The sequence below is a fragment of the Myroides oncorhynchi genome, assembly GCF_020905415.1.
Lineage (GTDB): Bacteria > Bacteroidota > Bacteroidia > Flavobacteriales > Flavobacteriaceae > Flavobacterium > Flavobacterium oncorhynchi_A.
Genome location: NZ_JAJJMP010000001.1, coordinates 3,838,061 through 3,895,731, shown reverse-complemented (window position 1 = coordinate 3,895,731; position 57,671 = coordinate 3,838,061). Strand labels below are relative to the sequence as shown.

Sequence of the window (57,671 nt, the reverse complement as noted above, 5' to 3'; positions counted from 1 at the left end):
CTATCACTTATTCTGGGTTAAATAGATTGTATGTAATTGATTATTGGGTATGATTTAGATAAAGAAGAAAGCCTATTTGAAACTCAAATAGGCTTTCTTCTTTATCGCGATTGACTCTCTATAAGTAAATCTGTCAGTATTGACATTTTCTTTTTATAAATATCAGATAGATCGTTGTTTTCATATAAATCCGAATTACTGATTGGGATAGCATAAGGAAGAGACCAAGCTCTTAATGCTTTTGCTATATTGTCTAAAGCCTGGATGCCTTGCATAGCTTGATTACCACCAGACCAACATGTAAAACCTACTACTTTATTTGTTAAGTAGGCTGGGTGGTCTTTCGCTGTAATCTCTAGCCAATCTATTGCATTCTTCATTACCCCTGTTAAACTACCATGATATAAAGGAGTTAGCCAAATCATAATATCTGCTTCACGAAAAGCATTGGCAAACTCAGTAACATCAGTAGGGATATTATCCATTAACTTAGCTTGAAAAATAGGAATATTAAAATCAGATAAATGAACCTGTCGAACCTCAATATTAGAATTTATGAATTGATCTGCATAATATTGTGCTATACGTCGCGATGTACGGAATGCTTCTTCGTCTAAAGAACCATTAAAAATTAAAGCCTTCATAAAACTATATTGTTATTTAGCGTACTAATTTAGAACATTTATTGATTATAAAGAGGTTCTTTACCTAACTTAATCTTTCTTTAACGGCTAAATAAAATAATTAACCCTAGAATAAAAGCGATATGACTTCTGACGCTTGAGGAAAGGTTTGTGTGATGATATAAAATAAAAAAGCCTGTCGATAGACAGGCTTCATATTATAAAGAATTCTTTTTTGCTAAGTCAAATTGCATAACAATTTTACCATTTTGATAGATATTAAGCGATTGATCATCTATCTTGAATTGATATGTTGAGTTATCAAAATATTTAAGAAAATGATCTTTTATTGAATTTTGATTACTGCTGCCACATGTTTTGGTTGCTTCGGGTTTAACATCAAATAGAGTGATCGTACTATTTTTAGTATCTATAGCGAATGGAACATCAAATGTGGTACACCCAGTATTTCCTTTTACTAGATAATTGTGAAAGTCAAAAGTAATCCACTGTCTGTATGGGCCTTCATTAGAACCATCTAATTGTACTAGCTTCCAGTCATAGCGACGAATGTCTTTGGCTAGTTTATCTAATTTTTCATCAGCAAATACATATTGTACTTTATCTTTAGTAAGCAAGTATAATACACCTTCTCCTTCATTGAAAGTAATTGTTCCATTAGCTATACGCTTTAAAAACTTATTCTCAGCATACTCTTCTTGTGTTGAACATTCTCTTCCTGTTTTGTCTGCAAAACGTGTAGTCATGTGTATTCCCTTAGAATCTATCGAAGTTCTAGTTACAGGAATTTCAAATATATTACATCCTGAATAACCTGTGATAGTAGAACCATATTCACGACTAAGCATGATGTGCTTATCAGTAGGCGTCAATACACCAGGAGTGCTATTATCTTGTAATACCCATCTTACATTCCATATTCCATCGGGTGCTAATGGATGTTTTTCTTGGGATTCAGAAGAGCCTTGTTGCGCAAAAGTTACTAAGCTTGTTAAACATAGAAATAAACTAGTAGCGTATTTTTTCATAATAAATATTAAAATAATTCTAAATTCAAATAATAATCATTTAGTATTACAACTGTAAACACCTAATATGTAGTTGTTTATGGATTGTTGGGGGTAGTTGTAGAACATTGTGAAAAGATAGTAATTCCTATTTAATATCACAATTTATAATAGATATATTATCAATTAGTTAATATACTAGGTGATAATATTAATATAACAAATGGTAGAGTATCCAGATCAACCTCTATTTTAGTACAAAACCGAACATCAAGACTAGCTTATCATCTTTATAAAAGTTTAGTGTTTGCTCAGCTATATCATATCGGTAGATTTTAGATGTAAAGTATTTTCCAAACTTTTCTTTGACTTTGCGACTTGCTTTATTCTTTTTAGCATGAACTAATTCAAAACTTTGGAACGAAAATATCTCTTGATTATAGTAAACATCAAACTTTACTTCAAAAGGAACAGTGTCAATAGTACCTTTCATTACATTGTTTTCAAAATCAAAAGAAGTAATCATTTTAGGAAGTTTGTCAGAATCTCTATTAAGAGCTATTAAATTCCAATCAAAACGAGTAACAAATTTACACATACGGTCAAAAGGCAGACTGTAAAATTTGTATTTAGTTTCTATTCCTTTCGTTATTTCTAATATATCTTCTTTTCCATTAAGTGTGATAGCACTATCTTCTAATAAGCGAAAGAATTCTAAATCATCTTCAGACCATTCGATTTTGATTAGGGTAGGGACGAACTCGACTTTACCTGTGAGTACTACATATTCGTCTGCCTCTTCATGCACCTTATTAATAGGTATTCTAGCATAGATTGTCTTTTGTTGATTTAGATTAATTGCTTTGTTTACTAAAGATATTTCTAATGCTGACGTAGTCCATTGCAGGGTTAAGTTCTTCTCTTTATTTTGTAATACCCATTGCTGTTTCTGAATCTCTATATTGTTTAATGAAAGAGGTTCATCTACATGTTGAGCATTGGCTGATAAAGAAAGTAATATTGTGATGATGAGTAATAGATTAGACCTGAACATGAGCTATTTAGTTTTAAACCTTTAGTCAAAGATAGCACTATGATTTCGAATGTAAGGAGTGAAGGCGTAAAATTTCAGAAGATATATGCTCAATAAATTGGATAAAAAAGATATTTAATTGTAAATTTACCCCCCAAACACAACTCTTTTATATATGAATCCAAAAGTATTACTTACTTCAAAAGAGATTGATATCATTCTACACCGTTTGGCTTGTCAATTAGTAGAGAAACATCTTGATTTTTCTAATACTCTTCTTATTGGTATACAACCACGTGGTAAATTTCTAGCAGAAAGAATTCAAAACATACTTAAGGCTGAATATGGAATATCAGAGATACCTCTAGGCTTCTTAGATATTACATTCTTTCGCGATGATTTTAGAAGAAATCAAAAAACTTTAGAAGCAAACAAAACACAGATAGACTTTCTAGTCGAAGATAAGAAAGTCGTATTTGTAGATGATGTGCTTTATACAGGACGAAGTATACGTGCCGCACTCACAGCTATACAGTCATTCGGTCGTCCAGCAGAAATAGAACTTTTAGTATTGATAGATCGTCGATTTAGTCGTCATCTACCGATCCAACCTGATTATAGAGGTAGACAAGTAGATGCTTTTGATGAAGAGACTATTCGTGTACACTGGTCTGAGCATGAACAAGAAGACGCTGTTTATCTAGAAGAAACAAAAAAAAACTAACTACCTAAATCTACTCATAGAAGTACAATGAAAGAATTAAGCGTAAATCACCTTTTGGGAATTAAGTATATCAACAAGAATGATATTGATTTAATATTCGAAACAGCTGATCACTTTAAAGAAGTAATTAATCGTCCGATTAAGAAAGTTCCTTCTCTTAGAGATATTACTATAGCTAATATCTTCTTTGAAAACAGTACACGTACTAAGTTGTCTTTTGAATTAGCACAAAAGCGTTTGTCTGCTGATGTAATAAGCTTTTCAGCAGCTCAGTCTTCAGTGAAGAAGGGAGAAACATTAATTGATACTGTTAATAATATCTTAGCGATGAAGGTAGATATGGTAGTAATGCGTCATAGTGATGCAGGAGCTGCTCACTTCTTATCTAAGAATGTAAGTGCTAGTATTATTAATGCAGGAGATGGAGCACATGAGCACCCAACACAGGCGTTATTAGATAGTTATTCTATCCGTGAGAAACTTGGAGATGTAGCAGGTAAGAAAGTAGTTATCGTAGGAGATATTCTACATTCACGTGTAGCATTATCTAATATCTTTGCTTTACAGATGCAAGGTGCTGAGGTTAGAGTATGCGGACCTAAGACGTTAATCCCTAAGTATATCGAGAGTTTAGGAGTGAAGGTAGAGTCTAATCTAAGAAAAGCTCTAGAATGGTGTGATGTAGCGAATATGCTTCGCGTTCAGAATGAGCGTTTAGACTTTAGTTATTTTCCTAATACGAGAGAGTATTCTCAACAGTTCGGGTTGACTAAAGAGATCTTAGATTCACTAGATAAAGAAATTGTAGTCATGCACCCAGGGCCTATTAATAGAGGAGTAGAGATTACTTCTGATGTAGCTGATTCACAACAGTCAGTGATCTTAGACCAGGTAGAAAATGGAGTAGCAGTGCGTATGGCTGTTACTTATCTATTAGCTTCAAAAATTAAATAGTATAGTCAACTAAGGGTTGACTTATTTTATAAGAAAAAACCAGTATACAGCGTTAGTATGACGCTGTATACTGGTTTTTTTGTTTCTTTTTTAAATGTAATCGCGGTCTATATCACTTTATGCCATAAAACACTGATTCTTAATTTATACCTCTTAATTATTTTCATATCTTTGTATTATATTTTGCTTTAAATCAGAAACCTATCTGAGTACTTTTTGATCTTAAAAAGTATGTAAAAAATAAGTAAATTTACTTTCCTTGAAGGCTTTGAAAAGTACCATTTTTAAAGGTTAAAATAATCTCATTTTGCGTTTCGAATTTAGTTTTTATTTGGATTGATACTGGCTTGTATCTCAGTATTTTCGGGCTATTATGCAGTTTAGTTTGGTGTTTGTTCGGGGCTTGTTCGGAAAAACCCCTTTTTTCCGAACCTCTTCCGAAGGAGTCCCGAACAAATCTCGAATAAAACTTGTTTATTCCTTTGTGTCATTGGGTTTATGGCGTGGTTGGGTAATTGAGAACCATTTTTTTATAAGTTTTTATGGTTCATTTTGAGAAGAGTAAAAAACACTATTTTTAAAAAAATTAGAGTGACTTTGATAGTAATATGCGGGTGTTTTGTGGGGATGTATATTATGTAATGTCGGTATGTAATCTATATCACGTCCATTCGACACGCAATCCATATTACGTCCTGTCGATACACAATGTCGGCACACAATCGTAGGGATGTATTACATGTTCGATAACGGATATCACGTTATGATGGTACACATCCTCTGGATTAACCACCCCGTCTTTCAGGTAATAAAAATCTAGTTGTTATGTCTTTCTGAGCTTGCGAAGAATCTCATTCTACATGTTTGTAGAGTTACGTGTGAGACTCTTCCTATCGTCAGGGTGACATAGATAATGGATAGGTAATTCCGTAATATTTTTGATCTAGTCTATGATTATATTCATATTCGTTTTATATTCGCTTAATCAAATTAAGGCGTATATAATGAAAGTAAAAGAAAAAGGACATTCACTTATTATAACGAGTGACGAGGGAGATATAGTAACGTTTCTTAAAAAACTAGAAGAGCAGTATGAGCTTAGCCTTGTACAATCTAATTTAATAATAGATTTAACTAAGGTTAAGTACGCAGTGTTAGAAGAGGATTTAGAGTACTTTGAATCTCTAGCAATACAGCATATAGAAGAAGCAAATAAATCTTTTATTATCGTTATAGAATCAATTGATTTTAATGAGTTTGATGGGGATTTAATTATTGCTCCTACCTTGCAGGAAGCACATGATTTAATAGAAATGGATGAGATCCAAAGAGATTTAGGATTTTAAGATAATATAAACAAAAGGCTTAAAGTAATTTAAGCCTTTTATTTTTGACTTGGTATGTCGTTTTTTGTAAATTACATGCTTAAAAAATAATACAATATTGAAACTTACTATATTAGGCTGTTATGCCGCAACACCACGAACGATAACAAACCCAACTTCTCAAGTTTTAGAAATAGGAGGTCATATGTTTCTTATTGATGCAGGTGAAGGAACACAAGTACAATTAAGACGTCATAAACTAAAGTTTCAACGTATTAATCATATATTTATCTCTCATTTACACGGAGATCACTTCTTTGGTTTAATTGGATTGATCTCAACATATATGCTACTTAATCGTCAATCTGATTTGCATATATATGGTCCAAAAGGGATTAAGGAAGTAACTTTATTACAGTTAAAATTAGGTAATGCATATTCAGGATATAAGTTGTTTTTCCACGAGCAGACGAGTAAAGAGAGTAGAGTAGTCTTTGAGGATGATAAAGTGATCGTGAGAACTATCCCATTAGATCACCGTGTATATACTAATGGATATAAATTTGAAACCAAACCAGGAGACCGCAAGTTGCGCATTGGAGCTATAGAGGACTTGGGTATAGATAGATGTTATTATCAGAAGATTAAAAGCGGTGGTAATATTACATTAGAGGATGGTACTGTAGTGGAAAATAAAGATATCACCTATAATCCAGAGCCAACAGAGAGTTACGCATTTTGCTCAGATACTTACTATTCAGAGGCAATAGTACCTATCATTAAAGATGTAGATGTGTTATATCATGAGAGTACTTTCCTAGACAGTGAAGAGCATTATACAGAGAGAACGAAGCACTGTACAGCTAAACAAGCTGCGGCAATCGCTAAACTTGCTAATGCGAAGACTTTAGTGTTAGGACATTATTCTACTAGATATAATGATATTACCTTGTTTAAGAAAGAAGCAGAGACTGTATTTAGTGGTAAAATACTGAATGGAGACGATGGTAAAGTGTTTGACTTATAATAGATATAGATATGAGTGATTTAAGTGATTACAGAAAATCGTACGAAAAGAGTGTATTATTGGAGAACAGTGTAGACGAAAACCCAATGATGCAATTCAAGAAATGGTTTTATGAGATAGAGGATTTTGGTGGAGTAGATGAAGTGAATGCGATGACGGTATCAACGATAGGTCTGGATGGTTTTCCGAAGGCTAGAGTAGTGTTGTTAAAGTCTTATGATGAAGAGGGATTTGTATTTTATACTAACTATGACTCAGAGAAGGGAAAAGCAATTATAGCCAATCCACATTTGTGTTTATCTTTCTTTTGGCCTTCAGCCGAGCGTCAGGTAATCATAAAGGGTATCGCTAGTAAGGCTAGTGCTGCTCAATCTGATAATTATTTTGATAGTCGTCCTTTAGGAAGTCGATTAGGAGCTATGGTATCTAATCAGAGTGAAGTAATTCCCAATCACAAAGTGTTAGAACAAGCGATTAATAAGTTAGAGAAAGAAGTGACAGAAGATACTGTAAAACGCCCTGATAACTGGGGAGGTTTTGTAGTTAAACCAATTTCTATAGAGTTTTGGCAAGGACGTGCTAACCGCCTTCATGATCGTATTAGATATACACTGACTGAGGATGGAATTGACTGGAAAATAGAGCGATTAGCACCTTAAGATGATATGAAAATAGCTAAAATAGTATTTATATTAGTGACCTTGTTTTTTATGGGATGGGCCTTAATGGAGAGTTCTAAGGATCAACCAAAAATATGGGTGCAAGTAGTAGGTGTAGCCTTGTTCTTTTTTGCAATGGCGAGGTTGATGCAAAAGACACCAAGCAACACACATAACCGTGGACCAGCAGAACGCGAGTTTGACGCAGGTATAAAAAGAGATTTAATTAATCAAGAAAAAGAAGATAAAGATGCTTAGCAAAGGAGATTACGTACAAGTATTAGATGAGGACGAAGAAGGAGTAGTCATCAATATCATAGGGGAAGAGGTTACTGTAGAAACGAAAGACGGTTTTCTGTTAACATACAAACCTAAAGAGCTATTAAAAATAATGAAAGAAGATGAAGTAGATATGCGATCAGCAAGTACACGTAGTTCTGTTAGTGAAGCACTACAAGATAAGGTTGATCCTATAAAACGTTCGTTTACAAAAGATAAACGCTCTCGCAAGGATGAGTTTATTTTAGAAGTAGACTTGCATATAGAGAAACTTACCAATGACTTTAAACGAATGGATAAGCACGATATGTTGACGTTACAGTTAGACACTGCTAGAGGACAAGTAGAGTTCGCGATACGCAACCGCATTCCCCGTATTGTATTTATACATGGAGTAGGAGAGGGTATCTTAAAAGCAGAGTTAGAGTATTTATTTAGTCGTTATCCTGAGATTGTAGCTGAGGATGCTAATTATCAGAAGTATGGTGTAGGGGCGACTCAGATCTACTTTAAACAGAATGTGAAGTAAATTAATTAGGGAACAGGATTCAACTTTGAGCAATTATTAAGAGGTAATGTGAACTGTAACGATTATAATATACAACGACAATATGGCTAGGCTGTATTGTCGTTTTTTTATAGTGCTATAGAAAAAAAAATCACTTAATACACCTACCTAGGCATAAAAAGTGATTCTTCATTAAATTCATACTAATACACAACATTATAAATGTACAATTAGTTTTATTAAAAACATAACGATATTTAAGATAAATTGTGTGCTAGCATATTAATAAGGTGGTTTTTATTAGGTTTTAAGTAGATTGGAGCGGGAAGATGTGTTGTTTTGCGAATGTTTTTAAAAATGAATTATCACTATTCTGTGTTTTTTGACATTATATGATTCGTTTTATAGTTTTATTTTTAATATTTAAGTGTTTTTACTTCTATTTGTAACTATGTTCTATTTGTATAATTTTGGTAAAATTTTGTTAATTGTGTTTTAAAAAATGTTATATTGACTTTTTAAAATCTACCGAATTATGAAGATTATGTATGTGTTATGTGCCCTTGTTTTAGGAACTCTAAGTACAATGGCACAAGACGATAAAAAAGAAGAAACGACCTTGCTAGGGATATTGGCACCTACACCAGCAGTAACACCAAAAGAAAAAATAAATAATATTGAGGTATTCCTTGATAGCAAGTATGAGAACTTGACTAAGACCAGCGGAACAGGTACTAGTGATAGCAAGTTTAGACTAGTGCAATCTAGGGTTTACTTAAAAGGAAATTATAATAATAAGTTGACTTACTCTTTGCGTTATCGCCTAAATGAATCAGTAGCTTCTAATGCTTTAGAGTTTGCTTTCTTAGAGTATAATATTGACGAACACTGGACTGTTGGAATGGGAAAACAGTTTACAGCATGGGGATCTACAGAGTTGTCTTATAACAGTGCAGATTTATACATGTTCACCAATATCATTGGTTCTATAGAATTGTTCAGTCCTGGAGCTAGTGTCGCTTATAAGGTAAAAGGACAATCATTTAAACTTCAAATGGTTTCTCAAGGGGAGCAGTTTAGTGCTGAAGCATATAAGAATAAGGCTTATGGTGGATTGTTCTTATGGGAAGGAGAGTTGTTTAAGAAGCATTTAAAAACGCGATATGGATATGCCTTGTTTCAACATGATGCTAAGAAATATTACAGTTGGGTAACCATAGGAAATAGGTTGACATTTAATAACTTTATGGCAGAGTTTGACTGGATGTATGGTTTTAGAAATGTATCTGATGCAGCATTTACAGACTTGAATAGTATGAATAAAGGAGTAGCTTATGTAAAAGATAATGTGACTACCGCCTCTATTAAATATAAGTTTAATAAGATAACTCCTTACGTAAAGGTGATGTATAACTATAGAAACGACTTAGATAATGGGGTATCTTATGCTTTAAAGGGAATTTCTACAGCAGTAGAGTATAATCCGTTTAATGAGGCTGCTTTTAAAAACTTGCGTTTGTTCGCAGCGTATAATTATCTAAACTATGATTATAAGAACTACACTGTAGTGAAGTCGGATAGGAATGAGCATCAGATAGCGCTAGGGGTGAGATGGATGGTACCACTGTTTAAATTATAAGTATGATAAAGTATAATGAGTTACTAATTGATGAGGATCAAAAAATAATGGAGTTGTTTACAGGTTTATCTGTAGAAGAAGATCAGACACTTTCTCGAAAAGTATCTTCTTTAATACAACAGGGTAAGAATATCCGATTACAAGTTATTGCTGTTGATAAGGATGAAAATACTTTATATATAGAAGGGTATACCTTGGTTAAAGGACTATTGGAAACCTTGTAAATCATAATAAACAGAATAAAAAAGACCTATTACTTATGTGAGTAATAGGTCTTTTTTATTTATTAAACCCAGAATAAGTGATAGACAGATAAACGAAAAGTAATTATACAAGATATATCTAAATTAGAGATAAAAACATACTATAGTAAGGTTGAGGAACTAATGAAAGAGCTATGAAATAGTAGTATTTGGCTAATGTAGAACCTGGGTTAAAATAAAATGTATAAAAAAAGATTAAAAAAGTTAGTGTTTTGTTAGATGGTATGTGTTTGTTATTTAGTGTTTTATCTTTGTTGAGGGATGTTTATTAGACTAAATAGATTGTTTTTTTTAGAATTGTATGCAAGGTTTTGCAAAAAGTGGATTTATATAAATGAGCGCTCACCAAAAGATATAATTTAATAAAAATTTTAAAAGTCTAATAAGATGAAAAAAATAGTTGGAATAAATGCATTTTTAATGATGTTCAGTTTGATAGGGTTAACTTCTTGTAGTAGTGATGACAATGAAGTTTACTTCGATATGCCAGTAAAATTAGAAGATGTTAATGGTGATTACTCAGGAAAAGTTGTAACCTCTCAAGGTGAGGCTAAGAATGAAGGGAATATAGCTTTTGTGGTAGGGGATAGCATTATTTCATTTGATGAGCTACCTGTTAATGAGATTATTGGTTCAGTAATTGAAGATAAAGAGGCTGCAAAAGCAGCAATTGAAGCATTGGGTAAGGTAGAGTATGATTTAAACTTTACTTCTAATCTAAATGAGTCAAGTACAGCTGTAGAGCTTGCGTTTGAGCCAGAAGTATTGGAAGTAGTGGTTCCTGTAGAAGGAGGAGAGAAAAAAATAGTGGCTACTTTTAAAACAGAACACAAAGGAGTTTATACGTCGAATAGAGTGAACTCATTAAAGTTTGAGATTATTGTAGATAAAATTACAGTAGATGGAGTTGATTTAAATCCTTATGAGGTGATAAAATACAGTTTCCCTTTATCGATTAAAAAATAAAAATAAAACTAAAACAAACTAAGAGAAGCAGATTGCTATCTAGGTATAGTGATCTGTTTTCTTTTTAAAAAGAGGAATTACTTCTTTTACTATGTTTATTAAGCATAAAAAAAATAGAGATATCGAAGAACAAAAACTCATAGAGAGACTTAGACTAAAAGAACAGTCTGCTTGGAAGGAATTTTACGAATTCTATTCAGGGCATCTAACCTATGTGTGTATGAGATATGTTAAAAATCAAGATGATGTCTATGATATTCTGCAGAATAGTTTTATTAAGATGTTTCATTCGATAGATTCTTTTAGTTATAGAGGTTCTGGTTCATTAAAAGCTTGGATAACACGCTTACTTATTAACGAGTCTTTAAAGTTTTTGAGAGATAATTCTAAAATAGATTACCCTGTTAGTTCAGATGACTTGCCTATTTTAGAAGAAGAAGAGCCTTGTTTAGATGAGATACCAGAATCAATCATTCTTGAGTTAATACGATCTTTACCTGATGGTTATCGCATGGTTTTTAACCTTTATGTATTTGAGGAAAAAAGTCATAAGGAGATAGCTCAACTTTTGGGGATTGCAGAGAGTTCTTCTGCTTCTCAATTACACAGAGCAAAAAAAATGCTAATGCAACAAATACAAACATATAATCAATTTAGAGCAAATGCCTTATGAAGGATAAATGGATAGATGATCTTAAGCAAAAGATGAAAGGTCATACAGAAGTCGAACCAGAAGGGCTATGGAGTGATTTAGAAAAAAAGCTTTTCAATGAAGAAAAGGGAAAAGTCATACCACTATGGTCAGATAATGTATTATTTTATGGTAAAGAAGAGAAGGTCTCTAAATATGTGTGGTTTAAGAAGACTGCGGGTATTGTTGCTTCATTTGTTTTGCTGATAACAGGAGGAGTGTGGCTTTATTTTAATACACAAGAGATAGTACCTTATATAGAGATAAAAGAAAGTAATATTGTTAATGTAATAGAACCTGAGGCAATAACAGATTCTTTACCCAAAAAGACTATAGTTTTTAAAACTAAAGAAATAGTAAAACTAAAGAGTGATCATATAAGTGACAGTGTTGTTTCAAATACTGATCTTATTACCCCCCCTCTTTTGGAGCTAGACATAGTTAATCCTAAAAGAGTAAGAAATGAAGAGGCTATAACATTGTTGATTGATAAAGAAAAAGTAGAGGAAATAGCATTAATTTCCATTGAGGAAGATATAGTAATAGATAAAAATATTAGTTATAGCACGCTCAAAGGAAAAAGCTTTGCAGGGAAAACGTATAATAAAAGAGGCTTTTCATTAGGACTTTTATCAGGTAATTTATCCTCTAATTCATCTCAGTTGCAGAATGGATATGCATCTATGAATGGTTCGATTAATATGAATTCGTATAATCCAACAGCAAATACTTCAAATAAAGCATTGTTAGAGATTTATAAAGGAAATTTAGAAAGAGAAGTAAATACTAAAATAGACCATAAACGACCAATTCGATTTGGTTTATCAGTATATTATCAATTAGGAGAGAAATGGGGAGTAAACACTGGGTTGATTTATACCAAGTTATCTTCAACTCTTAATTCGGGAAGTGTTGATTATAAGGTAATGGGAGAACAAACATTGCATTATATAGGAGTACCTATTCAGGTTAACTATAATGTATGGAAAAAAGGTGATTTTTATGCTTATGTAAATGGTGGTGCTAGTGTTGAAAAATCTGTATATGGTACCTTTAAGGCGAAGTATAAGGTGAATGATAAAATAGAAGATGGTACTAAAGAAAATATACATGCTAAGGGAATACAGTTATCAGTAAATGCAAGCGTAGGTGTAGAATATAAGCTAGGAAAAGGAATAGGTGTGTTCTTAGAGCCTGAAATGAGATATCATTTTGATGATGGGAGTTCAATTAGTAATATTTATAAGGAGAAGCCATTTAACTTTAATGTTCAAATGGGATTGCGTTATTCTATCCCTCATAAGAAGTCAAAAAGCAGTAGTAAGACAGTGGATGAGGATCTAAAACAAATAGAATTATCTAGCGATTAAAAGTAAAAAAAGAGGTTAAGTAGGTTTTAATGTTAGGCTATATGTGCTCAAGTAATAGCTGTTATTATTCTTGAGTATACCGAGATAGGTTAGAGATAACACATCTAGGGATCAATATAGTTAATGAGACATCTCCTTCCTTAGGGAGATGTTTCTTTTTTGTTACTGCTAAAAAAGGCACTTCTGATTTAAGAGAAGTGCCTTTTGTTTTTTATTTGTCTTTAGTATCGTCATCGTTTTTATCCGTAAAGTACTCTGTAAATATCTTTATACTATCTATAGGGTCTGGCATTCCCATAGGAGCATTTTCTCTTTCATAATGTTCTAGTAGAATATTTATAACTTCGTATTCATCTGCTTCAGGAGTATTAGGCTTAGCATCTTTTAGGAGTTGTAATCTCACTAAAGCCATGTGGTAGTCTTCTTCAGTTCTTATAGGTTTCATAGGCAATGTGGCGTTATAGATTAAATTGTACTAGTCTGTTGTTTATAAATATACTGATTATAAAGTGGATAGTATACATAAATATAGATTATTTAACTAGTAAGGCTTTCAGAGTAAGTTTTTCTTTTGGAACATCTATAAAAATGTATCTGTTTTATATTCAGTTTGTTTTGTAAACATGTGTTGACATAATTACTACGAATAATTTTTTAGTTTATTTATTATTAGGTGTAAGTACATTTGCTACAGCACAGAAAGTAGTGTTTAAAAAAAGGGAAGGTATAGTATGATATTTCTATATATGATAATACTAGTAAAAGTTACATCTTAGTAGGTAAATGGAATGAGAAGAGAGATAGAATGTTTGTTTTAAAATAATGGAGAAACATATACATTACCTGATATCTTTAGCACACCTACTTTAAGTTTAGATATGGATAAAGTAGCAAAAGCAATGGTTTATTTAACTAAAAAATAAGTAATAGAGTATCTATAGAAGAGTACAATTAGTCGGAAGATATAGCACAAAACTCGTAATTTAAGGTATTATTAAGGACTCCTATTGTTAATTAGTTTTATTTTGTAGTACGATAAAATAGAATGGAAGATGAAGCTAGTAGGATTAGAGGAAAGTAAAGAAATAGACTTTTATACGAGAAAGGATAATCTGATTGTTACCATACCGCAGAAACAGGATTATTATACACTTATTTTATGTACTAAGGGGCAGATAGACTTAAAGGTAGGATATCATAAGTTTACCATTACAGAGGGAGCGATGTCAATTATCTCACCAGAAGTATTGTATGTAGGAGGTGAGGCTTCAGAGGACTTTAGAGTATTACAGATATTCTTTAAAAAGTGTTTTTTATATCGCAATTATGTCAAAGAAATGATTGTGGATGAGTTGCTATTCTTAAATACAGATTACCCACCTATGTATAGGTTAGAAGACTCCTTTAAGCAAGTCTTACAGAATTTTAATAACCTAGCTTGGGAGTTAGATACAAAGAGACCTTATCATCTTAATATTATACGTTTAAAGTTGATAGAGATACTATATGACTATAACAGAGCTTGTGAGTACTGTCTACTAGGTTTTCACAAGGGAATGAATAGACAATATCAGTTGACTTATACGTTTAAACAACATCTAGAAGATAAGTTTAAAACTTTTAAAACTGTTGGGCAATATGCTGATTTGATGGGAATAACACCGAAACATTTGACTGAGGTGATTAAGGAAGAGACAGGTATGACAGCTTTGCAATTAATACATGAGAGATTGTTATTAGAAGCTCAGTATCTATTGAGACACAGTCAGATGACTGTTAAAGAATGTGCTTATGAACTAGGTTTTGATAACATATCTTATTTCAATAGATTCTTTAAGCTTCACTTGGAATTATCTCCATTGGCTTATAGAAACAAGTAATGGACTATATTTTATAAAAGAAAAAAGAGAGCTTAGTGCATCTGTACTAAGCTCTCTTTTCTTTATTAATACTTTATCTGAATAGGAATTGTGTAATAGCTTCTTACAGCTTTATTGTCTATAAGTGCAGGTTGCCATGCTTCCATATCTTTTATAACCCTAATAGATTCTGTGACTGTTGTTAAACTAGGATGCCTCAATACTTCGATATCACCTATTAGTCCATCTTTTTCTATTGTGATTTTAACGATTAATAGTATTTTATTAGTTGTTTCTTTTAGTTCAGTTGGTATTTGAAACTTTGAGATAAACTCTTTTTTAAAGGCAGGTATTCCTCCAAGATATTCAGCTCTTTTATTTGTTTCTCCCTGTAGAAAAATATAGTTAGTATTCTTAAGAGAATCATTTATTGATAGGGGTATAGAAATGTCAGCTCTAGGAATACTACAATAAGATTCTTTTATTTCAGGGGGTGGTGGAATAAATACTTTTGAGTTATCTGTTTAGTTTCCGCTAATCATATTTAAAGTAGTTGGTTTCGCTTTAACCATCTTTACAATTGTGTTATGAAAAATAGTTTCCTTAAATAAGGATCTATTTAATCTATATACGAACTCATTAAAGTAAGCTTGGATGTATTTCTTATTGATATGTGAAGGTACAGTCCTAATCCAGGATTTAAGTTGGTGAATTATCACGTGTAATTCTTTAAAATTAGCACCTTTATCACTTTCTTTTTGAGTGATGTTATACTTTTTTTTTCAAGGGATTGTATCCCCTCCATTTATCTGTAACTACATTAGCATCTTCTGAAATGTGTTGTTCGAATATAGTAGTTAATGACTTAGCAGAGTAATCGTCAATACACTTAACATAGGCTCTTTTTACTTTTCTTTCAGTATTTAACTCTACAGCTATCACTGCTTTAGCTTTTTTGGTGTCGTAACTTCTTCCTGGTTTTCCTTGTTCGTATCCCCCTACAACAAACTCATCAACATGGACTGTCTCAGTCATAGGAGATTGCTCGCTACTTTGCATAGCTAAACGAACTTTATGCATAAAGCCCCACGCTGTTGGCTGGCTTATACCATAGCGTTTACCCATTTGAATACTAGATATGCTTTTGGTAGAAGTTGTCATTTCAAACACAATCATAAATGCTTTATGTAAACCAAATTTGACTTTGTGAAATAAGGTATTAGCTGTTGAGCTTTCAACATGCTCACAGTTATAGCAATAGTATGAATGATTAGATTTTAAGCAACCTTTTTTGTGTCCACATTTTACACAAGTAAAACCGTTTGACCACTTTATTTTACTTAGATAAGCTTTACAAGATTCGTCATCTGGTAGTTCTTTTACTAAGTTAAGAATGTTTTGACCCTTAAAAATTTCCATACTGTTGATTTTAAGATACTAATGTACGGAAGTTAATTTAATAACTCAATAAATACTTTTCTCTTTTTAGTCTTTTGAGGATACATTATTACCATTGGAATAAGTAAAAAAAGACAAAGTATACGTGTTTTACTCATTCTAAGTATATGTGGTTTATTGTTAGAGTACTGTATGTTCACATTAAGATAATAGTAAAATTACTAAGCTCTTCTATTTCCTTGAACATCGATAATTAACTGTTCTCTTAATTCTTCAAAATTCTTATAAGTAAACTCAAATATCTTGGTTGTCTTATTGTCTTCTTGGATAACGATATACTGTGTCGCTCCGAAGAATGCTCTTTTAGTATAAGCTAGGGCACAAACTGTATTAGGTTTATAGAAGGTCTTCTTAGCACCTATTAGATTTCTGACGATAATTTCCTTATCAGAGATACTAACATCTTTAACCATAGTCATTGTCAAAGAGAAACTAAAAATAAATAGAACAATGCCTAGCGTAACTCCTCCTACAAAGCTATAGTTTGTTTTAAAAAGCGTGTGACTTGCTTGAGAATTGTCAGCTACAAAATAGAATACTGTAAATAGTATTAACGCTATCACAAGCATAAATAGCAATAAGCCAATTATTCTAGAGCTATACTGAGATTGTATCATAGTAAGTGTTGGTTTGTGTCATAGCAAGTTACAAATAAAGCTAAGTATACGCAAGACAATTATAAGCAAAGAAGATGTAGACTTATGGGATAATTATATCTTAGCAAAAAAGAATATAGCAATGAGCTGGAACGCAGAACAGGTTTATACATTAGTTAGTCCAAAGCTAATAGAATATTTAAAAGGAATAGACAACCTTCAACAAGGATTATTTCAAGTTGATGATTTTAGAGGAATTAGAAGTCAGTGGACTAAAGATGTTTTCTTTGAGAATGAGAATCACGAGCGAAAGCATATTAAACACAGCTTACCTGTAGATGGTCTATTCGTTATAAACCCTTCTATGAGTAGAACAGCTTATGATGATAAGGACAATGCGTTCTATACAGATTATGCCGAATACAAAACCAACAAATGGCATTTCTTAGAGAATATTGAGATTGCCCCAATGGTATTGTCTTTGAATCTTACGTTAGAACAATGTAAGTTACTCGCTTTTTTACAGCAGTTAAATGAAGAGATAAAACAGCCCTTCGTATACTATAAGTGTGAGATGTGGGGAGGGGATATAGAAGAAGAAATAGCTATAGTATTTGACGGAGAGATGAAGGTGTATTACTTTGATGAGCTGATAGGGGAATATAAGCAGATGATCGGTGCCGAAATAAAAGACTTAGAAGATAGTACCGCTTTACAAAAAGGGTTAGAAGCGATAGGGTTAGTCTTACCAACACATTTCTTTGCACTTCATGAGACTTCTTTTGACTGGTATCCTTATCGAATGATAGATTAATGACGGTCATATTAGATCTGTTGACCTGTTGGGAATTCAAGAGGTATTCGTGAGGTGTTGTTGCTGAATAACGCTGTTTGAGCAAGTATACCTCAGGAATACGGCTAGTATTATCAATATAGTGTAAGGACGGAGAAATGTCGTTAATATTAGATTGGCACATAATGAGGATGAGATACAGTGTTAGACAAAAGATATTTCATCTCTACATAACCTTTATTAAGGATGTTATGCAGGGTAGAGGCATAGTACTTATAAGATTTCCTGTGTTATATGCTGGCAGTATTTTACTGTTCATCTATGATAAGCGCATCAATCCTTAAAGTTTTACTAAATTATTTAAACAACGGGAATAAAAGAATGTTGTATAAACAGCAGGCTATCTATTCATTCGGTATATTAATTGATGTAATGCTATGATTTTGTTGTTAGAGCTGAGGTCTTTTTGTAATTTCTTTAGACCGAACTTGTCATAGGACAACTGAGGGAATAGATTGGATTATTTATATTTGTTTATCATCGCGATAGCAGCTTTATATAGTGTATAAGAGCATTGTATTTTATTCATTTTACCTCGTAGTCTATATAAAGTTAACTCTACTACAACAGCGATGATGAATTAACTAATCTTAGTATTACAATATTATGGAAATAGGGATCGTTGAAGACCCAAAGGTAAAAAAGTATTTGCCTTGGCTTGCTGCGTTAGCCATATTTATGCAGGCATTAGATGGAACTATCCTCAACACAGGATTACCCTCTATAGCGAAGAGTTTAGGTGAGTCACCTTTAGAGATGCAGAGTGTTATTGTGTCTTATACTCTAACCGTCGCATTGCTTATCCCACTTAGTGGATGGTTAGCAGACCGATTCGGTACACGTAATATGTTGATGGTAGCGATTACTACGTTTACTCTAGGCTCTTTATTTTGCTCAATGGCTAACACCTTAGATCAGCTAGTCTTAGCGCGTATATTTCAAGCTATAGGTGGATCTATGCTAGTACCTGTAGCTCGTCTTATCTTGATCTATGCTTATCCAAAAGATCAGTTGTTAGGTATTATTAACTTCATTACGATACCAGCTCTAATAGGTCCAATGTTAGGACCTACAGCAGGAGGATTCTTAGTAGAGAAGTTCTCGTGGCATTGGATATTCCTAATCAATTTACCTGTAGGAATTATCGCTATTCTATGGACAAGAAAGTTAGTACCTAACTTTAAGAACACAGTGGGTAAGTTTGACCTTAAAGGATGGATACTTATAAGTGGAGGATTGACGACTATCACGCTTATTATAGAACGATGGAACTCACCAGAGTTCACTGCTGTTACTCTAATTCTGTTAGCGGTATTAGCTGTTATCTGTACATTAGGGTATATACGATATGCTAATAAAACAAGTAAAGCCTTAATCAGACTGAGTCTTTTAAAGATTAAAACACTTCGAATAGGACTAATAGGTAATCTTATCACGCGCTTCGGAGTAGGTGGAATGCCACTAATGGTGCCTCTATTACTACAAGTTGGCTTTGGGTACTCTGCCTTTTTTGCAGGGTTAATGATGATTCCACAAGCAGGTGCAAATCTAGTATTTAGAAACTTCGTTATTCCTATTGTACGCAAGTTTGGTTATCGCAATACTTTAATTGTCAATACGATATTGACAGGGATTATTATCAGTTGTTTCTTCTTTATTACTAAGAGTACACCGATGTGGGTATTGGTGATGTTAATGATCTTTAATGGGGCATTTAACGCGATACAGTTTACTTCTATGAATACTATAGCTCTAGCAGATCTAGATAGTGATACTTCAAGTGAAGGAAATACTTTGCTATCAGTAACTCAACAGTTAGCGATAAGCCTTGGTATATCTATTTCGGCTATGATCTTAATGATGTTCCAGAACAGTAGTGTGGGGATGAATGATCAGGGAATAGACGTGTTTAGATATACGTTCTTAGTAATGGGGATTATCACGATACTATCAAGTAGAGTGTTTGTGAGACTTAGTGCTGAAGCAGGAGCAAGTCTTGTAGAAAAAAGAGAATATAAGGCAGAAAAAATATAATCCACCATAATAATATACAATGGAAAGACTATACTTCAGACCTTTAGTTTTAGAAGATAAAGAACAATTACTTCATATCTACTCAGATAAGGAAGCAATGAAACACAGAGCAAGTAAACCTCTCGAAACTCTTGATGATGCAGAGCAAATGGTCTTACAAGCACAGCGTGAATGGGAAGATAGAGTCAAGGTAAGACTAGCTGTTGTACAGAAAGATACAGAGGTATTAATCGGTACAGCGATGTACTTCTTCGAATCGCCAACTGCAGTAGAGATAGGCTTTTCTATCGGTAGGGACTTTTGGAAATACGGCTATGGACAAGAGGGAACAGAAGGACTGATAAAATACGTTAAAGCACACGAATCAGAAGTCACTACTATAGTAGGTATTGCTCGTAGTGCAAACGAAAAGTCTTTAAAGATGATGGCGAATATCGGCTTCGTAGAAGTATTAGATTACACTGTAGAAGGAAAGAGAAGGTTTGAAATCAATTATTAATTAAGAATGTTGTTTTATTGACATAACTGTGTAGATATAAATATCCATATTATCAATACATAGTATATGCGCTATCTATATAAGGTAGAGACGCAATATTTTGCGTGTCACACAATGTTTATCATGTCTTGTATGCTGTGCGAAGTCTCCTGACTTCGTACTCATATTAACGTAGTGAAACATACTCCATCTCTTCTGCTGTGCGATGTCGGGAGACTTCGCACCCATTTCAATAAAAAACACCTTACCTTTATCACCTCAATAAAATACACCCTATGAAATACTATTGGAAAGATATCACAGATGAACGTCAGCAATGGAAAGCACTAGAACTAACTGTAGAAGGGTTAACACCTCCTACAATGCAATTATTGAGTGGTTCGAATTGGAAGATGAAGTTGGTCTGTGAAGATAAACCTGTGATGTGGGGATTGATAAGTAGAGATTTCTGTGATATAGGATTAGTAAGAACCTTTGAAGAGGAGAGCAGGCTAATTAAGAATATAAATTCCCAAGAAGTAGAGAAGCGCAAAGGACTGTCTAGTGAAGAGAGTCTGAAGTCTTGGTCTCGCTACTTTGCAGAGGAGATGGTAGAGTCAGATCAGCACTTCTTTTATGACTCTATATGGCTTTTTGAAGGATATAAAGACTTTGCCTCACCTCCTAATTATGGAACTACTGTAGCGGCAGAGGATGACTTTGACGCGTTTACTTATGCCTCATGGGACAGAGAGTTGCTATACTCACGTCAAGTAGATGAATACTCAGGACGTCTAAAGTGGTGGCGTAAGAAAGCGATAGAAGGAACACTACCTCCTATATTTGCATGGTACATCCCCTCTCTTGGAGGATACTGGATTATAGATGGTAACTATAGATTAAGAGCTGCTATCTTAGAAAAGAAAGAAATTCCAGTAGTATTAGCTTATTCTGGAGAGTATAAAGAAGCAATTATAAACCCTGATTATCAGCGAGGAATATTACACTTTTTAGCTAAATCAGAGGGAAAACCCGTAAGTCTACAAACAGCAGAGTCAATGAATCAGCACTTGGCTCACGCTTTTGACGATAGACCTTACTTTCAACAGAAGACAATTGCTAAAGTCAAGATTAAGTCTAATGAAGAATGGCTAACAGAGGTAACAGATTATTTAGAATGTATTGATTATCCTGAAAGAGAGAAGTATATTAAGCAGTTAAAGAATGAACTGTAATCATTGAAGTTTTTTTGTGATTTTGATCTTTTGTTTTTTCGTTCAAGTAAATTGTCTTTTATAAACCAATATCTTTACAACATCACAACATCACAGCATCACAGCATCACAAAAAAAACAAATAAATGAGGTTGTTTCGAATAAGTATATTGTTTACTATTCTACTGTTGTTCTCTTGTCAAGGGAATCAATTGGAGCAGAAGTATGTCATCTATCAATGTGATCCTGCTAAGGAAAATATCAAGATGTATTGGAAGAATGAACAAGGAGAAGGGATACACAGTTTAGCGAACCTTAAAACGATGTTAACTGATAAAGGAGAGATGCTTGTCTTTGCTATGAATGGTGGGATGTTCGAACCTGATAATTCACCGAAGGGGCTATATATCGAAAATCATCAATTACTTCAATCTTTAGATACTTTAAAAGGAGGTAATGGCAACTTCTATTTGCAACCTAATGGTGTGTTTTACCTTACTAAAGATAATCAAGCGAAAGTAGTATCAACGTCAGTATATAGTCATAATACAACTATACAATACGCTACTCAATCAGGACCTATATTGCTATTAAATGGTGAGATTAATACAGTGTTCACACAAGGCTCTACGAACCTCAATATCCGCAATGGTGTTGGCGTGAAAGAGAACGGGGAGGTAATCTTCGCTATGTCTAAGGAGAAAGTCAACTTCTACGACTTCGCTAAGTTATTTAAAGAATTAGGCTGTACGAATGCACTGTATTTAGACGGATTTGTATCAAGAGCTTATTTACCTTCTAAGGGATGGGAGCAGACTGATGGAGACTTTGGAGTGATAATAGGCGCTTCGTATTAATTAGGAGTTTTAAATTAGGAATGTTGCCTTCGGCATTAGGTTTATATACTTTGTGTGATATCTGACGAACTACATCACGTTCTATTTGCACTTACCAATACTTGTTTGTCTTTTAATTCCCTTAATCTAGCTATTCATAATCCACCTTAAAAAGCGTATATTTCGGTCTTAAAACAAACGAGAATACTACACAAGCACCATCATGAGTAAAAATATATTTTATACCCAAATAGAACAGTTAGTAGAAGCTGGAAATACTACTGAAATAATCACACTACTTAAAAATACACCAACAGAAGAGCGATTTAAAGACGCGAAGAAGATATCTAAGTTAGGGAAGTACTATCAAGAGTATATTCAAGAAGAAGGCAATAGTAATTCGTATGGGTATAGAGGAGATAGAGATCAGAGATCAGCTGTTAGTTTAGCAATATTAGCATCGTGTGGCTATAAAGATTTTAAGGGAATATGGATTGTGAGTGAAGGTGAGTTTAAGCAAGTATTAGAATGGTATGTACCAGATTGGTTAGGAGAGTATGTCAATGATACTGCTAACGAAGGTTGGATAAGAACTCCTTTTCGCGAAATAGAGTATGTATATGATCTGTATACTAAAGGAGGGTTTAAGACGCCATTGTCAGAAAGCACTTGGGCTTTTATATTAGTATCTTGTGATAATGCGGATGTATTTGAGAAATATCCTGCTTTGCTAGAAACACAATTTTGGTACTTGTTCCAGTATGAAGTAAGTATTAATTATCACAAATGGGATGAGGTTATCAGTGAATTGATTAAAGAAAATAAACTTGATAAATACCGTGTAGCCAAAGAAGCTATTAATGCTTCGATGACGTTCACTAACCAAGCTCTATGCGGATGGTATGTGAACTTATTGACGAAGATAGATCTATCAGATAAAGATTTAATAGGGATGCAAGAGGATATACTCCAATTGCTGAATAGTCCTATCTCTAAAGTGGTGAATACCGCCTTAGATTTATTATATCACATAGCGAAGGACAAGGAGTTTCAGATTGAGACCTTTGTGGCGCATATGCCTATATTAGTGAGCAGTAGTATCAAGACGACGATTAATAAAGTGATGCGTATCGTGGCTGTATTTGAGAAGTCACATCCTACGTATAAGGATGCAAGTGCGGTGGCTTTAGTAGGTGCTTTGCATATACAGGATCAAGCGATTCAGACTAAAGTAGCAAAGCAAATCGTAAAATACGTTCAACCTAATGAGGATTTGTCTCTACAGTTAGAGGTTTATCAAGAAATGATGATGAGCGAGACGAAGACTTTGTTTAGCGGGTATATGACTGCTCAAGAGACGATGTCTTTAATAGATACTATTGAAGAAACAGAGGTACAGTTGGTACCTATCCAAACTATTGAGACGATAGAAGATTTGATCTTTCACTGTTCAGCTTGGAAGACCTTAGAGAGTCATTATGCTTTTGAGCAAACGATAGACGCTATCATTAGATTGCAAGGAGAGTTAACAACAGAGCATATCGATCAATTACTACCTACCTTTGATAAAGTATTCAAAACATTTAAGGACTTGTGGTCAACTACTACTGTACAGACTGCCTTGGCTTTTTGGTTATTAGAGTGGGCACGTATATTAATGGTAGACACCTCTATAAACACCACAGAATTAGAGAAATTATATAAGAAGTACGCAGATAAAGAGACTTATGTTAATAGTATGGTCACATTGGCTGAAATGAAACTAGAGCCTAGTAATAGACTTAGTTATCACTATGGAGCTATGCGTCCTTATCTAACGATCTATTACTACAGCTTAAAATTGGTCAAAGAAAAACGCATACTTCCAATCTTGAGTTTGCCTACACACGAACCTTTCTATATTGATGCTACAGCGCTAGTCAAGCGATTATTGGCTTATCAAGAGCAAGGAGAGTTAGTAGATGTATTAGATTTGCAGATCGCCTTAGCTCGTATAGATAAGGAGACAGAAGCAGCAGGATTAGCTCTAGCGAAGAACCAACTAAAAGGAGAGTTGCTAGCGATATTAGAGTTTTATCTAGGTAAGGGAGAGGTGAAAGAAGAGTCAGCAGATTACTACGATGTATGGAGATTAGTGGCAGCTCTTAAATATCCACACCAACCTTTAGACAGCTTGACCAATGAGCACTATACAAAAGAACAACAAGCGTATTGTGCTGGTTGGTTAGGGAACTGGGAAGTGATCGAGGAGAGACATACTTACAAGGATTGGGACCAAAAAACAAAACAGCAAGTAGATAAGGCGTTTACACATAAGAAACTGAAGTTTGAGAAGATACCTTATGATATCAATACGTCTTTAATCTTTAGCCGTGTCAATAAGGGAATGCCTAAGACAACGGTAGGTAATCGTATGGGATCTGCAAATTTAATGGACTTGATAATGTATCAGATTACGGATACGAAACTAAGTGCTGATTTGCTAGCGCTTAACCCAAGACAGATAGACGCTGTACTGATAGCTGTTGTGGAGCAATGCTTACACTATGGTGGTAGCTCGACATTCGAAGTGGCTGAGAAGAAATTATTACAAAGGATTGTTACTTATTTGTTGCAAATGAATAATGTGCTATTCTCAGATAAGTATTACTTATTCTTAGGGTTAGCATTGATTTGTGATGACAAGGTAACACGTTCTTTCGTAGCAGAGTATTGGATTAAAGAAGTATCTCGATTAGACCAACAGCAACTTGGACATATAATAGGTAAGGTGGAGGCGAAGGAATATGTAACGATTAAGCGTCTAACAGATTCTATACAGGGGTTTATGATGAATGTAAGCGTACAGCATAACCAAGCATTACAATTGCTAATAGAGAGTATATTAGAACAATTAGAAGCTAGTCCTATCAAAGGATTAAAGACGCTGTTAGAACAGTATGTAGAGGTACTTCATACAAATAATGCTAAGGTGACTAATGCAAAGGTAATTGCTTTATTAAGTGAGTGGAGCAAGGTGAGTACAACCAAGAAAGTAGCAATGGCACTAGGAGCTAAGTAAGAATATGCCCTATGTCGTTTCGCTGTGTTACGCTACATTTCTTTTAATTAGGAATTAGTGCCTTTGGCAGAGGGTACGTGGATTGTGTTATCTGATAAATTGTATCACGCTCTGTCGGCAAATGACTGCATAGTGTAAAACACGATATAGAATTAAAACAACTAATATGAGTCTAAGAAGTGAAATAGCTCCTCAAATGAAGGTAGCAGAAGAGCGTTATCCAATAGTGTTAAAAGCTGTATTAGGATATACTTACTTCTGTGACGAGTATGGTGATGAAGACTTTATAGAATACAAAAGAGTAGAGGATGAGTTACATCAACTGACTGGGAAAGATATGTCTGTGTATGACTTATGGGAGTATTGGGAAGGAGAAGTGGCTGAAGTGTTTGCTTTTAGAATAGCATTACCTGGTCCTTTAGTCGTAAAAGTTATTAGTAGAGAAGAGATAACTGAGATAGTGACTATACTTAAGGTTTTTGACATTCCTGAGAATACAGAAGTACTTACTTTTGAACAGCAGTTTAAGTGGTACTTAGATGAGTATTATGACGCTTTTCTGAAGCTAAACTGTCCTAATTATTCCTATAAACTCTTTATGCGTAATAAGAATAAGCAAGGTGAGTATTTTGAATATTCTATAGAAGAGACTGTAAATGAATTAATGAAGAAATACACAACAAAAGCCTCAAGTGATTGAGGCTTTTGTTGTTTTATACTGTGAATATATCCGCATCATTAGGGATGATAACTCGGGAAGATAAAATGTGTTCTTCAAAGTAAGCTTTTAGCATATTTCTATTTTCCTGAAGAGGACTAATTGCTTCTAAATGCACAATAGCAACTTGTTTAATAGGGTAGTAATCTAGCAGAGTTTTGATATCAGTACTATTCATAGTAACGTGTTCTCCTATGCCGAATTTGGCGGAACCTCCATTAATGATAACTCCTGTAGGTTGATAGTGGTCAATGGCTTGCTTCACTTCTTTGCACCAAATAGTGTCTCCCATTAGATAGACTATCTCTTGATTATGAATAAGAATAAAACCACTGGCATTTCCCATTAGATGACCAATTTCACCTTCACCATGTATAGCTACTGTTCGATGGATGTGAATACCTTCAAATATTGTGCTGTCTGTTATACCTATAACATTATGGAATCCAAGCGTTTTAATCGGTTCAATATCTTCATTTTGACAGAAAATAAGCATATTTTTTGGTAATAAGGTTTGTGCGGTAGGATCCCAATGGTCAGGGTGGAGATGGGTTAATAGTACTGCATCAGTTTTGTGTATTAAAGCATTAAGTTCAGCCTCTGTAAAAGGTAGCTCAGTTAATGGATTAGCTCTAGTGTCGTCTGTCCATGGAAATGGACCTAAGCTCCCCTTAGAGCCCAGCATAGGATCTACTAAGATATTTTTATTATTAACATTAATATTTATTGTTGCGTTTCTAATTAGTTGTACTTTCATAATTTTGTATTATTTAAATTTCTTAGTACAAAAGTACTTTAGGCTTATATTCTAATAAAGAAATGAACTTTTATGTGTATTGTACACAAATTTGTAACCTATGAATTATGATGAGTTTGAGAGTTGCCCTCTTAATGTGTTTTTGAAGTTATTATCTGGTAAGTGGAAGCCCTTATTAATGTATCAATTCTTTGCTAATGGGGATATCCGTTTTACAGAATTGTGGCGTAATATGCCTCGTGTATCTAAGAAAGTGTTGTTAGAACAATTAAAAGAAATGGAAGTGTCTGGTGTGGTTAAACGTACACAAATTAATACTTTTCCTCCTGAAGTGTTTTATGGTTTGACAGAAAATGGGAAGTCAATGTTGCCTCTTATACAACACATAGAAGAATGGGTTAAATCTAAGTAATAAAAGCCTCAATCATTTGAGGCTTTGTTGTTTTATAGGAATATGTTATTTTAGAAGAACTAAATTAACGACCATGACCATAGTTATACTTGAAGCACTAATGCAAGTAGGGGTATTGCTCCCTTTTATGAAAGATAGGAGCAAAAAAGATTTTATGTGCATCGGGATCTTTTGTATTGTATTTGTGCTTTATAGTAGTGCATTGATGTTAGGACAGGTGTCTGAGACTTTTCGTATTATTAATGGAAGTTGGAATTGGAATGGGAAGGTTTATGGGATTATATGGGGAGTGGTTTGTTATTTTGCTTTTCGCTCTTACTTTAAAGAACACAATTTCTTTACGTTGAGGCAAGCACCTGGTAGTCAAAAAGGAATCTGGCTAGCGACTGTAGGTATTACCTTATTGGCTGTAGTAGCTTGGTGGTTTGCTGGTAGTGGAGGGGAGTGGAATATAGAGACTTTAGTCTTTCAACTTACGATGCCTGGCATAGATGAAGAGATTATGTTTAGAGGGGTGTTGATGGGGTTATTGTTATCTTCTTTGAGAATGAAGGTAAGGTATTTTGGTAATCCTAGTAACTTGATTATAGCTGTATTATTTGGTTTTGTTCATGCTTTTACACTTTCTAAAGAGTATGTAGTGTCTTTTGATATGGTTTACTTTATACAGACTGTTTTTGCAGGGTATGTTTATGGAGGGATAGCTATCAAGAGTAGAAGTGTGCTGTTTCCTATTTTAGCACATAATGGGAGTAATTTTTTTGGGACGTTGACGATGATGGTGAGGTAATTAAGAATGCTCTCCCTTCGGGGAATTAAGAATTTAAAATTAGGAATTAAGAATTGTTTGCCTTCGGCATGGGGTATATAGGGGCACGGATTGCTCTGCCAATATGTCACCTGTCCCATTCACTAAAACTGTCCACAGGACACTTTTTTAACGTTCTGTCCTGCGCCAACGCAGTAGAGACGTCAATATCTTGTGTCTCACGTTCTGTTGGTACACAATGGTTATGTACACGAAGTCGGGAGACTTCGCGTAGCGGTATATACGGCACGGATTGTAAATCTGCGCCAACGCAGATATTGTGGTCACTGTGTCAAAAGGTATAGTTACACAATAAATTTAAGGTAGAGACGTCAATATTTTGCGTCTCACATTCTGTTGGTACAAAATGGTTATGTACACGGAGTCAGGAGACTTCGCGTAGCGGTATATACGGCACGGATTGTAAATCTGCGCCAACGTAAGCATTTCGCCAACACAAGGATTTTCTTAAAATATTTTATAATTTACTGATAAAGAGAATGTTCTTTCTCCTAGTGGATTCACAGTAGAGTTACCCGTAAAATGTTTCTTATTCGCAATATTATCTATTTTAAAAGATGTAGTAAATTTGTTGATGTCATAAGATATAACAGCATTACAAAGAGTGTAGGCTGGTGTAGCGAATACTCCGATGGTAGTACGATTCATGACTTTAGTCTTGCTTAAAGAGTAGATTCCAACCCCTAGGCTGAGGTTTTTTAATACTCCTGATTGTAGTTTGTAGTTTGTCCAGAAGTTAATTGTATTAGCAGGCCCAGCTTCTTCAGGTCTAGTACCTAAATTACCGTCAGCTGGAGTAGATTTGGTAACTTCACTATAGTTATGACTAAAGCCAGTTACTATATTCCATCCTGTGATAAGGCTTCCTGATAGGGCGATTTCTACTCCTTCACTTTTTACTTTTCCACCTTGATTAAAACTATTCATCGTGCTGAGATCTGTCATAAGTTTATTAGTAACATTGATATGGTAATAACTTGCTGAAGCAGTTAGTCTACCATTTAGAAAACTTGCTTTTGTACCTATTTCGAATTGATTCGCTTGTTCGGGATCAAAAGGTTTGATGGTTTTATTCGTGCCATCTGGGTCTGCTATAATAGCAGGGTCAAGGAAGACGAAACCATTGAGGTAATTAGCAAATACAGCCAATTTATCTTGTATAGGTTGATATACAAGTCCAAATTTAGGAGAAAAAGAAGTTTGACTAGTTTTTTTATCACTAACAGCAGAAGTACTACCTTTTAAGTGATCAACCCTTATGCTTAGCATTAAGGATAGATTAGGCAGAATATGAGTTACATTAGAGAGATAAGAACTAAAGGTTTCAGTTTTGGCAATGTTGTGAATACTATTCGTGTTACTTAAAGCTTGGTCTATAGAAGCTTTATTTAAATCAGCTGTATCAGTTTGGTCTTTTAATGAGACTATCCCATAGTCAATGAAATCACTGTCTATACTATTAAACTTTTTAGACAGATAGTCTAGTCCAAATAGCAATATATTGTCTAAACTTCCTATTTTAAACTTCCCAGTTAAATTATTTTGTATACTTAAAACATCTGTTTTTGAATCTAGCTTAGAGATATAACGTTGAAATTCATTGCCATTAGATAAATCATCTAAGAATTGGTCATATCCTCGGCTACGCGTATTATTTCGTGTGATAATGGTATTAGATGTCCAATTATCAGTTATTTTATATTCTAGTTTGACTTGTGCTGATAATGTTGGGTTCTTGATGCTTAAGTCATTATTGGTATAAGAGTTAAAGTAATTTTCTTTAAAAATATTAATCGAATCAAATGTCAATGGAGCATCTCTATCTAAGAATTGCATAGGAGCATGGGCTATCTCAGAACCTTTATATTGAAAATCTAGAAATAAACTTACTTTATTACTGATGTTATATTGTATAGAAGGGGCTACAAATATAGATTCATTAAAGCCTTCATCCTGAAAAGAATGTTGTTTGTGATAAGAGGTGTTTAGGCGGAAGAATAGGTTTTTAGAGATAGGTGTATTGATATCTAATGCTATTCTATTTAGGTTATTACTACCACCTGTATAATTGATTTCCCCACCGAAAGTGTTATGAGGTTTTTTAGTAATGACGTTAATTAATCCTCCATAAGAGATAACACTACCGCCATAGAGTGTACCATTAGGACCTTTAATTACTTCTACCTGCTCTATATTAGCGATGTCAAGGGATCCGTTGTTGTAACTAGGCATTCCGTTTAATAGGTTTGGTTGGAACGCAAAGCCTCGTATAGTATAGTATTCACCTCCTGTCACTCCCATACCTGTAGATTCCCATAAGCGCACTAATCCTGTTGCATTCTGTAAGACATCTTTTAGATTTGTAGCAATCTGGTCTTGTATGATATCTTGGCGAATTATATCATAAGACTGCGGCGTTTCTAGGTAATTAAGAGGCATTTTAGAAGAAAATCCTTTTTTTAGGTGAGTAGCTGTGATGACTACTTCATTCATCTTTTGAGACGTAATTGTGTCTTGCTGTTGGGCACTGGCTAGAGCAGTACAGCCTAGTAATACAGTTAGAAACTGATATTTCATTATTTAAATAGTTGTGTTGTTTTGTAAGAACAAATATAGATTAATAAACTATTATAAAATGCTTTAAAGTTGTGATATGACAATTAGTGTTTGTGTCACTTTATCACTTCATAATAGTATTGTATTTAAAGCACATTGTTCTCCTTTTTTGTACCTTGGTATTATGAATCAGCAATATAAATGTACTGTGTCTTTCTATCAACCGATAATATGTATTATAACCCTCTTATATATAGTGGGAATATTATTTATGGTGTATTATACTAAAGCGATGTTGATTGTTGGTTTTCCTTTAGTAACTTATATGTATTTAGGACAAAATCACTTAAGAGAGGAATTGAGATATCTCAAATGTTTGTTTAAAAGGATGCCGATTATAGAGCTGACTGAAGAGTATTTTATTGATTATAAGAATGATCTTAGATTTAAATGGTTGGATATTAAAGATGTAGTGTTTTATTCATCAGTGAGAACCGGAAACTATATTTATATCAAGTTAAAGGATGCTACTACTTACCATAAACAGAGGAATAAGCTCTATGATATCTAGAATAGAAAGATATTTGGTGATGTAGAGGAATATGCAATACCTCTTTCTGAGATTATAGGTAATAATGAAGAGATATTTGAAACAATAAAAAAGTATCATCGAGCTGCTGTGTATAAAGATACCTATGTCTCATTTGAGGAGAGGTTTAATACATCACGAGAATAATGTATTGTCCTAATCATACCAATAGATGTTCTAATAATGCAAATAGAGTAGTACTGCCTATAGTATCTAACTATTAGTATACTATTTTTAGGGTGTTTTGGTGTAAAAAAACGTTTGTAGCTTAATGATTTTTCTATCTTTGGAGGCAATAAACTAACCAAAACAATCTTTATGAATATAAAAACGTTATTAGTAACGACAGTATTATTACTTGGTATATCAGGTATAAGTCAGACTAAAAGCAAGCCACTTGTACTAGGTACAACGGATGAATTATACTCTACTGTATTAAGTGAAAATAGAATTATTAATGTAGTATTACCTCCTGATTATAGTGCTAATGACACGATTAAATACCCTGTAGTCTACATCTTAGACGGAGGAGTAGAGGAAGACTTCGTGCATCTAGCGGGGTTAGTACGCTTTAATTCACAGCCTTGGATAGCGCGTTTTCCCAACTCTATTATCGTTGGTATAGAGACGATTAACCGTAGAAAGGATATGACTTTCGCAGTTGATAATCTAAACTTTGTGGAGAAATCAGGCTTTAAGAAAGATATGTTCCCAGAGTATGGTAGAGCTGAGGCGTATACAGCATTCTTAGAGTCAGAGTTGATTCCTTATATTGAGAAGAATTATAAAGGGAATAGTACTCGTACTGTAATAGGAGAGTCATTAGCAGGGTTATATTCTACGTATGTGTTAGAATATCATCCTTACCTATTTACAAACTATATCATTATCAGTCCTAGTCTATGGTGGGGTGATGAGAAGTTATTAGATAAGACACATACTTGTCTATTAGAGAAGATCAAACAGCCTGTGAATGTATATGTCGGGGTGCCTAATAAGGAAGAGGATGTGAAGATGTATGAATACGGTGAGCAACTGTATAAGACGCTTCAAAAGAACAAGAATATCAAGTCTCACTTTGACTATCTACCTCAAGAAATACACTCAACGGTGATCCATCAAGCGGTGAATAACGCATTTCAAAAGATATATACCAAGACTTATTTCTCTAAATAAGATGAATATAAATACATTTAAGCTACTCTATATGGGTAGCTTTTTTTATGACTATCAATGATTTTAGGGGGTTAATTATGATGTTAATTGTCGTATTTTTGTGTGTATAAATGATTGTAATATGACGCCTATTATAAGTTTAATCCTTGTTTTAATCATCCAAATTATAGGATATATCTTCTTTTATAAGAAGGGGATTAAGGGGTGGAGATATGCATTGTTTCTTCCTTTATTGTTTATTATGATGGTTGTTTTACCCCCTATTTTTGTTGAAAGATTATATCCAATGGATGAGTTTTCAAGTAATAGATGTGGTATGGTTGATCTCGGAGTATACCTGTTTTTTATAATGTATGGAGTAATAGGACTAGTCTTTGTCCACTTGATTTTTTGGGTAGGGAACAAGTATTTACTAACTAAAAAGAAGTAATATTCTTTGAGTTTAGCTGTGTTGTATACCTTATATATAAGTAAATACCCTGTCTGCTTATATCTCTAATTTGCATTGTTTTCTTGCGTTAATGCGTATTTATTAGGTAATTGTCTTATATATAATGCTTTATGCTCTGTAGAAGCATTATGGTGTTATTATAGATATATTTACTATTGACGTAATATAAAGTGCTTTTTAGAGTATAACTAGCTTTGTATGATAGTTGTTATATCTATTAAGCACTTATGTGCTTATAGCTTTTTAAAACAATTCACTTGTCTTTTATCGTATTTTATAGTTTGTTTATGCAAAGGTTTATTCCTAATATTAAGGATAATTAAATCTAGAAAAGATATTATCTGACTAACTGAAAATCGTATTTTATTATCTCCTATTTTGTTTTTTACAATTTTAGTGAGAAGCTACTCACTTCATCTTTCTTACTTTTTTATTATTGCTCAATGTCAAAAGAAGTCATTGTTTTATTGACACTTCTTGACCTACTATTTTCAGTTTTACTCTTTTCTATCTACTCTTTATTTTTATGTTTTTATACGTCTTTTTTGCAATTACGTTTATAAGTGATATGGTTTTTTTGTAAATGCTATAATGGTATTTAAGTTGCTTTTGTGTCAAGAATAGTAGAAGTTCTGTTGTCTTTTTTATGAAGTAGGGCCGAGAGCTATTTCTTAGTTAGTCGTTATAGTTGTTTAAAGTGTTTTGTTATATGGATATTTTTAGATTGTAATAATTATAATTTATTTTTTCATTATTTAGTTTTTTAGTTGATGTTTTATGTTGGTTAAAATGAGTTTTGAGTGTGGTAGATCTGAACTTGTTTGGTTGAATTGATCAATTTTATGTGGAGGATTAGTAGGTGTGGTAGTTTTTTTGAATGTGTTTTTGAGAGAAGTGTGTAGCTTTTAATCTGTGTAAAAAGGACTATTTATGTCTGGTTTTTTAATGTCTTTTGAGTGTGTTTTAAGCATTGGTTGTTTGGTTTTTTGTCAGGGTGTTTTGATCGGATTGTGTGTTGTTTTATATGTACTATTATATAGGAATAGGAGAAAGGAGAGGAGTGAGATATACGAAGGTATGAAGTGTGTATAGGAGTGTATTTATAGAATTGAGAATGAGGGAGTGGTGGTAAAAGGTGTTGTTTTTAAGGGTTGTTATAAGGTTTTTTGACAAGAGTGTTTTGTTTTAGTTATGTAGATTATATAAAGCCTTACTTTAAGTGATTTAAGGTATGTATTAAGAGAGGTGTTATTTGTGTTGTCATAAATAGGGCAGATGAGTTAGGTTTCTATTTTGTCATAATGGCAGTCTTTTTCAGGTGTATCTGTTATGTGGTATTTACTTATTTATAGAAGTTTATATGATTCTTTTTTTGTGGATGATGTTTTTTTAATTCACTTAAAGTGTATTGTATTTAAACTTTATATGATTAATGTAAGTGGCTGAATATTAATATTTATATAAAAAATATATAATATTTGTTTGTTTTGTATTGATTATTGTAGTCGTGATTATTATATTTGCAGCAACAATAATTTTAATGTGATGGCTATAGAGAAAATTTTGGAGGAGTTTAAAAAGGAGTATAAAGTATGGTTTGAGGCTCTAAAAGGGTATTCTGAAGAAGAAATAACTGAGAATGGCGCTGCAGATGATTGGTCTATAGGACAGATTTATTTACACCTAATTAATTCTACACTGCAGTTTCATGGAAAGCAAATTGAGGTTTGTGTAGAGAGTAAAAACAATGCTGATAAGCGAAAGAATTTTAAGGGATTTATGGTCTATACTATATTAGGTAAGTTTCCTCCTGTGAAGATAAAAGTGCCTGCTTCGGATGAGTATACTCCTGTTGCACCAAGTAGTAAAAAGGAAGTGGAAGAGGGATTGGAAAAGGTGCTTGAGATGATGAAAGTTTGGAGCGAATTACTAGCAAGTGATTTGGGTGGTAAAACACCACACCCCGGCTTTGGTTATCTAGATGCTAAGGAGTGGTTTCGATTAATACCTATGCACTGGACGCATCACTTAAGACAGAAAAAAGAAAGAGATCAGCAGTAGTATTCGTAAATTGTAGTAGTAAGTTAGTTTTTTACTAATATTGTGTAAATTATAAATAATATAAAAGTATATATGAGTGAGGTAGTAGAGTTTCCGTTTAAGTCACCTGAGGAAAGTTCGGGATATTTGTTATGGCAAGTAACTATGTTATGGCAGAGAGGTATGAAGAGAGAGTTGGATAATTTAGACATTACCCATACTCAGTTTGTTTTAATGTCTGCTTTAGGTTTGTTGTCAAAAGAGAACCAAAATGTAACACAGATAGATATAGCGAATCACAGTAATACAGACCGAATGATGGTGTCAAAAGTGCTTCGTACCCTTGAAGAAAAGAAGGTTATTAAGCGCAAAAACCACCCTGTAGATACAAGAGCAAAAGTCATTAACTTAACCCCAAATGGAGTAGAGCTTTTACAAAAAGCGTTGGTAGTAGTCCACAATGTTGACACTACTTTTTTTGACGCATTAGGTCCATATCGTCCGATAGTCGATTTGAATCTGAAAACGCTTTTTGAAAAGAATAGTGAAGAGTCAGTTTTAAGTAACGATGTTGCGGGGAAGTAATCCCGTAAGATCAACTGAAAAAAACTTTTTTAATAGCTTTTGTTCTTGTTGTTTAGATTTGGGTTGTTTTAAGCTTTAATTTATTCTAGTATAAGCAAAGTGTTGCCTGAAAGGATATAGTTGCTTAAAAGAGTGTTATTTGGTCTTATGGGAGGTGAGAAGATGTTTTTTTGGAAGTGCCATCTACTGAAGTATGGTTTTAAAGAATGGCTAGTCTTGTCTTTTTGGCTAGTAGAGTTTTTTGTATAACGCTATTGATGACTTCAAAAGGTCATCTAAGAAGTAGTACTATAAAACCGAATGTAAGATTTAGACAAAAACAAAAAGTCAAGGTTCACTACCTTGACTTTTTGTTTGGATTATTTTGTAAGTTCTAATCTGATCTCTAAGTATTCTTTCTCATTAGAGTCGGTTGTGATTTGCTCTGATTTAAAAACAACGAGATTGTTGCTCTCTGATGTTTTGCTAAATGCAGTATCATCGTAACTATAGTATTTTGTTTTCTTAATGGTCTTGGTGTAAAAAAGGGGAATACCTGTTTTTAAGCCATCCTCTCTTTCGCCATCGATATAGTAATAATCTTCTGACGCCTCATAGAGCAAAGTCGCTTTGTGCATTAATTTTTGTTTGCTAATTTGTTTTCCATTGAGGTAAGTGATTTCATAAACAGTCATCTTTCCTTCTGTGTTTTTTTGGGCAAAGCCAACGACAGAAAAAAGTAAAAGTAAAAAAGTGATAAAGCTTCTTGACATAATTTAGTTTTGAGTCAAAAGTAGTATTTTCTCAGAAAGTAAAAAAGATAGGTTTACTCCAATTACAATTTGCTTCATAAACCGAAATATACGTTAGCTTAAGGTTATAAGTTAATTTGCCTGTTGTGTTTTCAGTATTTAATTTGTTGACTTAAAATGAATCCGTAAGGGTGTAGTGAAAAGTTTAAATTTGAATTTGTATCTTTGTGCTATAGGAATTCAAAAATTCGCTATTATTTTCTGACCAATCTTCAAGGTCAAATCTCCAAGATCAAAATTTCTCTATTTTTATTGCACCCATAGCTGTTTTTTTGCTATTTCGGTTCGGGTGAGTCCATAGTGACTCCATTAAAACAAGCTTTTTAATGGAGTCACTATGGATACACGATGCTATCTGTGTGCTTTCAGATGAAATTACATAGGAGTTTCAGTAACACAAATGTGAGATAAGATTAAAATAGATGGGAGTGAGGGATAAGATGTTTAATTCTTACGAGATAAGAATACTGATTTCTAGTATAATAGAAATATTTTGAGTGGAGCAATATACAAAATAACGGAGGATTTAAAAAGTAAAAACTTGTTTTTGACAGGAGGTGATTTTTGAGCCCCAAGTCTTGTTTTTGCAAAAGCAAAAAAGAAAGGCAAGCTGTGATTAATAGCTTGCCTTGTGATTATCTGATTTCGATAATTGTATTTTGATCTACACGTGTTTTTGGTGTGATCGATGGTTGGTTAGTATCTTCGCTATCTCTATATCCGATAGCTACGGCAAAAGTGCTCTTATGTGTTCCATCAGGATTAAGTAACTTATCATACTCTACTCTGTCAATACCTTCCATCGGAGTGGCATCTATTCCCATAGTAGCACAAGATGCTAAGAAGAAACCTAGCGAAATGTATACTTGGTTTTTTAACCAAGCTTTAATATCTTCTTCAGGCAGTGGTTTTACGAAACCTTCGTAAAAAGCCTTATTACCTTCTTGAGCATTATGGATACTTTGGTTCTCGAATGCTTCGATGTTGTCAAATACACTGAATACCACTAGGTGACTAGCGTCTTTTATCTTCTGTGCATTAAAGTATGATAGGGAAGCTAATTCGCTTTTCACACTTTCACTTTCGACGATGGTGAACTTCCAAGGTTGGCTATTGATAGACGATGGACTAAGATTTAAGATTTGTTTTAATTGTTCTATTTTGTCCCCGCTTACTTTTTTGGTTGGGTCGTATTTCTTAGTGGTATATCTACTCTTAGCAATTTCTAAAAAACTCATTTTGTATTGTATTAAATTAAACTATCATTTTTATAGTTGCAAACTTAAGTATAGTGATTTATATTTGCAATAACGGTCAAAAAGTATAGTAACTGATGTATAGTATAGATGATAAAGATTATCCTTGTAGTACAAGTGTGACGATGAGGTTTATAGGGGGCAAATGGAAGGCTGCAATTATAAAGTACCTTGCCGAAAAAAAGAGATACAGTGAGCTTAGAAAAGAGTTGGTCAATATCACAGAGCGTACTTTGAGTTTACAACTTAAGGAGTTAGAAGCAGATGGTATTGTGATTAGAACAGTGTATACTAGTAAGCCTCCTCTAAGAGTAGAGTACGAATTATCTGACTTTGGAAGAACTTTGCTTCCTCTTATACAGACTATTTCTGACTTTGGAAAAGAGATTATCAAGAATAATGACAAGGTGCAAGTAGTGAGTCCACCTCCTTGTTCCTTAGAATAACTTAGAAAGGATATTACAGAGATGTAGTATCCTTTTTTTGATTCTGTGTTTTGGGAAAGAGAATAAGTGTTATTTTAGGTGTTTAAAAATGAATTGGTTATGGAGGGAGTAAAAGAACCTTTTGTGTTTAAAGGAGACCAATATGAAGATTTAGACTATGCTATTGAAGACTTCGTGAATGAATATGATTTGCCTTTAGATCCTCAGAAACTTGCGGAAGTAAGGAATGTAGTTGAGATGATAGAGCTATTAGTTAGCTATTTTAAACTAGAGAAGAAAGAGGACTGTACTTCCCAACAAGCTTTTTATAAACTGAGAACAGTTCTTCAGAAGTATACAAACGAGTCTGATATAAAGCCGAGTACTCGATTAGAAGAATTATTTCCTAAGCAGGATCGTATTGAGAATATCAAACGGGTAGAAGAGGAGTTAGGGATTAAGTTGTCTATCTTAAAACCGAAGGATGATGTTACTGCTATGTTTGTAGTTACGTTTTTAGGATTATTTGCTTTGCTGTTTTTTGCCACATTGTATGCATTGGTGGGAGGAGTTATTTGGTCTTTCGCTTATAAGGTAACTAAGGATTATGACAAGGAGTTTAAAGTTGAGACGGTAGGTGAGTTAGTCAAAAAGATGATTGAGAAAAACTACTTCAAGAGTAGAAGAGATCCTAATACAATGAATGAACAGGAGTTTAGGGATGTGATAATTGATTATCTCGTAGATAAGGTAGGATTAGAAAGGGAAGAGTTCTTGAATGCTAAGTTCGGATAAGGTAAACGTATAGATTATGAAGAAATATTACATACCTGGAATGATCAGTATTACACTACTGCCATTTATGTGTATGTGGTATTTTAGTTATACTAATTCATATAAGGCTTATAGTGCTATAGTTGTTCGTATGGTAGAGGGAATTGGTGCATGTACTTTTGATGGAAATATTCCTATTGAAGAAATGACTTTTGTTGATTTTAGTTTAAATGAAGATATTGAAAAAGATACTCCAGCTGTTAATAGGATTGTCAAGGAAATAGAAAAAATAGCGCGGAATGAAGATTATGATAATGGAGTCAATATTTTGTTGGGAGAAAAAATGGAGTACGCTAGTTATATTCGTATACTAGAAACGCTTTATCTGAAAGGAGGAATGTATATAGTACTTGAGGATAGGATAATTTGTGTTAATGATAAATATTATGATGAAAGTATTAGGACATTAGATGGTCTTATAATTATTGATCCCGTGACGAACAAGCCATTTCCTGAGTTAAAACGCAATCGTCTGATGGAGTTTTATGAACATATGGGAAATAAGAAGTATTTAATTCTAGGAGGTTTCTTATTATTAGTCGTTTTTGCTTTTAGAGATTATATCCCAATTAACAAGTACAGAGAGAAAAAATAGTAGAGTCGGGTGTCGTCAGATATTCGGCTTTTTTGTTTTCTTTTTAGGCTATAGGTGAGATTCTTTGTGCTTTAGAACATACTAAACGGATGTATGTGATATCTATGATTGAGTGTCGATAGGGCGTGAATAGTTTGGAGGGCGTATAGTAATACGCCCGTACCGTTGTGGAAGTGGATTGAGGATGTTGTTTTGGATTATTATATGTGCTTCCTGCTCTCTGTTCTTCTTTTTCCTGTTTCCTGTTCCCCATTCCCCTTATCTAGTACTCTTAAAGAAATGTGAATCCCTATTTTATGGTAGAATAGTCAAGATTAGTGCTATTCTAGTAGCGGAACTGTTTCTACATTTGTGCCGTTGATAATGCGGATATAGCTGATGTATAGCTTGTTTGTTGTTGTCGATAAACACTTTTATTGAGAATGCCACTTTAAAGCATTTAGTAAAGAAAAGTGTAATTAGTGTCTATTCGAACCGATAAGAATAGTACTGACTTCCTCAGTGAGAATCCACACTAATGAATTAAGAAGTTTGACTGCAACTAATCACTTCACGTTGTAGACAGATAAAGAAGGTCTAAGAAAGTAGAATTTATTTTATAGAATTTAAAAAAGATCAAGCGATGCATGAATTGTCAATCGTGAAAGATATCTTTTCTACCCTAGAGGAGCACTACGAGGCTAAAGTAGAAGATATTCAGAAAATACAGGTTACAGCAGGGTTGTTATCTAATGTACAGCCTGTGTTGATACAGAATGCATTTGATGCGTTTATCATCGATAATCTAATTTATAGAGATATGGAATTAGAAGTAGTGGTCAACGAAATCATTGCACACTGTCACAGCTGTGATAAAGACTTTAAGGTGGAGTACCACCGATTCGTCTGTCCATGTGGTACTCCATCGGCTGATATTGTGCAGGGCAACGAATTATACATATCAAAAGTAATATTTAAACAATCATTATAAATCACCCATACTTATGTCAACAAGTAATCCAAAAAGTTTAGGAAATCGCGTAGGTTCGCTACAATGTGATAACACTACTTTACACTTATTAAAAGCAAATGACTTCGTGGCAAATGCGATTAGAGAACGTCTAAAAAATATCTGCGTCATTAATGTGTGTTCTTCTCCTGGTTCTGGTAAGACTACTTTAATGCAAGAAACAGGTAAGCGCCTATCTAATGAGTTAAATATATCTGTATTAGTAGGAGATCCTGAGACGGATAGAGATGCTGTACGTATGAAAGAAGTGGGGTTAAACGCACTTCAGATCGTAACAGGGGGGATGTGCCATATCGAAGCACAAATGATCTTACAGGCATTAGACCATATCGATCTAGAAGGAACAGATGTATTATTTATAGAGAATGTAGGGAACTTACTATGTCCATCTGCTTTTGACTTAGGGGAAGATTACAGAGTGACGTTATTAGCGACTACAGAAGGAGATGACAAGCCTAAGAAGTATCCACGTATGTTCTTAACTAGTGAGTTAATGTTAGTATCTAAAATAGACTTATTGCCTTATGTGCCGTTCACAGTAGAGAATGTAACTAAAGATGCTAGAGAGGTTAATCCAAATATAGAAGTATTACCTATCAGTACTACAAACGGAGAGGGAATAGATCAGTGGTGTGAGTGGCTAAAAGAACGTGTGAAAGCTAAGAAAGCTAAACTAGCGGAGTAGGCACACTATGCAACAAACAATTTATATAGATGATGTTCAACTTCAAAATGTAGTTTCAGATGTAGTAGATACATTCGAGATCGAATGGTTCGAAACACAGAAGCACTTGTTTCACCGGAAAACTACTTTGGGAGTTGAACTTCATTTGCTCAAAGAACAAAACAGAGATTGGCAACAAGCAGACTTGCTTTATAGTCAAGGAGAAGTAATCGCTCAACTGATTATTAAATCAACCTTAGCGATCAAGTTTATCGCTGACAAGGCAGAAGAGGTTGCTGACTTTACCTATTATATCGGCAATAGACACTTGCCTGTATTTGTAGACAAGTCTTCTAATACGTTATCTGTACCTTATGATGGGAGCCTGTATGAACAGTTAGTTGCCAAGTTTGGAACAATGATCGTTTTAGAAAAACAACAGCTGTTTACGCAACATCTTCTTAAAAAGAAATATAGTAAATAGGAAACTGCTGTCACGGATTTGCAATCTGTGACGAGTAAACTCTAAGAATTATGAAATTAAGATATTTATTACCTGTATTGTTTGCACTTGTATTCTTACAATCGTGTAAACAAAGTACAGCAACAACTCAATCGACAGAACCAACATCAACAGAACTTGTGGCGATAGACAGTCGTGGTAAAGAAGTTCGTTTAGCTAAGCCTGCGACTAGAGTAGTGGCATTATACGAAGCGTTAGTAGACGATGTGTTTATGTTAGATGCGCAACAGACTTTAGTGGGTATTCCACAACAGATCTACTTGAATGAAGATACATTTGCTTTCCTATCTACTTTAGATAGCCGTATGGCAAAGAAAGAAATAGCAACACCTACTTTCGGCGGTGGTATGTCTAATGTGGAAGCTATTATAGGGTTACAACCTGATTTGGTCATCACATTTGACCAAGATGCAGAAGCGGTAGCTCAGTTAGAGGACTTGGGTATCGCTGTATTTACCATAGCGAGTGAAGATCAGAAAGGGATTATCAGTGAATTAAAGGGAATAGGAACACTGCTAGGTAAAGCTGAACGTGCTAATATAATCACTACCTATATCGAAAAAGAAGTAGCTGAAATGGAAGCGACGAAAGTAGAGAGTCCAAAGAAAGTATATTACGCTTGGTCTAAAGGTCGTGTACTTTCTACTTCAGGTAAGGGAACACTGATGGATATGGCGATCACATTATCAGGAGCGGTAAATGCCTGCCCACTAGAGATGCAAGCGCCTAATATCGGTGCTGAGATGCTGTACAAGTGGAATCCTGATATTATTCTGCTTTGGAACTCAAGTGCGAGTGATGTGTATGGATTAAGCGAGTTATCTAATCTACCTGCTGTAGAGAATAAGCAAGTAAAGGTGATGACTCCTTCATTCTTATATGATCCTCATACGGTGAAGTTCTTATTATTTGCTAAGCAAGTACGCCAATGGAGTTATCCTACTTATACTGAGGACGCTTTAAAAGCAGACTTAGACGAAGCAATGAATATATTGTATAATACAAAGAAATAGAAGTAAGATAAATAGATGAGATATAGCATAAAGGTTGCGTTATTATGGATAGGACCTATCTTGTTATTAATAGGTTCGCTGATGCTCGGGACGACAGGTAATCTATCTCCAAGCGAATTAGTAGCTTATATCATTAAGGCGATTAGTCATAGTGGTATCACTACAGATCCTGTGGAGACTATTCTGTGGAAAGTGCGTCTGCCTCGTATTATCTTAACCTTTATGGTAGGAGCTTCACTAGCGGTATCAGGAGGAGTTCTACAAGCTATCTTTCGCAACCCTATCGTAGATCCGTTTACACTTGGTATCTCTTCAGGAGCTGCCTTCGGAGCCGCCTTAGCGATGTTATTCCCTTTTATCTCTATTAATCTATCTGCTTTTGCTTTTGGGATATGTGCAGTAGCCTTAACCTACACGGTATCCTATGCGGGTAGTCGTACTTCTATTGTGAGTATGGTCTTATCGGGGATTATCGTATCAGGAGTATTTACGGCCTTGTTGACTTTGTTGCAATATATGAGTGACCCGTATAAGTTGCAAGCGATAGTACAATGGACGATGGGTAACCTACACACAGCCTCTTGGGCTAAAGTACAGACAGCCTTTGTGCCTATTGTAGTAGGTCTAGTTGTTATCATCCTCTTGCGTTGGAAACTTAACCTTTTGTCTTTAGGAGATAATGAAGCTTTAGCCGTAGGGGTGAACCCTAAGTATTTAAAGCTTGTTCTTATTTGCGTTGCGACGATGATTACAGCTTCTTCAGTAGCAGCAGTAGGAGTGGTTAGCTTATTTGGATTAATAGTACCGCATATGAGTAGAATGGTGTTTGGACCGAATAACAATATTGGCGTTTGGGCTAATATCAGTATAGGAGGTTCTTTTCTATTGTTGATAGATGATTTCTCTCGTGCTGTAATGCCTTTTGAGATTCCAGTAGGCGTGTTTACGATGATTATAGGTGCCCCTATATTTATTTATTTGATGAAGAAGAGTTTAACGAGTTGGAACGCATAAGACAGATCAGATGATTGAGATAAGTGAATTGTCATTTTCTTATGACAAAGAGATTGTACTAGATAATGTTAATGCAAGCTTCGAGAAAGGGAAGCTATCTATTATCCTTGGTCGAAATGGCAGTGGGAAGTCTACGATGTTTAATATCCTAGCAGGTTTAGAAAAGAAGTATCACGGCAAGGTGTGCTTTGATGGACAAGAACGCAAAACGATTAAACTAGGCAAAGAACAGCATATCCGCATAGGGTTCTTAAATCAGTTTCATCAGACTACTTTTCCCTTTACAGTGAAAGAGGTTATTCTAACAGGGAGGGCTTCTTTTGCGAAGTTTGCTCCTGCAGAACAGGATTTTCAAGAGGTAGTCGATATATTATCTCGCTTTCAGTTATTGCATTTGATAGACAAGCCTTATACGTCCCTTTCAGGAGGAGAACGTCAGCTAGTCTTATTATGTCGAGTGTTAGTACAGAAGCCTGAAGTGCTGATGTTAGACGAACCAACGAATCACTTGGATTTGCACTATCAAGTAGCAGTGCTCAAATGTATTAAACAACTTGCTGAAGAAGGCACTACCATCTTATGTGTGATGCACGATCCTAACCTTGCGTTTATGTATGGAGAGCGTTTTTACTTGATGCAAAATAAGCAATTGGTAGATATTCAAGCTATCCAAGGAGAGGAGCTGCACAAGCTTTTAGAAGATACATATCAACTGCCGTTGCATAGAATAGATAATCAAGGGAAGGTGATGTTTATGCCTTTAATATAAGTTCGTTTATGGAAGATATTCAAATTAGCAAAGTAGAGGAGAGTCAAGCGGAGTGTATTAAACAATACGTCAAAGCATTTCGAATAGGGTTATTTCCTATGTTAGATCCGGATAAAGTTCCTCAAGATATTGTTGAGTTTACCTCTACCTATATCACTTCAGATAGTGGAGCATTCTTATGCGCTAGAGATAAAGAAGATATTATAGTAGGAGTTATCGGGATGATGCCTTATGATTACCGATTTGATTACCTTGATTATAAAGATCAACGCACAGTAGAAGTCGCTCGTCTATTCGTAGAGCCTGCCTATAGAAGATCAGGATTAGCAACCAAATTGTTTAACGCCTTATTAGAAGTAGCGAAGCAGAAAGGGATAGAGATACTATACTTACATACACATCCTTTCTTAACAGGTGCGTTTGAGTATTGGCAAAAACAAGGCTTTGAATTGGTGACTACCTCTATAGATGGTGGATTTACTACACTTCACATGGAAGCACAGTTGTAAATACACAGTATAATCTCGCTGTCGCGGATTTGCAATCCGTGACGAGTAAACTTTAAAAAACATTACAAATGAAAACATATTTACATAAATCAGGAATAATAGCTATCTCGCTATTACTTCCTTACTTAACTATTGCTCAGACTTCTCATCGAGTGATTGGTCGATTAGTTGGCGAAAAGAATAATCCTGTGGCGTATGCTGTAGTGATGATTGGCAACGATAACGTAGAAGAGAGCGATGTGAAAGGGGAGTTTACTACTGTTGATCAAGTAGCGTTTCCGCTGTTATTACAGATTAATGCTATGGGGTATAAGCAGAAGTTCGTAGAGCTGAATGAAGAGAATTATAAAGAGGCTAAGGGGATTGTCATTAAGTTAGAGGAGAACCCTAATGAATTAGAAGAAATAGTCGTTACTTCTAGAAGAAACAACTCTTATTTGTCCAACTCAACGGTGTTAGGAGGAAAGTATACAGGGAAGATAAAAGATTTGCCTCAGTCTATCTCTATTGTCTCTAGTGAGCTAATGGAAGATAAACAAGCGTTCCAAGTAGCAGATGTAATCCCTGATTTGGCAGGTGTAACACAGGCATCTGTGTATGATGAGTTCGTGATACGCGGTTTTAAAAGTGGGTATGACAACGGGATTAGATTAATCAACGGTATGCGTTCTGCTTATGGTTTTGGAGAGAGTTATTATCGTTCTCCGATGACCATCAACTTTGAGAGTATCGAAGTCTTAAAAGGACCAGGAGCTTCTCTATTTGGAGATATTGCACCCGGGGGAACGATTAATATGGTAACGAAGAAACCATTAGAAGAGCACAAGGGTGTGATTAACTTCTCGGCAGGTAGCTTTGAGACATTGAGAACGACTGTTGATGTAGGAGGACCTCTTGATAAGGATAAGAAAATACTCTATCGTTTAAACGCAGGGTATGAAAGTTCTAAGACGTTTAGAGATATTAATAACCGCAAGAACTTTGCAGTTGCACCTTCGTTTACCTTTAAACCAATGGAGGGAACGACGTTTGATGTTGACTTGGTATTTGACCAATTCAATGGATATTTAGACAGAGGAATGAGTACTAAAGGAGGGGATTTATATGCCTTGCCACGTACCTTTACGCTTAGCCAACCATCAGATTACTTTAAGACAAAGACTACAACACTTAGTGGACGTTTAACGCAACGCATCGTAGATAATGTGAACCTACACGTGAGCTATATGAAGTCGATCTATGAGGAGGACTTAAACGAACATAGAACGTTAAATACCTATGCTAATCCACCTCAGAACACAGTGGTTAACTTGCGTTTCTTTGACCGTCACGGTAAGGAGTACACAGATAACTTCGTGTCATACTTAAAATGGGATAAATATGGTAAGAACATAGATCACCATATCGTAGTAGGAGTAGACTATGCACAGTATAAGGGTGATAAGAATAGTTACCAACGCGAGGCTCGTAGCAAGAAAGAGAACGGAGAAGTAGTAGCCTTGACTTTTGATATGAATAACCCTGTTTACCAAGGGGCGGATATTACTAACTATGTATGGAGATCAAATACACAATATCCGTTTATGAGTCCATATAAAAGTACAGGAGTTTATATCCAAGATCAGATCTCTGTAGGAGAGCGCTTAAAGATGGTATTAGGACTTAGACACGAGAGTTATAAGTCAGAGAGTACTGATACTAAGGTTCCTTTTACAGCTACTCAAAATGCTTGGTTACCTAGAGTGGGACTTACTTATCTAATCAATGATAAGATTAACTACTTCGCTAGTTATTCTCAGGGGTATGTACCTGTGGCGGCTAATTTCGTAGCTAACTATAAAGACTATGGTGCAGACAGTGCGTTCAAATCAGAGAAGAGTTTCCAAGTAGAAACAGGGTTTAAGACAGGCTTCTTTGACAATCAATTGCAAATGGACTTGTCTGTATTTAGAATAGAGCGAAGAGATATGCTTATTGGTACAGGTCAATTGACAGAAGCAGGACTACCTGTGTACAGACAGTCAGGTAGAGTAATCTCTCAAGGAGTAGAACTAGATATGAGAGGGCAGATCACTAAAGAGTTTCAGATTATGGCGAACTACACCTATAATGACACTGAAGTAAAAGAGTCAGCAATCGCCTCAGAAGAGGGACAGTTATTACCTGGGGCTCCTAAAAACTCAGGAAGTATATGGTTAAAGTATGTCTTCTCTGATACAGCGCTTAAAGGATTAGGATTCGGAGCAGGTGCTTACTATGTAGATCAGCGCAGACTAAGTGAAAGCGTAGGTAAAGATGCTCAGGGCAATGCTCAGTGGGGATACTTACCTGCTTATATGACTGCTAATGCAGCGGTGTATTACCACTTAGACAAGTTTAAACTAGCGGTGAATGTGAATAATATCTTCGATAAGTATTACTTCCTTGGAGGGTTTGATTATACGAGAGTATTCGCAGGGGCACCTCGTAATGTGATGGTGTCTTTAGGATATCACTTTTAGATAAGTATAAAAACCTCAACGGAGTTAATCTTTGTTGAGGTTTTTTTATAGCCATATCTTATGAGTAGCCTGTTGCCTAACTAATAGATTGCGGAATGCGAGCAGAGTCCTTGAGGTGTTGTTGCTGACAGGAGTGCTTTGAGCAGGTATACTTCTCTGAATATGCAGGTTTTGCCCAACCTACCGCAAAAGGGATACTAATTGTCGCTAGTTTTCAGTATTGTTATCTCTAATTAATACTAAACCATCAATTATTTCTTCAATATTCATTTTTTGGAATGTATTCCCTAAAAAACGAGTATATTCTACTTGAGTAAATACTTTATCATCTTTACTAAGGTAATAGAAAGGTGTTTCTGTGTTATGGTTTAGAGTAATTATTTGTTCTATAGAATTTGGTATAGCATCTTTCAGTTTGTGTTTCTTGCCATAAAACCCTAGAGTATTTCCGTTAATGGCTGTGTAAGCGATGAATGCATAATCATCTTTAAACTTGTCGGCTAACAAAGAGCCTAAAGTGATTCTATTGTTTTGCATAAAAGAAGATTCAATGGCTTTCGGTTTTCTTATAAAATGAGTAGAGGACCCAAATAAAATCATTTTTTCGTTGGGATATAGTTTCTTTAGGGTTAGGATATTCTCAAACATCAATTGGTCTCTATGATTGTCTGAATTAACCTTGTTTTTTTTAGCATCTATTATCTTTGTAAGATTGGTTAAAGCTTGTTGTAATATAGGATTACTTTCAATTTGTGTTAGATAGCATTGAAGATAGTCATAGACAATGTTGTAATCTTTTTTAGTACGAAACAATGCTTTTAGATTAGTAATAGTTAAGTTTTTAAAGTGTTTTTCGAACTCTTTAGGTGATATAGATGTACAATTTAGTGAGGAATTATTGAGAGTTTCTGTTATAGATGTTGTAAAAACGCTATCTGAATAGTCACCTGAAAATGCAGAGTCAAACCCAACTACTTTGACTGTATTGCCTTTTTCATTCTGTTCTCTTAAATAATGAAATAATTCTTTAAGCGGTTTGTTTCTCATATTGAAATAAATGGCACTATTGATTGTTTCAATATGGTCAATGATTTTGTATTGTTCAAAAGCTTGATATACCTCATATAAGTTAGATTCAAGAGCAATGATTTTGAAATTGTGTTGTTCTACTAGTTCTTTAATTAGGTCTACTCTTAGTTTACTAGCAGTGTAATCAGTATGACTTGCATCTCCAAGAGCTACTATGTGCTTATTAGCTATGTCGTTGACAATAAGTGTGTTTTGAGCATAGCTAATAGATGTATTAAGACCGTTTATGATCAATAATAGTAGACAGTGAAAGAGTCTAATCTGGTTTGGTTGCATAGGGACTTGTTTGTTATACTAACGAGGCTTTTATAAAAATGGTATGTTTATTCTCTTACAAGCACAGTAGGACTGTGTTTAACAGGAAAGTTGACTGAGTTTGCGATGAAGCAATACTCATTGGCTTTGTGGTCTAATTCTTTAGCTTTTTGTACCATTTCAGTAGAGGTGACTACAATAGTAGGATGGAGTGTGACTTCAATAAATCTACCTTTACCATCCCCTTCTTCTATCATTATACCTGTTACATAATCTGTGTATTCTACTACTACAATATTGTTTACAGAACAGAAGTGTAAGTACCACAGCATATGGCATGAAGACAGAGAAGAAATAAACAAATCCTCAGGATTGTGCTTTGTCTTATCTCCTCTAAAAGCAGGGTCAGATGAGCTGAGGATATCTATTTTATTTTCAATGCTAATCGTATGATTTCTTTCATAGTTTTTATAGTTATCTGTGCCTGTTCCTTTGTTACCTGTCCATTTAATGGTAGCTTGATAGTTGTGTGTTTTCATCGTTGTGAGCTTTATGTTTATAAAGATAAGACATAAACATAACTTTAACGCTTCATCCCTTCTATTACCTATTTTATGGTAGTATAGTCAAGATTTGTGCTATTAGTGACAGGGGATAGAAGTTACCTTTGTAAGGTAATTAAAAACAAGGTATCACTCTTCTATGAAAGCATTATTTCGACTTATCGTTTTGTGTTTTTTTCTTTTCCGTTTTGGATTAGCATTTGCTAACCAACGTGTAGAGGTGGAGGGTAATTACGTTTTGTCAGGGAGTTCTTTTAAACCTGGACAAATGTGTAAGAAAGAAGCGTGTAAAGTTTATTGTCAGACTGAGGTGGAAGTAGAAGTAGTTAACTCTATAGATAACACTGATCACAGTACGGACAAATTAGATCTAAGTGATGTACTACACTTCCTTACTACTTATGTTTTTAATCTAGATTTGACTACACCTATTTTAGGAGAACAAAAGATATCTGCCTATCTACAACAGCATAGAGCAAAATACTTATTGTATCAATCCTTAAAGATTCCTCACGGGTTAGTTTAATCTACCTATAAGTATCACAGCTGTATTGTGATATTTTTTTAGTAGCATATTTATCTAATTAATACAGTAGCTAACTTCTTTTTTGAGGATTGGGTTACTATTCTATTGTTCAATTTTTAATAAAAAAATATAGATGCATTTATTACCGAGAGAGACGGAAAAATTGCTTTTGCACTTAGCTGGTGAGCTAGCGAAGAAGCGCAGGGCTAGAGGGTTAAAACTTAATTACCCAGAGTCGATAGCTTATATCAGTAGTGAGTTACTTGAAGCGGCTAGAGACGGAAGAACAGTAGCTGACTTAATGCAGTATGGCGCGACGTTATTAACGCGCGAAGATGTAATGGATGGGATAGCAGAGATGATCCACGATGTGCAGATAGAAGCTACATTCCCTGATGGTACCAAGTTAGTGACGGTACATAACCCTATTCGATAACGTAATTTGTAAGTGATGGTACCAGGAGAGTATTTTATTAAAGACGAAGATATTATCTGTAATGAAGGTAGAGAGATTACCACAATTACAGTTGTCAATAAAGGAGATAGACCAATACAGGTAGGGTCTCATTATCACTTCTTTGAAGTGAATAAGATGATGGAGTTTGACCGTGCAGCAGCATTTGGTAAACGCCTAAACATTATCGCAAGTACTGCTGTTCGTTTTGAGCCAGGAGAAGAGAAGGAAGTAGACTTGGTACCTTATGCAGGTGCGCGTAAAGTATACGGACATAATGATCTAGCCAATGGAGAGACTATCTCAGAGGAAGCAAAAGCGAAGGCAATGAAACGAGTGGAGAAACAGTACTTTAAAAACAAGGCATTATGAGTTTAAAAGTAAGTAGAGCAAATTACAGTGCTATTTTCGGCCCTACAGTAGGGGATCGAGTGCGCTTAGGTGATACAGAGATAATCATCGAAGTAGAGAAAGACTTCGCTAGCTATGGTGATGAAAGCAAGTTCGGTGGAGGAAAAACAGTGCGTGATGGAATGATGCAGTCGTCTAATCACTTAAGTGATGAAGGCGTACTAGATATGGTGATTACAGGAGCGATTATTATCGACCATTGGGGAATAGTCAAAGGAGATATCGGTATTAAAGATGGTAAGATAGTAGGTGTAGGTAGAGCAGGTAACCCTGATACGATGGATGATGTGACGCCTAATATGATTATTGGAGCTTCTACAGAAGTACATGGAGCTGCAGGTTATATCGTGACAGCAGGAGGGATAGACACGCACATTCACTATATCAGCCCTACGCAGATAGAGACTGCCTTATACAGTGGTGTGACTACGATGATCGGTGGAGGTACAGGACCAGCTGATGGAACTAATGCCACTACGGTGACTCCAGGTAAATGGGGAATGAAGCGTATGATGCAAGCAGTAGATCACTTGCCGATGAACTTCGGATTCTTTGGAAAAGGGAATGTAGGTTCTGAGGCGCCTATCATCGAGCAGATAGAAGCAGGTGCATTAGGAGTGAAGATACACGAGGATTGGGGTGCTACTCCTGCTACTATAGACAGAGCCTTATCTGTAGCAGATAAGTATGATGTGCAAGTAGCGATACACACAGATACCTTAAATGAAGGAGGGTTCTTAGAAGATACGATGCAGGCGATTAACGGTCGTGTGATTCATACCTTCCACACAGAGGGAGCAGGAGGAGGACACGCACCTGATATTATCAAATCTGCGATGTACCCAAATGTACTACCAGCATCGACTAACCCAACTCGCCCATTTACCAAGAACACCATCGATGAGCACTTAGATATGCTGATGGTATGTCACCACTTGAGTAAAGATATCCCGGAGGATGTTGCTTTTGCTGATTCTCGTATTCGCCCTGAGACTATAGCTGCGGAAGATATCTTACAAGACCAAGGTGTGTTTAGTATTATGAGTTCTGACTCTCAAGCGATGGGACGTGTAGGTGAGGTAGTTACTAGAACATGGCAAACTGCAGATAAGATGAAGAAACAGATCGGTAGCTTAGCTGAGGATGAAGGTACGGGTAATGATAACTATAGAGCGAAGCGCTATGTAGCGAAGTACACGATTAATCCTGCTATTGCACATGGTGTGTCTAACTATATCGGTTCTATCGAGCCAGGTAAGATAGCAGATCTAGTGATATGGAAGCCTGCATTATTTGGGGCTAAGCCAGAGATGATCCTAAAAGGAGGAATGATCGCTGCCTCTAAGATGGGGGATGCCAACGCATCTATCCCTACGCCTCAACCTATCATACTTAGAACGATGTATGGTGGACTGGGTAAGGCAGTGACACAGACTTGTTTTAACTTCGTGTCTCAAGTATCATTAGAGAAGGGAATACAAGAAGAATATGGCGTAGCTAGAACACTTCTACCAGTTAAGAATTGTCGTAATATCTCTAAAGCAGATATGATTCACAATAGTGCAACTCCTGAGATTACGGTTAACCCTGAGAACTATGAGGTGAGTATAGACGGTAAGAAGATTACTTGTCAGCCGATCGATGAGGTGGCATTGGGACAACGATATTTCTTGTTTTAACCTAGAATAAGTGATAGACATATAAGCGAAAAGTAATTATACAAAATAGGTCTGAATTAGTGACTAAAGCATGCTATAGTATGTTTTTGGAACTAGTGAAAGAGCTATGAAGTAGAATTGCTTTGTAGTATTTGGCTAACGCTGATTATGGGTTTAATAAATTAGGAAACAACAACAAGCAAACAAACCAACACGAGAATACAAGTGATTTATATGCTCTTGTATTCTCACTTTTTAGTTAAAAGAGATGATAGTAACAAAAGCAATCCGCAATTGTGCTTCTTCAGAGTTAAAACAGTCTATTGATTATTTGTATATAGAATGGCATCAGACACAGAGGCGCATTCAGCGTCTAGTGACTGCTAACGGTACAGATATCAGTATTCGCTTTTTAGGTAAAGGACAATATTTAAGAGAAGGAGATGTGCTGTATGAAGCGCAGGATAAGGTCATCTTAGTGTCTATTTTGCCCTGTGAGGCAATTGTCTTGACGATATCAGATAAGTTTACATTGGGATTAGTCGCCTATGAAATAGGGAATAAGCATTTGCCTCTTTATGTAGAGGGAGATAGCTTGTGTTTGCCTTATGAGAGGACGATGTATGATTGGATGATTAACAGTGGTTATTCCCCTGAAATACAACAACGACAATTGCGCTATCCATTGAATGCAAATGTTGACTTTGAGCAAGATAAGAAGTTTGTATTCACACCGCCAAAAGGTGGTTTAACATTAAAATTATAAACTATGCCAGAAGCATTTTTAGGTAGGTTATTACATTTATCTGATCCCTCTTTACCCATCGGTGGATATACCCATTCTAATGGTCTAGAGACGTATGTACAGAACGGAATGGTCTGTGACAAGGCTTCGGCAGATCAGTATGTAAGACATAATCTATGGTATAATCTAAAGTATAATGATGCTGCACTGATGAAGTTAGCCTATGATGCTACAATGCTAGGGAATATAGAAGAGCTAGTCTTGTTAGCTCAGGAGTGTAATGCTCTAAAAGGGCCAAGGGAAATAAGACAAGGTAGTCAGAAGCTAGGGGTGCGTCTATATAAGATATTTAGTCGATATACCAGTGAAGAGTCTATCGTACAAGCTTGGGGAGAATTAATCAAGCAAAAAGAAGTATATAGTCACTATTGTATTATGTATGGACTCTTCGCCGCAGTAATGAAAGTACCTTTAGTTGAAGCTATGCATGCATATTATTATAACGCCGCTATAGGTATGGTGACTAATGCCGTGAAGCTAGTTCCCTTAGGACAGCTAGATGGTCAAGATATCTTGTATTATTTACACGATGATTTGCTCCAACTCAGTCAAGAGAGTTTAGATATGGATAGAAGTCTTATCGGGCTGTGTAATGTGGGGTTTGATATTCGATGTATGCAACACGAACGCCTTTATTCAAGAATATACTTATCATAAGAAAACAACAAAATGGAAGATAGAAAATATATCAAAATAGGAGTAGGAGGACCTGTCGGATCAGGTAAGACAGCCCTATTAGAACGTTTGAGCCGAAGACTGTTAAACGAGTATGACTTGGCAGTTATCACTAATGATATTTACACTCGTGTAGATGCTGAGTTTATGGCTAAGAACAGCTTATTAGCGAAAGATAGAATTATCGGTGTAGAGACAGGAGGATGTCCTCATACAGCCATACGCGAAGATGCAAGTATGAACCTAGAGGCTGTAGAGGAGCTAGCACATCGCTTCCCTAACCTAGAACTAATCTTTATCGAGAGTGGAGGGGATAACCTATCCTCTACGTTCAGCCCTGACTTAGCAGATATCACCATCTTCGTACTTGATGTAGCAGAGGGAGAGAAGATGCCAAGTAAAGGTGGGCCTGCGATCACGAGATCAGACTTGTTATTAATTAACAAGATGGACTTAGCTCCTTATGTAGGAGCAGATCTAAATGTAATGGAGACAGATGCTAGACGTGTGCGCAAGGGAGCACCCTTCTTATTCTCTAACTTAAAGACAGGAGAGGGATTAGAAGATATCGTAGGTTGGATTAAGAAATATGCTTTGTTAGAAGATATTGACGAACCAAACTTATTGAGATAATATGATTTCATCTTTAGATATTAAAATTGAGCAACGTCAAGGGGTATCTTACCTAAAGGATGCTTACGTTACTCAACCTTTTAGAATAGTACCCGTAGGGCAATATAAGCGAGATAAGGCAGCTTATCTGATGATTATGAGTTCTTCACCAGGACTGTTAGATAACGATGATCACCGCATCTCTATTCGTCTAGCAGAGCAGACTAAACTACAGTTGCAGACGCAGGCTTATCAGAGGCTATTTCATATGAAAAACAAGTCTATGCAGACCACGCTGATTCATATGGAGAAGGGAAGTGCCTTTGCCTATGTGCCACATCCTGTAGTACCCCAGAGCTCTTCTACCTTTATAAGCCATAATAGAGTGGATATGAAGGAAGATAGTCACTTCTTGTTATCAGATATCATTACCTGTGGACGTAAGCTCTCAGGAGAAGAGTTTGCCTATAATCACTTTCAGAATCTGACTGAGATCTATGTAGAGGGCAAACTACAGGTTAAAGACAATGTGCTGTTACAGCCCGACTTAATGCCTATACAAGGGATTGGTATCTTAGAAGGCTTCACACATCAGGGAACTTTAATCTATTATAACACAGCTCGTATAGGGGTATTAGATTATATAGAATACTTCCACAAGCAGTTCGGTGAGATGCCTAACATTGCATTTGGGATTAGTGAATTAGAGGGAGATGGCTTTATGATTCGCGTACTAGGCCAAGGAGCAGAGAAGCTATTCACGATATTTCAAACCATTCAACAGAAGCTATGGGAAGAGTTGTTCTTATAACCTCTCTTTGATTGCAAAATTATAAACTCAAAAAAAAAGAAAATATGAAAGAGCTAACAGTCCACTGTATTAAAGCATTCTTTAGAGGCTTCGGACAGATTATGTTACAGGCAAATGCGATAACAGGACTTCTATTCTTAGGGGCGATATATTATGACTCTACAGAGATGGCAGTAGCTGCGGCACTGTGTAATATAGTAGCTATTCTTACAGCCAAGTTAATGTGCTTTGATCGTCAAGATATTGAGAACGGATTATTTGGATTTAATGCCTGTCTGATAGGTGTGGCTTTGATGTTTTATTTCGAACCAAGTATATGGGTATATGTTCTAATGATTATATCCTCTATACTATCTACTATTATTATGGGATGGGCGATTAAACGAGAATTGCCAGCGTATACTTTTCCCTTTGTGATTTTTACTTGGGTATCTTTATTTATCTTGAGTATACCTGATTTGGCTATTCGCTCTGTACCTGAGCATTTTGTTGACATAGATGCGTTAGACGATTTTTTGATTCAGGGACATGCTTTTGGACAGGTATTGTTTCAAGGAAGCTTTGTTGCGGGAGTAGTCTTCTTTTTAGGCGTATTTATCAGTCGACCTATTCAGGCTCTATATGGTTTTGTGGCAGTTATCGTAAGTGTCTATATTTCGCATAGTAGTCATGCCTCTAATGCGTTAATTAACGAGGGAGTTTTTAGTTTTAATGCTGTTCTGTGTGGTATTGCTATGGGAGAGGATAAGGTTAGAGCAGGGATGTATGTGCTAATTAGCGTGATAATATCTACTTACTTTGATATTTTTATGATTAAGTATGGATGGACTACTTTGACATTTCCTTTTGTATTTGCGATGTGGGTGATGTATCCTATCAAACAGTTAGACAAATGGATAGTGAAGAAATTAGAAGAACTAGGGGTTACTAATCTTATTGATAAAATATCTAAGTAATATTGGCAAAATATTAGCTATAGACTATTGATAATGATGTATTTATTTTATAAAATTTGCTTTAATTATTTTGGTTAAACATGTCAAAGCCATCTATTGAAATATTAAACAACTATCAATATAAGAAGTTGTTTCTACCTCACTTAGACGATAGTTATTTAAAGAACGATAACAAGATACAAGTATATCGTTTAGAAGATTATCTACGAGGTATTCTAATGCCTGTGATTCCGTATAGAACGACGTTCAACTTTTTGATACTGTTGACTAATGGAGAGATAACACAGTATTTAGATAGTGGTGCTTATACATTGTCTAAAAACGAAATTATCAACGTTAAGAATGGAAATATAACAGCGACGTTATCTCTATCAGATGATATTAGGGGATACTTCGTAGTATATGAGAATGATGTGATTACAGATATTTCATTAGGAGCAAATGACCTAAAGTTCTTCACGATGAACCCTTATGTCAAGCTTAATGAAGTCAATGCTAGTTGGGTGAGTCGAATATTAGACCTGTTAGAGGAAGAAGCATTAAGTGAGCAGAGAGATATAGAGATTTGTGTTACGTTACTAGAAACGGTGCTGATGAAGGTGATCCGTGTGGATATGGAGAAAAAGACACCGATGAGTAGACAGCTCGATATTGCGTTTCGCTTTAGAGAGTTGGTGCAGAAGTTTCACATTGATCATAAGAATGTACTGTTCTATGCTAATCTACTCCATATCTCAGAGAATTATCTGAATAAATGTGTTAAGGAGGCAACTAATAAACCTCCTAAGCAGTGGATTAATGAGATTAGTATCTTACACAGTCAAATCTTGTTACAAGATAAGTCACGTGATATAGCGGGGATTGCTTTTGAACTCAAGTATAACTCTCCGTCTTATTTTACGCGACTATTTAAGAAAGTCACAGGGTATTCACCTAGTGATTACCGCAAGCATAAGTTTATCTTATAGCGATAAGATGTATGAAGAACTATAGTCCCTCATACATCTTATCTACCATCATATTCATCGCATCTTTAATATGCTGTCTACCTTTATCACTTTTTAAGTCTATACCACAGAAGTATCTACCATTATGCTCAGTATATAGGTTCAGATAGTATGCTCCAGATACTAAGATAGCCATCAGGGCGCGATAGTCTGTTGCTTTATCTCCGAAGAACTTGTCAGAGACGTTTTGGAACAGGAGTTCTCCTACTTCTTCTTGTTTGTTTACGATATTTTTAAGGGATTCTCTTTCTTCTGATAGTTGCCATATCAGCAACTTCTGAAACTCTTTGTTTTGTTGTACAAAGTCAAACTGCTCAGATAGCAGTACCTTGCCTATTTCTTTTCCTCCATCTTT

Annotated in this window: 60 protein-coding genes and 1 pseudogene (1 of these 61 cut by a window edge); 48 read left to right on the top strand and 13 right to left on the bottom strand. The window is 35.0% G+C overall.

Annotation, left to right across the window (positions count from 1 at the left end):
• Positions 1 to 101: 101 nt before the first annotated feature.
• The 3 genes from LNQ81_RS16945 to LNQ81_RS16935 all read right to left on the bottom strand — a co-directional run bounded on the left by LNQ81_RS16945 (position 102) and on the right by LNQ81_RS16935 (position 2,705).
• Entirely contained in the window at positions 102 to 644 is a 543-nt protein-coding gene (locus tag LNQ81_RS16945; protein ID WP_229948806.1) for an NADPH-dependent FMN reductase, read from the bottom strand.
• 197 nt (positions 645 to 841) lie between these two features.
• On the bottom strand, positions 842 to 1,672 hold the full coding sequence (locus LNQ81_RS16940) for an META domain-containing protein (RefSeq protein WP_229948804.1): 831 nt from the start codon (positions 1,670 to 1,672) through the stop codon (positions 842 to 844).
• Between the two features lie 226 nt (positions 1,673 to 1,898).
• Positions 1,899 to 2,705 (bottom strand): hypothetical protein, encoded by an 807-nt coding sequence (locus tag LNQ81_RS16935; protein ID WP_229948802.1) that lies wholly within the window; start codon positions 2,703 to 2,705, stop codon positions 1,899 to 1,901.
• Between the two features lie 154 nt (positions 2,706 to 2,859).
• On the opposite strand from LNQ81_RS16935, the gene pyrR reads away from it, so the two are divergent.
• The 12 genes from pyrR (at position 2,860) to LNQ81_RS16875 (ending at position 13,089) form a co-directional block, all read left to right on the top strand.
• Positions 2,860 to 3,408 carry a bifunctional pyr operon transcriptional regulator/uracil phosphoribosyltransferase PyrR gene (pyrR, locus tag LNQ81_RS16930; RefSeq protein ID WP_229948800.1) on the top strand — a complete coding sequence of 183 codons (549 nt, stop codon included), beginning with the start codon at positions 2,860 to 2,862 and terminating at the stop codon, positions 3,406 to 3,408.
• 27 nt (positions 3,409 to 3,435) lie between these two features.
• Positions 3,436 to 4,362, top strand: a complete 927-nt coding sequence (locus tag LNQ81_RS16925) for an aspartate carbamoyltransferase catalytic subunit (RefSeq protein ID WP_229948798.1) — start codon at positions 3,436 to 3,438, stop codon at positions 4,360 to 4,362.
• 1,004 nt (positions 4,363 to 5,366) lie between these two features.
• Complete coding sequence (locus tag LNQ81_RS16920) at positions 5,367 to 5,708, top strand: ribonuclease Z (protein ID WP_229948797.1); 342 nt, start codon at positions 5,367 to 5,369, stop codon at positions 5,706 to 5,708.
• Between the two features lie 97 nt (positions 5,709 to 5,805).
• Positions 5,806 to 6,714 carry a ribonuclease Z gene (locus tag LNQ81_RS16915; RefSeq protein ID WP_229948795.1) on the top strand — a complete coding sequence of 303 codons (909 nt, stop codon included), beginning with the start codon at positions 5,806 to 5,808 and terminating at the stop codon, positions 6,712 to 6,714.
• An 11-nt stretch (positions 6,715 to 6,725) separates the two neighbouring features.
• A complete protein-coding gene (gene pdxH, locus LNQ81_RS16910; RefSeq protein WP_229948793.1) occupies positions 6,726 to 7,373 on the top strand; it encodes a pyridoxamine 5'-phosphate oxidase in 648 nt (215 codons plus the stop codon).
• A gap of 6 nt (positions 7,374 to 7,379) precedes the next feature.
• Positions 7,380 to 7,631: a hypothetical protein gene (locus LNQ81_RS16905; protein WP_229948791.1), complete on the top strand. Its 252-nt coding sequence runs from the start codon at positions 7,380 to 7,382 to the stop codon at positions 7,629 to 7,631.
• Positions 7,624 to 8,181 (top strand): Smr/MutS family protein, encoded by a 558-nt coding sequence (locus LNQ81_RS16900; RefSeq protein ID WP_229948790.1) that lies wholly within the window; start codon positions 7,624 to 7,626, stop codon positions 8,179 to 8,181. Before LNQ81_RS16905 ends, LNQ81_RS16900 begins: the two co-directional genes overlap by 8 nt.
• Before the next feature lie 514 nt (positions 8,182 to 8,695).
• Positions 8,696 to 9,799 (top strand): porin family protein, encoded by a 1,104-nt coding sequence (locus tag LNQ81_RS16895; RefSeq protein ID WP_229948787.1) that lies wholly within the window; start codon positions 8,696 to 8,698, stop codon positions 9,797 to 9,799.
• Positions 9,800 to 9,801: 2 nt separating this feature from the next.
• Positions 9,802 to 10,023 (top strand): hypothetical protein, encoded by a 222-nt coding sequence (locus tag LNQ81_RS16890; protein ID WP_229948785.1) that lies wholly within the window; start codon positions 9,802 to 9,804, stop codon positions 10,021 to 10,023.
• Between the two features lie 426 nt (positions 10,024 to 10,449).
• Entirely contained in the window at positions 10,450 to 11,028 is a 579-nt protein-coding gene (locus LNQ81_RS16885; RefSeq protein WP_229948783.1) for a DUF4840 domain-containing protein, read from the top strand.
• A gap of 91 nt (positions 11,029 to 11,119) precedes the next feature.
• Positions 11,120 to 11,701, top strand: coding sequence for an RNA polymerase sigma factor (locus LNQ81_RS16880; RefSeq protein ID WP_229948782.1), 582 nt, complete (start codon positions 11,120 to 11,122; stop codon positions 11,699 to 11,701).
• Positions 11,698 to 13,089 (top strand): outer membrane beta-barrel protein, encoded by a 1,392-nt coding sequence (locus LNQ81_RS16875; RefSeq protein WP_229948779.1) that lies wholly within the window; start codon positions 11,698 to 11,700, stop codon positions 13,087 to 13,089. Before LNQ81_RS16880 ends, LNQ81_RS16875 begins: the two co-directional genes overlap by 4 nt.
• Positions 13,090 to 13,300: 211 nt before the next feature.
• On the opposite strand, the gene LNQ81_RS16870 is transcribed toward LNQ81_RS16875, so the two are convergent.
• Positions 13,301 to 13,534 carry a hypothetical protein gene (locus LNQ81_RS16870; RefSeq protein WP_229948777.1) on the bottom strand — a complete coding sequence of 78 codons (234 nt, stop codon included), beginning with the start codon at positions 13,532 to 13,534 and terminating at the stop codon, positions 13,301 to 13,303.
• A gap of 607 nt (positions 13,535 to 14,141) precedes the next feature.
• Between LNQ81_RS16870 and LNQ81_RS16865 the strand changes: the two genes are divergently transcribed.
• Positions 14,142 to 14,969, top strand: a complete 828-nt coding sequence (locus LNQ81_RS16865) for a helix-turn-helix domain-containing protein (RefSeq protein WP_229948775.1) — start codon at positions 14,142 to 14,144, stop codon at positions 14,967 to 14,969.
• A gap of 503 nt (positions 14,970 to 15,472) precedes the next feature.
• Here LNQ81_RS16865 and LNQ81_RS16860 read toward each other — a convergent pair.
• Both LNQ81_RS16860 and LNQ81_RS16855 read right to left on the bottom strand, forming a co-directional pair.
• Positions 15,473 to 16,367 (bottom strand): annotated as a pseudogene (locus LNQ81_RS16860) (IS1595 family transposase).
• A gap of 200 nt (positions 16,368 to 16,567) precedes the next feature.
• Positions 16,568 to 17,023, bottom strand: a complete 456-nt coding sequence (locus LNQ81_RS16855) for a hypothetical protein (protein ID WP_229948772.1) — start codon at positions 17,021 to 17,023, stop codon at positions 16,568 to 16,570.
• Between the two features lie 121 nt (positions 17,024 to 17,144).
• Here LNQ81_RS16855 and LNQ81_RS16850 point away from each other — a divergent pair, with 121 nt between their 5' ends.
• From LNQ81_RS16850 to LNQ81_RS16820, 7 genes are all read left to right on the top strand, one after another.
• Positions 17,145 to 17,816, top strand: a complete 672-nt coding sequence (locus LNQ81_RS16850) for a hypothetical protein (protein WP_229948770.1) — start codon at positions 17,145 to 17,147, stop codon at positions 17,814 to 17,816.
• 645 nt (positions 17,817 to 18,461) lie between these two features.
• A complete protein-coding gene (gene mdtD, locus LNQ81_RS16845; RefSeq protein ID WP_229948768.1) occupies positions 18,462 to 19,889 on the top strand; it encodes a multidrug transporter subunit MdtD in 1,428 nt (475 codons plus the stop codon).
• 19 nt (positions 19,890 to 19,908) lie between these two features.
• On the top strand, positions 19,909 to 20,388 hold the full coding sequence (locus tag LNQ81_RS16840) for a GNAT family N-acetyltransferase (RefSeq protein ID WP_229948767.1): 480 nt from the start codon (positions 19,909 to 19,911) through the stop codon (positions 20,386 to 20,388).
• A gap of 275 nt (positions 20,389 to 20,663) precedes the next feature.
• Entirely contained in the window at positions 20,664 to 21,602 is a 939-nt protein-coding gene (locus LNQ81_RS16835) for a ParB/Srx family N-terminal domain-containing protein (RefSeq protein ID WP_229948766.1), read from the top strand.
• 125 nt (positions 21,603 to 21,727) lie between these two features.
• A complete protein-coding gene (locus LNQ81_RS16830) occupies positions 21,728 to 22,438 on the top strand; it encodes a phosphodiester glycosidase family protein (protein WP_229948764.1) in 711 nt (236 codons plus the stop codon).
• 202 nt (positions 22,439 to 22,640) lie between these two features.
• Entirely contained in the window at positions 22,641 to 25,478 is a 2,838-nt protein-coding gene (locus LNQ81_RS16825; protein ID WP_229948762.1) for a DUF6493 family protein, read from the top strand.
• A gap of 166 nt (positions 25,479 to 25,644) precedes the next feature.
• The gene (locus LNQ81_RS16820; RefSeq protein WP_229948760.1) at positions 25,645 to 26,178 is read left to right on the top strand and encodes a hypothetical protein; all 534 of its coding nucleotides are present in this window, start codon (positions 25,645 to 25,647) and stop codon (positions 26,176 to 26,178) included.
• A 13-nt stretch (positions 26,179 to 26,191) separates the two neighbouring features.
• On the opposite strand, the gene LNQ81_RS16815 is transcribed toward LNQ81_RS16820, so the two are convergent.
• Positions 26,192 to 26,953, bottom strand: coding sequence for an MBL fold metallo-hydrolase (locus LNQ81_RS16815; RefSeq protein WP_229948758.1), 762 nt, complete (start codon positions 26,951 to 26,953; stop codon positions 26,192 to 26,194).
• 100 nt (positions 26,954 to 27,053) lie between these two features.
• Here LNQ81_RS16815 and LNQ81_RS16810 point away from each other — a divergent pair, with 100 nt between their 5' ends.
• Positions 27,054 to 27,365, top strand: coding sequence for a winged helix-turn-helix transcriptional regulator (locus tag LNQ81_RS16810; protein ID WP_229948755.1), 312 nt, complete (start codon positions 27,054 to 27,056; stop codon positions 27,363 to 27,365).
• 73 nt (positions 27,366 to 27,438) lie between these two features.
• Complete coding sequence (locus tag LNQ81_RS16805; RefSeq protein ID WP_229948753.1) at positions 27,439 to 28,155, top strand: CPBP family intramembrane glutamic endopeptidase; 717 nt, start codon at positions 27,439 to 27,441, stop codon at positions 28,153 to 28,155.
• Positions 28,156 to 28,641: 486 nt separating this feature from the next.
• Here LNQ81_RS16805 and LNQ81_RS16800 read toward each other — a convergent pair whose 3' ends face one another.
• Entirely contained in the window at positions 28,642 to 30,771 is a 2,130-nt protein-coding gene (locus tag LNQ81_RS16800) for a TonB-dependent siderophore receptor (RefSeq protein ID WP_229948752.1), read from the bottom strand.
• A 235-nt stretch (positions 30,772 to 31,006) separates the two neighbouring features.
• Here LNQ81_RS16800 and LNQ81_RS16795 point away from each other — a divergent pair, with 235 nt between their 5' ends.
• The 5 genes from LNQ81_RS16795 (at position 31,007) to LNQ81_RS16775 (ending at position 35,591) form a co-directional block, all read left to right on the top strand.
• Positions 31,007 to 31,321, top strand: a complete 315-nt coding sequence (locus LNQ81_RS16795; RefSeq protein ID WP_229948750.1) for a hypothetical protein — start codon at positions 31,007 to 31,009, stop codon at positions 31,319 to 31,321.
• A gap of 336 nt (positions 31,322 to 31,657) precedes the next feature.
• Positions 31,658 to 32,515 carry an alpha/beta hydrolase gene (locus LNQ81_RS16790; protein WP_229948747.1) on the top strand — a complete coding sequence of 286 codons (858 nt, stop codon included), beginning with the start codon at positions 31,658 to 31,660 and terminating at the stop codon, positions 32,513 to 32,515.
• Between the two features lie 121 nt (positions 32,516 to 32,636).
• Complete coding sequence (locus LNQ81_RS16785) at positions 32,637 to 32,945, top strand: hypothetical protein (RefSeq protein ID WP_229948745.1); 309 nt, start codon at positions 32,637 to 32,639, stop codon at positions 32,943 to 32,945.
• A 1,566-nt stretch (positions 32,946 to 34,511) separates the two neighbouring features.
• Complete coding sequence (locus tag LNQ81_RS16780) at positions 34,512 to 35,027, top strand: DinB family protein (protein ID WP_229948744.1); 516 nt, start codon at positions 34,512 to 34,514, stop codon at positions 35,025 to 35,027.
• 72 nt (positions 35,028 to 35,099) lie between these two features.
• Complete coding sequence (locus LNQ81_RS16775; protein WP_229948742.1) at positions 35,100 to 35,591, top strand: MarR family winged helix-turn-helix transcriptional regulator; 492 nt, start codon at positions 35,100 to 35,102, stop codon at positions 35,589 to 35,591.
• 359 nt (positions 35,592 to 35,950) lie between these two features.
• On the opposite strand, the gene LNQ81_RS16770 is transcribed toward LNQ81_RS16775, so the two are convergent.
• Both LNQ81_RS16770 and LNQ81_RS16765 read right to left on the bottom strand, forming a co-directional pair.
• Positions 35,951 to 36,343, bottom strand: a complete 393-nt coding sequence (locus tag LNQ81_RS16770) for a hypothetical protein (RefSeq protein ID WP_229948740.1) — start codon at positions 36,341 to 36,343, stop codon at positions 35,951 to 35,953.
• A gap of 674 nt (positions 36,344 to 37,017) precedes the next feature.
• Positions 37,018 to 37,620, bottom strand: coding sequence for a nitroreductase family protein (locus LNQ81_RS16765; RefSeq protein WP_229948738.1), 603 nt, complete (start codon positions 37,618 to 37,620; stop codon positions 37,018 to 37,020).
• A 95-nt stretch (positions 37,621 to 37,715) separates the two neighbouring features.
• On the opposite strand from LNQ81_RS16765, the gene LNQ81_RS16760 reads away from it, so the two are divergent.
• From LNQ81_RS16760 to LNQ81_RS16710, 11 genes are all read left to right on the top strand, one after another.
• Positions 37,716 to 38,084 carry a winged helix-turn-helix transcriptional regulator gene (locus LNQ81_RS16760; RefSeq protein WP_229948736.1) on the top strand — a complete coding sequence of 123 codons (369 nt, stop codon included), beginning with the start codon at positions 37,716 to 37,718 and terminating at the stop codon, positions 38,082 to 38,084.
• A gap of 99 nt (positions 38,085 to 38,183) precedes the next feature.
• Positions 38,184 to 38,858, top strand: coding sequence for a hypothetical protein (locus tag LNQ81_RS16755; RefSeq protein ID WP_229948734.1), 675 nt, complete (start codon positions 38,184 to 38,186; stop codon positions 38,856 to 38,858).
• 16 nt (positions 38,859 to 38,874) lie between these two features.
• The gene (locus tag LNQ81_RS16750; RefSeq protein WP_229948732.1) at positions 38,875 to 39,492 is read left to right on the top strand and encodes a hypothetical protein; all 618 of its coding nucleotides are present in this window, start codon (positions 38,875 to 38,877) and stop codon (positions 39,490 to 39,492) included.
• Between the two features lie 622 nt (positions 39,493 to 40,114).
• The gene (locus tag LNQ81_RS16745; RefSeq protein WP_229948730.1) at positions 40,115 to 40,462 is read left to right on the top strand and encodes a hydrogenase maturation nickel metallochaperone HypA/HybF; all 348 of its coding nucleotides are present in this window, start codon (positions 40,115 to 40,117) and stop codon (positions 40,460 to 40,462) included.
• 13 nt (positions 40,463 to 40,475) lie between these two features.
• Positions 40,476 to 41,186: a hydrogenase nickel incorporation protein HypB gene (gene hypB, locus LNQ81_RS16740; RefSeq protein ID WP_229948728.1), complete on the top strand. Its 711-nt coding sequence runs from the start codon at positions 40,476 to 40,478 to the stop codon at positions 41,184 to 41,186.
• Positions 41,187 to 41,193: 7 nt separating this feature from the next.
• Positions 41,194 to 41,649 (top strand): urease accessory protein UreE, encoded by a 456-nt coding sequence (locus LNQ81_RS16735; RefSeq protein WP_229948726.1) that lies wholly within the window; start codon positions 41,194 to 41,196, stop codon positions 41,647 to 41,649.
• Positions 41,650 to 41,699: 50 nt separating this feature from the next.
• The gene (locus LNQ81_RS16730) at positions 41,700 to 42,701 is read left to right on the top strand and encodes an ABC transporter substrate-binding protein (RefSeq protein ID WP_229948724.1); all 1,002 of its coding nucleotides are present in this window, start codon (positions 41,700 to 41,702) and stop codon (positions 42,699 to 42,701) included.
• Between the two features lie 15 nt (positions 42,702 to 42,716).
• The gene (locus LNQ81_RS16725) at positions 42,717 to 43,715 is read left to right on the top strand and encodes a FecCD family ABC transporter permease (protein ID WP_229948723.1); all 999 of its coding nucleotides are present in this window, start codon (positions 42,717 to 42,719) and stop codon (positions 43,713 to 43,715) included.
• 10 nt (positions 43,716 to 43,725) lie between these two features.
• Entirely contained in the window at positions 43,726 to 44,484 is a 759-nt protein-coding gene (locus tag LNQ81_RS16720; protein ID WP_229948722.1) for an ABC transporter ATP-binding protein, read from the top strand.
• Positions 44,485 to 44,492: 8 nt separating this feature from the next.
• The gene (locus tag LNQ81_RS16715; protein ID WP_229948720.1) at positions 44,493 to 44,993 is read left to right on the top strand and encodes a GNAT family N-acetyltransferase; all 501 of its coding nucleotides are present in this window, start codon (positions 44,493 to 44,495) and stop codon (positions 44,991 to 44,993) included.
• 68 nt (positions 44,994 to 45,061) lie between these two features.
• Entirely contained in the window at positions 45,062 to 47,494 is a 2,433-nt protein-coding gene (locus tag LNQ81_RS16710) for a TonB-dependent siderophore receptor (RefSeq protein ID WP_229948719.1), read from the top strand.
• A gap of 207 nt (positions 47,495 to 47,701) precedes the next feature.
• Here the strand turns inward: LNQ81_RS16710 and LNQ81_RS16705 are convergent, their stop codons facing one another.
• Together LNQ81_RS16705 and LNQ81_RS16700 are read right to left on the bottom strand one after the other, a co-directional pair.
• On the bottom strand, positions 47,702 to 48,859 hold the full coding sequence (locus LNQ81_RS16705; RefSeq protein ID WP_229948718.1) for an erythromycin esterase family protein: 1,158 nt from the start codon (positions 48,857 to 48,859) through the stop codon (positions 47,702 to 47,704).
• 47 nt (positions 48,860 to 48,906) lie between these two features.
• On the bottom strand, positions 48,907 to 49,377 hold the full coding sequence (locus LNQ81_RS16700; RefSeq protein ID WP_229948717.1) for an OsmC family protein: 471 nt from the start codon (positions 49,375 to 49,377) through the stop codon (positions 48,907 to 48,909).
• Positions 49,378 to 49,540: 163 nt separating this feature from the next.
• Here LNQ81_RS16700 and LNQ81_RS16695 point away from each other — a divergent pair, with 163 nt between their 5' ends.
• From LNQ81_RS16695 to LNQ81_RS16650, 10 genes are all read left to right on the top strand, one after another.
• Positions 49,541 to 49,927 (top strand): hypothetical protein, encoded by a 387-nt coding sequence (locus LNQ81_RS16695; protein WP_229948715.1) that lies wholly within the window; start codon positions 49,541 to 49,543, stop codon positions 49,925 to 49,927.
• A gap of 133 nt (positions 49,928 to 50,060) precedes the next feature.
• The gene (ureA, locus tag LNQ81_RS16690) at positions 50,061 to 50,363 is read left to right on the top strand and encodes an urease subunit gamma (protein ID WP_121967509.1); all 303 of its coding nucleotides are present in this window, start codon (positions 50,061 to 50,063) and stop codon (positions 50,361 to 50,363) included.
• 15 nt (positions 50,364 to 50,378) lie between these two features.
• On the top strand, positions 50,379 to 50,753 hold the full coding sequence (locus tag LNQ81_RS16685) for an urease subunit beta (RefSeq protein WP_229949318.1): 375 nt from the start codon (positions 50,379 to 50,381) through the stop codon (positions 50,751 to 50,753).
• The gene (gene ureC, locus LNQ81_RS16680; RefSeq protein ID WP_229948713.1) at positions 50,750 to 52,471 is read left to right on the top strand and encodes an urease subunit alpha; all 1,722 of its coding nucleotides are present in this window, start codon (positions 50,750 to 50,752) and stop codon (positions 52,469 to 52,471) included. The genes LNQ81_RS16685 and ureC overlap by 4 nt, the downstream gene beginning before the upstream one ends.
• Before the next feature lie 247 nt (positions 52,472 to 52,718).
• Positions 52,719 to 53,216, top strand: a complete 498-nt coding sequence (locus LNQ81_RS16675) for an urease accessory protein UreE (RefSeq protein WP_229948711.1) — start codon at positions 52,719 to 52,721, stop codon at positions 53,214 to 53,216.
• Between the two features lie 3 nt (positions 53,217 to 53,219).
• A complete protein-coding gene (locus LNQ81_RS16670; protein WP_229948709.1) occupies positions 53,220 to 53,912 on the top strand; it encodes an urease accessory protein UreF in 693 nt (230 codons plus the stop codon).
• Between the two features lie 12 nt (positions 53,913 to 53,924).
• Positions 53,925 to 54,563 (top strand): urease accessory protein UreG, encoded by a 639-nt coding sequence (gene ureG, locus LNQ81_RS16665; RefSeq protein WP_121967504.1) that lies wholly within the window; start codon positions 53,925 to 53,927, stop codon positions 54,561 to 54,563.
• 1 nt (position 54,564) lies between these two features.
• On the top strand, positions 54,565 to 55,353 hold the full coding sequence (locus LNQ81_RS16660; protein WP_229948708.1) for an urease accessory protein UreD: 789 nt from the start codon (positions 54,565 to 54,567) through the stop codon (positions 55,351 to 55,353).
• A gap of 44 nt (positions 55,354 to 55,397) precedes the next feature.
• On the top strand, positions 55,398 to 56,309 hold the full coding sequence (locus tag LNQ81_RS16655; protein WP_229948706.1) for an urea transporter: 912 nt from the start codon (positions 55,398 to 55,400) through the stop codon (positions 56,307 to 56,309).
• A gap of 80 nt (positions 56,310 to 56,389) precedes the next feature.
• A complete protein-coding gene (locus LNQ81_RS16650) occupies positions 56,390 to 57,277 on the top strand; it encodes a helix-turn-helix domain-containing protein (RefSeq protein WP_229948704.1) in 888 nt (295 codons plus the stop codon).
• 19 nt (positions 57,278 to 57,296) lie between these two features.
• Here LNQ81_RS16650 and LNQ81_RS16645 read toward each other — a convergent pair whose 3' ends face one another.
• A protein-coding gene (locus tag LNQ81_RS16645) for a TetR/AcrR family transcriptional regulator (protein WP_229948702.1) crosses the window boundary here: on the bottom strand, positions 57,297 to 57,671 show its 3' portion. It continues 258 nt past the right edge of the window; the window shows 375 of its 633 coding nt (coding positions 259-633); the start codon falls outside the window, past its right edge; it ends in the stop codon at positions 57,297 to 57,299.

Bases quoted from the DNA above. Each gene is read 5' to 3' on its own strand.
- LNQ81_RS16760 (WP_229948736.1), top strand. From the start codon at position 37,716: ATGTATAGTATAGATGATAAAGATTATCCTTGTAGTACAAGTGTGACG.
- LNQ81_RS16685 (WP_229949318.1), top strand. From the start codon at position 50,379: ATGGTACCAGGAGAGTATTTTATTAAAGACGAAGATATTATCTGTAAT.
- LNQ81_RS16710 (WP_229948719.1), top strand. From the start codon at position 45,062: ATGAAAACATATTTACATAAATCAGGAATAATAGCTATCTCGCTATTA.
- LNQ81_RS16900 (WP_229948790.1), top strand. From the start codon at position 7,624: ATGCTTAGCAAAGGAGATTACGTACAAGTATTAGATGAGGACGAAGAA.
- LNQ81_RS16765 (WP_229948738.1), bottom strand. From the start codon at position 37,620: ATGAGTTTTTTAGAAATTGCTAAGAGTAGATATACCACTAAGAAATAC.
- LNQ81_RS16695 (WP_229948715.1), top strand. From the start codon at position 49,541: ATGAAAGCATTATTTCGACTTATCGTTTTGTGTTTTTTTCTTTTCCGT.
- LNQ81_RS16770 (WP_229948740.1), bottom strand. From the start codon at position 36,343: ATGTCAAGAAGCTTTATCACTTTTTTACTTTTACTTTTTTCTGTCGTT.
- ureG (WP_121967504.1), top strand. From the start codon at position 53,925: ATGGAAGATAGAAAATATATCAAAATAGGAGTAGGAGGACCTGTCGGA.
- LNQ81_RS16840 (WP_229948767.1), top strand. From the start codon at position 19,909: ATGGAAAGACTATACTTCAGACCTTTAGTTTTAGAAGATAAAGAACAA.
- LNQ81_RS16750 (WP_229948732.1), top strand. From the start codon at position 38,875: ATGAAGAAATATTACATACCTGGAATGATCAGTATTACACTACTGCCA.
- LNQ81_RS16815 (WP_229948758.1), bottom strand. From the start codon at position 26,953: ATGAAAGTACAACTAATTAGAAACGCAACAATAAATATTAATGTTAAT.
- LNQ81_RS16700 (WP_229948717.1), bottom strand. From the start codon at position 49,377: ATGAAAACACACAACTATCAAGCTACCATTAAATGGACAGGTAACAAA.
- LNQ81_RS16925 (WP_229948798.1), top strand. From the start codon at position 3,436: ATGAAAGAATTAAGCGTAAATCACCTTTTGGGAATTAAGTATATCAAC.
- LNQ81_RS16855 (WP_229948772.1), bottom strand. From the start codon at position 17,023: ATGATACAATCTCAGTATAGCTCTAGAATAATTGGCTTATTGCTATTT.
- LNQ81_RS16800 (WP_229948752.1), bottom strand. From the start codon at position 30,771: ATGAAATATCAGTTTCTAACTGTATTACTAGGCTGTACTGCTCTAGCC.
- LNQ81_RS16945 (WP_229948806.1), bottom strand. From the start codon at position 644: ATGAAGGCTTTAATTTTTAATGGTTCTTTAGACGAAGAAGCATTCCGT.
- pdxH (WP_229948793.1), top strand. From the start codon at position 6,726: ATGAGTGATTTAAGTGATTACAGAAAATCGTACGAAAAGAGTGTATTA.
- LNQ81_RS16875 (WP_229948779.1), top strand. From the start codon at position 11,698: ATGAAGGATAAATGGATAGATGATCTTAAGCAAAAGATGAAAGGTCAT.
- LNQ81_RS16785 (WP_229948745.1), top strand. From the start codon at position 32,637: ATGACGCCTATTATAAGTTTAATCCTTGTTTTAATCATCCAAATTATA.
- LNQ81_RS16670 (WP_229948709.1), top strand. From the start codon at position 53,220: ATGCCAGAAGCATTTTTAGGTAGGTTATTACATTTATCTGATCCCTCT.
- LNQ81_RS16675 (WP_229948711.1), top strand. From the start codon at position 52,719: ATGATAGTAACAAAAGCAATCCGCAATTGTGCTTCTTCAGAGTTAAAA.
- ureA (WP_121967509.1), top strand. From the start codon at position 50,061: ATGCATTTATTACCGAGAGAGACGGAAAAATTGCTTTTGCACTTAGCT.
- LNQ81_RS16790 (WP_229948747.1), top strand. From the start codon at position 31,658: ATGAATATAAAAACGTTATTAGTAACGACAGTATTATTACTTGGTATA.
- LNQ81_RS16755 (WP_229948734.1), top strand. From the start codon at position 38,184: ATGGAGGGAGTAAAAGAACCTTTTGTGTTTAAAGGAGACCAATATGAA.
- LNQ81_RS16865 (WP_229948775.1), top strand. From the start codon at position 14,142: ATGAAGCTAGTAGGATTAGAGGAAAGTAAAGAAATAGACTTTTATACG.
- LNQ81_RS16805 (WP_229948753.1), top strand. From the start codon at position 27,439: ATGACCATAGTTATACTTGAAGCACTAATGCAAGTAGGGGTATTGCTC.
- LNQ81_RS16825 (WP_229948762.1), top strand. From the start codon at position 22,641: ATGAGTAAAAATATATTTTATACCCAAATAGAACAGTTAGTAGAAGCT.
- LNQ81_RS16725 (WP_229948723.1), top strand. From the start codon at position 42,717: ATGAGATATAGCATAAAGGTTGCGTTATTATGGATAGGACCTATCTTG.
- LNQ81_RS16935 (WP_229948802.1), bottom strand. From the start codon at position 2,705: ATGTTCAGGTCTAATCTATTACTCATCATCACAATATTACTTTCTTTA.
- LNQ81_RS16890 (WP_229948785.1), top strand. From the start codon at position 9,802: ATGATAAAGTATAATGAGTTACTAATTGATGAGGATCAAAAAATAATG.
- LNQ81_RS16810 (WP_229948755.1), top strand. From the start codon at position 27,054: ATGAATTATGATGAGTTTGAGAGTTGCCCTCTTAATGTGTTTTTGAAG.
- LNQ81_RS16885 (WP_229948783.1), top strand. From the start codon at position 10,450: ATGAAAAAAATAGTTGGAATAAATGCATTTTTAATGATGTTCAGTTTG.
- LNQ81_RS16775 (WP_229948742.1), top strand. From the start codon at position 35,100: ATGAGTGAGGTAGTAGAGTTTCCGTTTAAGTCACCTGAGGAAAGTTCG.
- LNQ81_RS16660 (WP_229948708.1), top strand. From the start codon at position 54,565: ATGATTTCATCTTTAGATATTAAAATTGAGCAACGTCAAGGGGTATCT.
- LNQ81_RS16920 (WP_229948797.1), top strand. From the start codon at position 5,367: ATGAAAGTAAAAGAAAAAGGACATTCACTTATTATAACGAGTGACGAG.
- ureC (WP_229948713.1), top strand. From the start codon at position 50,750: ATGAGTTTAAAAGTAAGTAGAGCAAATTACAGTGCTATTTTCGGCCCT.
- LNQ81_RS16820 (WP_229948760.1), top strand. From the start codon at position 25,645: ATGAGTCTAAGAAGTGAAATAGCTCCTCAAATGAAGGTAGCAGAAGAG.
- LNQ81_RS16650 (WP_229948704.1), top strand. From the start codon at position 56,390: ATGTCAAAGCCATCTATTGAAATATTAAACAACTATCAATATAAGAAG.
- LNQ81_RS16905 (WP_229948791.1), top strand. From the start codon at position 7,380: ATGAAAATAGCTAAAATAGTATTTATATTAGTGACCTTGTTTTTTATG.
- LNQ81_RS16730 (WP_229948724.1), top strand. From the start codon at position 41,700: ATGAAATTAAGATATTTATTACCTGTATTGTTTGCACTTGTATTCTTA.
- hypB (WP_229948728.1), top strand. From the start codon at position 40,476: ATGTCAACAAGTAATCCAAAAAGTTTAGGAAATCGCGTAGGTTCGCTA.
- LNQ81_RS16655 (WP_229948706.1), top strand. From the start codon at position 55,398: ATGAAAGAGCTAACAGTCCACTGTATTAAAGCATTCTTTAGAGGCTTC.
- LNQ81_RS16830 (WP_229948764.1), top strand. From the start codon at position 21,728: ATGAGGTTGTTTCGAATAAGTATATTGTTTACTATTCTACTGTTGTTC.
- LNQ81_RS16705 (WP_229948718.1), bottom strand. From the start codon at position 48,859: ATGCAACCAAACCAGATTAGACTCTTTCACTGTCTACTATTATTGATC.
- pyrR (WP_229948800.1), top strand. From the start codon at position 2,860: ATGAATCCAAAAGTATTACTTACTTCAAAAGAGATTGATATCATTCTA.
- LNQ81_RS16870 (WP_229948777.1), bottom strand. From the start codon at position 13,534: ATGAAACCTATAAGAACTGAAGAAGACTACCACATGGCTTTAGTGAGA.
- LNQ81_RS16940 (WP_229948804.1), bottom strand. From the start codon at position 1,672: ATGAAAAAATACGCTACTAGTTTATTTCTATGTTTAACAAGCTTAGTA.
- LNQ81_RS16715 (WP_229948720.1), top strand. From the start codon at position 44,493: ATGGAAGATATTCAAATTAGCAAAGTAGAGGAGAGTCAAGCGGAGTGT.
- LNQ81_RS16735 (WP_229948726.1), top strand. From the start codon at position 41,194: ATGCAACAAACAATTTATATAGATGATGTTCAACTTCAAAATGTAGTT.
- mdtD (WP_229948768.1), top strand. From the start codon at position 18,462: ATGGAAATAGGGATCGTTGAAGACCCAAAGGTAAAAAAGTATTTGCCT.
- LNQ81_RS16880 (WP_229948782.1), top strand. From the start codon at position 11,120: ATGTTTATTAAGCATAAAAAAAATAGAGATATCGAAGAACAAAAACTC.
- LNQ81_RS16835 (WP_229948766.1), top strand. From the start codon at position 20,664: ATGAAATACTATTGGAAAGATATCACAGATGAACGTCAGCAATGGAAA.
- LNQ81_RS16850 (WP_229948770.1), top strand. From the start codon at position 17,145: ATGAGCTGGAACGCAGAACAGGTTTATACATTAGTTAGTCCAAAGCTA.
- LNQ81_RS16895 (WP_229948787.1), top strand. From the start codon at position 8,696: ATGAAGATTATGTATGTGTTATGTGCCCTTGTTTTAGGAACTCTAAGT.
- LNQ81_RS16780 (WP_229948744.1), top strand. From the start codon at position 34,512: ATGGCTATAGAGAAAATTTTGGAGGAGTTTAAAAAGGAGTATAAAGTA.
- LNQ81_RS16720 (WP_229948722.1), top strand. From the start codon at position 43,726: ATGATTGAGATAAGTGAATTGTCATTTTCTTATGACAAAGAGATTGTA.
- LNQ81_RS16745 (WP_229948730.1), top strand. From the start codon at position 40,115: ATGCATGAATTGTCAATCGTGAAAGATATCTTTTCTACCCTAGAGGAG.